Origin of the sequence: Shewanella halifaxensis HAW-EB4 (assembly GCF_000019185.1) — a bacterium.
Classification (GTDB): Bacteria; Pseudomonadota; Gammaproteobacteria; order Enterobacterales; family Shewanellaceae; genus Shewanella; species Shewanella halifaxensis.
In genome coordinates this window covers 4,900,979-4,958,649 of record NC_010334.1, presented here as the reverse complement: position 1 = coordinate 4,958,649, position 57,671 = coordinate 4,900,979, and the positions used below count along the sequence as shown (strand labels likewise).

Here is a 57,671-nt window from a genome sequence, read left to right as displayed (position 1 = left end):
TGGTCACATCTAACCCTTTTTCATTGAGCATACGACCCTTCACCTTAGTGGTGATCCAGGTGTCGTTGCTACGCGTAGTGAATGAGGTTGGGTTACCGATACGGATCTGGTTATGGATCTTACCGCCAATCTTTAACTCTTTAACAATACGAATGGCTTTATCGCGTAGCATTGAGTTTGGCGCTTGACCTATCATCAATACGTTAGAATTCATGACAATGCCGCTGATATTCGCCTGATTATTTAAGTCATCATGAGAAGCCAACGCACTGGAGATATTAAAATCGGCGTTGGTGTCATCTATCTGAGTCTTAAAGCTGCGCTCGTCATTAACCATCATTGCGCCGCCTACTGCGCCGACCATAACGGCACCTGCACAGCCTTGTAGCATTAACACAATAGCGATTAATGGGAGCAGTGCTCTCATGCCTGTTCGTCCTGCGGGAATAGCGTGTGGTCGATGTTGTCACACAGACAATGAATCGCTAGCAGGTGAACCTCTTGAATACGGGCAGTAACATTTGATGGCACTCGGATCTCAACGTCATTGACGCTAAGTAGACCAGCCATAGCGCCGCCATCTTTACCGGTTAACGATACAATCGTCATGTCACGGCTAAGGGCTGCTTCCATGGCTTTAATGACGTTGCCAGAGTTACCACTGGTTGAGATCGCCAGTAAGATATCTCCAGGTTGACCCAGTGCCATGATCTGCTTAGAGAAGATCTCATCGTAGCTGTAATCGTTAGCAATCGCAGTGATTGTTGAAGTGTCGCAGCTAAGCGCGATTGCGGGTAGTGGTGGACGCTCAATTTCATAGCGGTTTAATAGCTCCGCAGAAAAGTGCTGTGCATCACCGGCGCTACCGCCGTTACCACAAGCTAAGATTTTGTTACCACTAAGCAGGCAGTGCACCATCATCTCAGCGGCTTTGGCAATGGATTCTGGTAGTGCTTCAGAAGCATCAATCTTAGTTTGAATTGACTCTGTAAAGCTGTCTTTAATGCGTTCTAACATGGATAAACCCTATGTTTATTTATGCCCACTTTTGGCAGGGTGGTACATATGAAAATTAAACTATTTAAAATGCATCGCGGATCCACTGGATCCCTTGAGGATCGGCCGCAATGACATCGAAACGACATATGGCATCGATTCGATTTAACTGTATGTAATGGCTCGCAGCTTTTCTAATTCGCCCAGCTTGCGCAGCGCTCAACGAATTCACTGCACCACCGTATTGAGATGCAGAGCGGTATTTTACCTCAACGAAAACCCAATCGCTGCCGTCTTTCATCACAATGTCGATTTCACCAAAACGGTATCGCACGTTTTGTTCGACAAAGATTAGCCCGCGTTGTTGCAAATATTGCCGTGCTGCATGTTCGGCAATCTGGCCTTGATTTGGGTTATCTGCAGTCAAATTCGCTCATCCTTGTCGCGTCAATTTGAATATATCTTAAAGCGCTAGCCGAGACTATTTTCCTCGACGTATTTAACTGTAAAGTTTATTAAAAATTTACGACATCGGTTTTATAGCGGACGCAAGTTACCTCTTTGATAACGGCCCCAGCTGAGTTGGCGATGCAATGTGCCGTCAGGCTGCACCGATAACATACCGCTGCGACCAGTAAATTGATAGCCCGGCAGGGCGCGCATCTGGGCCAGTTTACCCACTAAATCCAATGCATCATAGCCCATAATAAATAGGCGCTTACGGCCATTACTCCAGTTAGGCCATAACTCGTTGACCATCTGGGTTTCGGTATTAGGAGTGATCAACCAAGGAATGTCGCTGATAGTGAGGTTATTTAGTTCTTCGGCGGTTTCGCGACTGTTACCTTCAACTCGACTACGGCTGGTGGTATAGAGCGGAACCGGATCGGCGAACACGCTGAAATTAACGTCGATAAAGGGCTTAAGTAGCGCTAAATCTTGGCTAGCAGAGATCATGTAAATCGCATCGATATCACGGCGAGAGCGAAAGTCGGCTTCAATCTTAGGTGTCAGGATCGCCTTAATACGCGCAATACGTTCTTTACTATCGATAACGCCTAAGGCTTTTTGTACGGTGACTTTCATCTTATCACCGCCGTCATAGTAATGGATTTCGGCAGGATTATTGGTCAGGGTTTGCCAAGCCTTATTAAAGCTTTCCGCCATGCGGTGGCCAACAGCATCGTTGCTGACTAATAGTAATGGTTGCTCAATACCGTCGTTGTATAGACGCTGGGCTGCATCAATTGCTTCATCAGTAGGCGACAAGGCAAAGAAAAACTTATCAGGGTCGGGCGTAAAGGTATCGATATGGTTCAAGTAAAGTTGTGGGATGGTCTTACTTGCAACAGGGCTCACAGCTGCTGTCTCTCCAGCCGTGCTAACGGCTTCACCTACAGCAGTCATATTCTGTAACTGCTCGACTTCAGACTGCAATAGTGGACCGATAATAAATTCGGCACCTGCCGCAACCGCTTGCTGGTAAGCGGCTTGTGCACCCGTTGCGGTATCGAAAAAGTTGAGTGTAACGCTGTCGTCACCCGTAGCCATATAGTTAGCAATAATGCCTTGCTTTACTGTGTTCGCCACCGTTGCACGCGAGCCAGTTAATGGCAGTAATACGGCAATATTCTTTGGCTGGTAAGGCTGAGTATTGAGCGCCTTTTCCAAATCTGTTGGTAGTTTTGCCGCAGCGGGATGATGCGGGTTAAGCTGTTGCCAGCTGCCTAGGTGGCGCACTAAGTCGTTAGGGTCAACGGCATAGTGCTTGGCGATATATGCCAGTTGTACCCAACCCGCAAAAATGGGGTTAGAGGTGTCGTTGCTAAAGCTTAATAGAGTTTGTTCATTAATCAGCTGTAGCGAGCGCCAAATGGTGTCGTTGACTTCCTGAGCCTGTGAGGCAGGTAAATACTGACTCAGTAAGCTTAATTGTCTAACTTGATCGATTGGCTGATTAATCAATTGATACAGATGAGCCTTAAATTGGTAATAACTTACCCATTGCCAGTCAGGCAGCGTCCAGTTGCTTGGATAATTAAGAACCTGTAGAGCATGATCATAGGTCGATGTCATCTCTAATACTCGAGCGGAAAGGTAAATATGCTCGGCAAGTAGCTCTGTTTTTTGGCTGATATCCTGTGAGATTGACTTCAATGCTTTATCGGCAGCGCTGGCATTACCTTCGTTGATGAAGGCGTGCGCGGCGAGTAAAACATATTTATCGCGGGTTTCTTTATTTTTTTCTTTGGCAGCAAGCGCCAAGTATTGTGATGACGTCTCGGTCACTACGGATAAAGAAACTTGAGTCTTTTCAGTCTTTACCGGTGCAGTCGTCGTGCCGCAACCGAACAAAACCGCTGATAAAATCGCGATAGAAATAAATTTTGTTGTATTCAGTCTTTTTAACACGGGTCTTCACTCTGGTAAGATGCTGCTAATAGTTTAACCTGCTCTTCCGCTTGGCGAAAGTATTGTTAGAAACTCTTGCCAACACTCAATACAGAGGTAGTTATGGACCTGTCGGTCGCGCTTTACATTGTTCCCACACCAATTGGGAATCTAGGGGACATCAGTAGCCGTGCAATAGAGGTACTTAATCAAGTATCGCTTATCGCCTGTGAAGACACCCGTCATAGTGGAAAATTGCTGAGTCACTTCGGTATCGAGACCCGTAAAACGGCTTTGCACGATCATAATGAACGTGACCGAGCGCAGTGGATCATTCAAAAACTGGGTAATGGCGAAGCAGTTGCTTTGATCTCTGATGCGGGCACACCGCTGATCTCAGATCCTGGCTACCACTTAGTTAAGCAAGTGCGTGAAGCGGGCTTTAATGTGATCCCACTACCAGGCCCATGTGCTGCGATTACGGCATTAAGTGCTTCAGGTTTACCCTCTGATCGTTTCACGTTTGAAGGTTTCTTGCCGTCAAAAGAGAAAGCTCGATTTGATAAGCTGACTGCACTGAAAGATGATCCTCGTACGTTAATCTTTTATGAGTCACCGCATCGTATCGTTCACAGCCTAGAATCACTCGTTGAGGCGTTAGGCGCAGATCGTGAAATTGTGATGGCTCGAGAAGTCACTAAAACCTTTGAGACTTTCTTATCTGGCCCCGCAGGTGAAGTACTGCAAACCGTTAAAGATGATCCTAATCAGCAGCGCGGTGAAATCGTGTTGATGTGTCATGGTCATCGCAGCGACGAAGAATCAGAGTTTTCGCCTACGGTGATTAATACGCTTAAATTGTTGTGTGAAGAGCTGCCACTGAAAAAAGCTGCGGCGGTTGCAGGGCAGATTTACGACATTAAAAAGAACGCACTTTATAAGCACGGATTATCTATAGGGCTTTAACTTTTAGCGATAGATCGCTAATAGATTCACCCTTGAGTTAAGCTGATTTGTGAAAGTCCTTGGTTTGTTGCTTGAGCTTAGGCTATAATCCGCGCCGAGTTGGCTAGACAGTTGCCGCGTTCGTAAGAACGGGGAGGAAAGTCCGGGCTTCAAAGAGCAGGGTACCAGGTAACGCCTGGGCGGTGTGAACCGACGACAAGTGCAGCAGAGAGGAGACCGCCTTCTTGATTTATCAAGGAGGTAAGGGTGAAAGGGTGCGGTAAGAGCGCACCGTGCGGCTAGTAATAGTTCGTAGCAAGGTAAACTCTACCCGAAGCAAGACCAAATAGGGTCCCGTATGGCGCTGCTCGCGTTGGGACCGGGTAGGTCGCTTGAGCCTGTGAGCGATTGCAGGCCTAGATGAATAACTGTCCACGACAGGACCCGGCTTATCGGCTTACTCTTTGGATGAAGACAACTGCTTGTTCTGCAAGCAGTTGTCTGATTTCTCATTTCAAATTATCTCACCTGTTACACGGTGTGTTACACCTCTTGTTACACGCTTTTCAAAATCTTATTCAAAGAACACTTCAGAATCTCCGTTATATCTTGAGGTGCTTATCATGAAATCAGTTCATGGATTCAAGCATCTATACCTTCGTAATAACACCTATTATTTCCGCTTTGTATTGCGCAGACATCGAATCAAGCATCAATTCTCCCTAAGTCTTAAATCGACAGAGTTTAGCGAAGCCATTGTTTCATGGAAGAAAATAAGTCTCGAAGTAACTAAGCTAAAAAAGCTTGTGCAGACTTATCAAAAGCATGAAACTGATGAAATTCGCCGCTTAGTTAATGGATTTAAAATAAGCATGCAAGAAAAGCTCACAATGCATCACATTGACCCTATCATTGCTGAATTAGAGCAATCCTATACCAGTAATGTCCATATGCTTAAGGTACTAGGAAGAAATTGCCCAATAGACTTTCCTGAGCGTTTTCATCACATGCTAGCCTCATTAGGAAATAATGCTTGTGGAATGCCTGTAGGAGAAAAGCTATATGAGGTGATGGATAGCATATCGAATGAGGATATGTCTGCCTTTCTACAGTATCTAGCAAGTATTCTCATTCGATTTACAGCCTCTGATGAAGACTTCAATGTTGACGGGTTAGCAGAGACTGCGAAGGAGATTTTAGCTAAGCATAACCTCTGTTTTGATGAGCAATCTCTAGAGTTTCAAGTATTGCTTAGTAAGCTTAGAACTTCATCTCAGATTCGAAACACATTGATTGAAACCGTTGTTTGTGAAGATGGAGTTAAAGAGCGTGAATTAACTCAATTACTTCAAACTCCCACGGTTGTAGCGAGTGAAGCTAAAACTAAAATAGATGTAGTTAGTAGTGCTCCACATTTTTCGGCAGTTTATGCTGAATTTTTACAGCATAAAATTAAGAAAGAGAAATTAGCTGACAAGGTACAGCAAGACTACGCTAGAAAGTATGTGGTGTGGCAATCCCTGACTGAAGATAAGCCTATTGACCTTTATTCTCCTAAAGATATTGGACGATTTATTGATCGCTGCTTTGAACTTCCGAAGATGAATATTGCACCGTATAGCAAGATGTCTTGGGCTGAGCGTTTAGAAGTCGATGTGCCTGAAGAGGATATGATCTCTCCTAAATCGGTCAGCCACTTCTATAAATGGCTGCAAGGAGTATTTGCCTACGCTAAGCGTGACACTATCGGTTATATCAACGCTTCACCTTGTTCGATTAAGCGCGAGTACAAATCAAGAACTCGTGGCGTATTTGACGATATCGAACTGCAAGTCTTCCTAAAGGCTGCTGATGACGAAAAGCAGGTTTGGCGAAAGTGGATGATCTATCTTGGCATCTATACCGGAGCAAGACGTGGTGAGTTGGTTCAGCTACGTAAAGAAGACGTTAAGTTTGATACGGCAACCAAACGCCATTACCTGCTAATTACTGATGAGCATGAGAGCCAAAAGCTTAAAACAGAGAATGCCAAGCGGAAGATCCCGTTACACATGGATTTGATTAATGCTGGCTTTATCGAGTACGTCGAATCCTGTAAGGAGAGGGTATTCGATAGGGTTAATAATCGTGAGGTGGTGACGGCATGGTTTGCAAGGCAGATGCAGAATATTGAAATCAATTCGATTAATGAGCTGGGACATATCCGCTCGTTCCATAGCTTTCGTCATACCTTCATTACCAAACTGATGAACGAAGGTGTACAGGTGAACTTACTCCAACAGGTAGTAGGTCATGAGATTAGTTCATTTGGAATCACTAGCAACTACACCCACAAGTCGACTGAACTTAAACATGTGTTGCCAGTAGTAGACCTGTTATTTGTATAGGCTTGAATTATTTTCTTTTGATAATAGCTTTTTATTGAATATCGATGAAAGATTGAGGTTTTTTGTGATAAAAAAAGCTTTAGATATGTTTGAAGGTAAGGCAATTATTGTTGGTCTTGATTATGAGCTTTATGACTATCAAGCTAAATTAGTTATTGCTCAAGCTAGTGGCGCATTAACGTGGGCTGATTTATGGAGAAGGTTGCTTAATGAGCCATTACTCCCTTTGCCAGAAGATTCGAGTATTTTTAGAGTGATCGAGAAACACTCGTCACCATTAGGTGATTACCGCACAGCTTTAATCCATAGGAAGAATAAAGTGGACAACAATATGAGTGACGACAATATTAATTGTCAGGAACAAGTCTCTAACAAAAGATTTTTACCTAATGGAAATGAAAAGGAACTTATTAAAAAAGTTCAGAAATATATTCGTAACAATTACAGCTTGGTTAGGCTCACTTTTACAATGCTGGATAAATCTACAATAGATGCTTCCAAACCAATCTGTAAGATGTTTTATGATAACGATATTTTTAACTATGAAACTGCGATTGATGGTGACATTAGTTATAGAAATGTAATGGTTTTTAATCGTGATGGCCATGATTTAATCAAAACGAGCTTTTATAGACCTAAAGCAAAGCCTCATAAAAAAGGTGACCCTAGGTTTTGGCCTTGGGGTTTTAAAAAGTCTATTGAACAAGATACGTTAATCTATATAACAACCTTTGAAAACACTGCTGTAATAATTCCACTGACTGAACCTGTTTGTACTGATGCTCATTTAGAAAGTGTATTTGGCTCGATTATTAGTCATGTCAATTTAGTTGAAGAACTTATTAATGAAATAAAACAGTTCAGCGGGAGGTGGGTGAAAAGTTGCAATCCAAGTAAAAAATCCCCTAAAGATGTTGGTGATACATTGGAGCTTTTACTGGGGCTAGATATAAATAACCGAAGTGATGCGGATTACAAAAGTTCTATTGAACTTAAAGCTAAAAGAAGCAGTAGTAAAACCGCCGACACCTTATTTTCCCAAGTGCCTGATTGGAATGTTAGTCCTATAAAGTCGGTGCGAGATATGATGCTAACATATGGATATCTAAGTACGCATAAACAGCGACAAGGGTATAAAGATCTTTTTGTTACAGTTTCTAACATACCTAATCCTCAGGGGCTGTTTCTTGAAGTAGATTATGATGCTGAGCAAGTCGTTCAATACCATGTAATTGGCAGTAAGAAAGAGGTTACAGCTATTTGGTTGTTTGAAAAGCTACAAGGAAGGTTAATTGAAAAACATCCTAATACAGCTTGGATTATTGCTGATGAAACGTTGATTGATGGAGAATATCATTTTAACTATAACAAGCTAGAATTAACTAGTAATCCGATATTTTCACAATTCCTTTCTCTCATAGAGCAAGGCGTAGTTCGTTATGATTGGCGTGGCGGTTATGAAATAGACGGCAGTGGGAGAGTTGATAAGGGGCATGCATTTAGATTGAAGTCTCCGAAATTTCGAGATGAACTGTTTGGTGAGATTGAGACCGTATCTTTGATTTGAAATACCTAAGCAGTAGGGGGAACATAATTTTAAAGCTTGGTCTGATAATTAGTTTACTATATTAATCAAGATACGCCCTAGCATATATTCACAGCTAAAAACTGTGAATATATGCTAGGGCGACAAAGGTAATTGGTAGCTTCGTATAATTACGACGGTTAATTATGCCTATAACTGAACCTTGCAATATATTGGGTAATACACATTGTTTTCTTATTCGGTTTATAGCTATTTTATAATAGCTGTGAAATACAATTCCCTAGTTTTAAGCCTAATAGCGGCGGAACAGCATTACCTACTTGAGTATATTGAGGCACCTCAAATTTACGATAATGTCCACCAGTAGTCACTTTAGAGCGGAACACAAAATTATCCGGAAAGGATTGTATTCTTGCCATTTCTCGTACAGTTAGAACTCTAAGCTCATGCTCATCATAGTGGCAAGCGTCATCGGGAATAGAGAGAGCTGCAGGAGCTGGGGCGTTTGCCACTAAAGCTTTTTGTGTTTGCTTCTTAGTCGGGTGGTCACGAAGGTACTGAATGAAGTCTTGCTTAGACTCAAAAACTTTTAGCGTATGATCTATTTGCAAGTATTTATATTCACGACATACAGCCCATGCATCATCGTCCAATTCAGTCGCATTGCCCTTTAGTATCGAAAAAATAGCTTTAGTGATCCAACGTTCATCAATAGTTTGAAGTACTTGATATAACCGGAAGCGGCGTTGTACTACTTCACCGTTATTGCGGTATTCATGGTTCGGCCATTCAGACCCTTCTGGTGATTTTAACCACTGAGGTAAATGATTAAAAGTTGCGTTTAGTGAAGTTATAAAATCTGAAGGCTTTGAAGGGTATTTTTGCTTTAAATCATCCAGTGCTTCACGAACGGTAACCATCTCACCATTAACTAATCCTGCTAGAAATGAGCTTTCAAATAAACTACGGTGGATCGGTTTAGTTGTATCGAAGTAATCCAAATGGCCGAATGGTAACTCACTGCCTGATTCCTGAACCAATTGATAAAACTTTAATGATGGAGAAAATAGTTTCGTATTGGTATCACCAACCTCAAATCCACCAGCAATCGTCTCATAATGATCAAACCTTACAGCAATCATAATGAAACGCGGCCTGTTCTGGGCTATTCCTGCGAGGCGAGCATTTATATGTAAGCATAGCGGTACGTAACCGATAGAGGCAAACACCTTAGCGACTTCATACCAAGCATGAAAGCTGTTGCCTTCATCGTCTTTAAAAGCTCTTAGGATTCCCGTAACATTCTCAAGCATCGCAACTTTAGGCTGAGTATGCTTAACAAACTTGGCAAACTCCCATGGGAGTGTATTTTTATCACAATCACGCTTGCGAAGACCTGCCATGCTGAAACTTTGACAAGGTGGTCCACCTGATACCAAGTCTAAACCACCTTGAGATCCAAAAGCTGTTCTGAGTTGCTTAGTTAGCTCTTCGTTGCTATCTAGTAGACGGTTGAGTTCGACAATGCTGCCAACTACCAATTTTCCTTTGAGTTCTGAGGCATCAGTAGGGATATCACTTGTACCTGCCTCATCGAATGCGGGAAAGGTAAATGGGTTTTCACGTAATCTAGGTTTCAGTTCGGCATAATTGCTATTTAGCCAAAGTGTATGTGTAGCCTGTTTATCGTTTATTGCTAATTCGTCTAAATTTTCATTAAAAAAATTGTATGCAAATGACTCTGCAGCCATTGGAGAAAGTTCATTTGCCATGGTGAGCTCAAAGCCGCTTTGCTCTAAGCCTAGAGAAAGCCCCCCACATCCAGAAAATAGTTCTATATGGTTCAATTTAAACCTACCTTATACCAATAATGATATAATTGTACTGAACAGCATTGTGATTGTCCAGGGATTTTAAAGCATCACAGGGAGTTTTGTTGTGTTAGTTGAAACGTAACTTGAATTTTAATTAAGCTTAAGTGTGGGATTGTGTTTGGGTAATTGAGCCCATAGTGTTTGATAGAAAAATATTGAGTGTTCTTGGGTCTTCTGTCGAAAAAATTTGTAAAGAATCTTCATTATGATGAACCTCTGGCGATTCATCCGTTCCACTGTTAACAGCGGTCATTACAACGTAGCGATCTTGTTCGCTGTCTTCTCTTTGCTCAGGCTTTTCATAGTCGACCCAAAGCACCATAAACCCTGTGGAGGTTTTAAAGTAAAAGCTCGGTGATATATCGTTATGCCAGCTCTTATCTATTAACCAAGGGTACAGGGATAAGTCGAAGCCTAAGTTAAAGTTTTGACCAAATTCTTGTTTATATAGTTCCATGATTTTTCCTTAGCTAGGCATTGAGACTGGGGCCTAGAATACCTATTTATATAAAGTTATCTAGCGGGATGTGTAGAGAATGTCTATTCAGTGGTTAGCGTAACTTGATAAGCTTTAATCCCAAGGCTATAAGCCAAGAAGTTTTGTTCCCATACTTGATAGATCCCCCTTGCTTGCTCTAGTGGTGTTACTCCCATCAGGTGTTGAAAAATTCCGCTATCAAAGTCGAAGTCCAGTTCCTTGGTAAGCTCAGCCATGTAGCCAATACCTACATTGCTAAAGTCGGTGATATAGCAGATGCGCCATTGGTCGCCATGTTCTGCATTAGTTTCTTTCTCTAGCCTAACTTCCACAGGATGAAAACCACCACGCTCTGCTGAGTAGCTGGGGTCTCTGAAGTTGATGGTAATTGCTGAAGGTCGCAGATAAGATCTGCTAAGTGCATGGCAAACATGGGGGATATGGGTAAGCAGAGATCTTGATGTTTAATTTTGGTGGTCATAGTGATGCCTTGTTAGTCTGTAGATTGAAAGCAGGTGCTTGATTAAGATTAGGCTCCTGCTCTGAGGCTTGGTTTGTGTCTTACTGGTTGAGGTTGTAGAGCAGCTTGGATGTTACTTTTGATTGCTGGCCTTATCTTTCTTTGTACCCGGCTTATCACCTTTAGTTAGCAATAGGTCTAGTTCTCCGGCCACTACCGCTTCGATAATGGTTTCGATGGTATTAACTAACTCTTCCTCTTTGCCTACTTCGACTGCGTGCATTCCTTTTTGTAGCTCCAGTGGCTTATTACCACTGCGCACTTCGAAGTAATAACGGTTGTTACGCTTGTAGAACCAAGGGCAGACCTTCTTCGGCACCTGTACCTTCTCTTTCTTGCCTGTTTCTTCATCTTTTACCCATTTCTCGCGGTAGAAGGTATGTACCTCTTGGTTGATAAGGGCGGTGGCTAAGGTTTTTTGCTGTCCTAGCTTGGTGAGTAACTTCTCTCTACGTTGAATGAGAGGGTTCTTGCTGCCATCTTCTGGGCGAGCGGTGACCTTGAGTGAACTCAATAATGATGCCGTCATGGTGATTACCTTTTGTGGTTGGTTATCTTACGAGTTGATGGTCTAGCCCTGTGTTGGGCTAGACTTCATGGTGGTTAATTGGGTAAGTCTTACTGTTGGTGTTACTTGAAGCCGATAGTTCTGTTGCCGGGCTTACTGTTGTTCTCGGTGGTTAGAATGGCTAAACACTCATCGGTGGTTAGCTTGAAGTGATTTAGTTTTTGACGACGCCTTAAGATAGAAAAGTCACCGGGAGTTAGCAGCTTAAGTAAGCTTAGCGAATCTAGTGTCTGAGCTGATAGCGTATTTGTGCTTGTGACGTTCCTAAAGAGATTCTGAGCTTGTTTCTCAGTAAGATAATTAAATGATAGCTTGAAGTCGAATCGTCGCATTACAGCTCTGTCTAGACGCTCAGAGAAATTAGTTGCTGCGAAGAAGGGCTGATTGAAACTCTCCATCTGTGTCAGTAGTTCATTAACTTGCTGTATCTCCCAACTGGCGTTTAAGCCGCCCCTATCTAATAGCAGGCTGTCCACCTCATCGAAGAACAAAATACAGTTGTTATCACTGGCCTGTTGAAAGATACGGGCGATATTCTTCTCGCTTTCCCCTACGTATTTTCCGAGTACATCTGAGCACCTAATGGTCACTAACTCACGGTTACAGCCATTGGCCAGATACTCTACAACCGCTGTTTTTCCTGTGCCGGGTGGACCGACTAATAAGGTGCGGATATCGCAGGTTGTATCTAGCGAGTTTTCTAACAGGTCTATCGCTTGGTTGCCGCCCTTAATGTTGAGGTACTCGGTAGAAAAGGGGAGTTGTGGTTTATAACCGTTACCATTAGTGCTGTGGCCGCAAGCAGTTAGGGTGCTTTTAACCATAACCTCTATATTATGCTCGGCAGCTTTACCCGAAAGCCGAGTGTTATGAGTGACAAAGGCCGCATTGGTGATATGAGCAGGGGTTAGCTCTGGCAGTGTGGCTAGCTGGTGTTTGAATACCTTGGATACCCTTAGCCCCTTAAAGCTATTATCCATTAGGCTTTCCATAACCCTATTGTCAGGAATGCTAACGTTAAGTACATAGGTGAAGCGGCGTATGCAGCTGTGGGGGATAACATCAATATGATTGGTTATCCAGATAGTTGGTATGGTGTTTCGTTCCATCAATTCATGTAGCAGCTCCTTACCATAACCACGGTGAGAAATGCTTTGCTCAAAGATATCCTCACACTCATCTATTAGTAATAGAGTCTTTTCATCTGGTGATACTAAGCGTTGTACCAGCGTTAGGTACTGCAACCTTAGATTAGAGCTAAAGGCTTGCCTCTTGAATCTACCTTGTTCACCTGATACTTCATCCCCAACAGGTTTAATGGCGATAAGGTGTGATTGAGTTTTATCAGCCAGTACTTTGGCTAGTTCGGTTTTGCCTGTGCCGGGTAACCCGTAGAAAAGTACATTAACTCCCAGCATGGACTGGTTAATACTGATATCTAAAAATTGCTGCAAGGTGTCACACTCAAGGTGGCCAAAGTGGCGTAGCTTAAGCTCAGACTCAGGCTTGGATTGTATAAATGGTTCAATAAGATTGAGGTAGTACTCGACCTTGGAGCCGAGCAATAAGCTAATGATTGCCTGTGGTAGATTCATAAAATCTATTAAGCCGTAATCGTAGAACGGGTCAAACAGGCCTGTTGTTGCCAGTGCTTTTAATACTTCTATTAACCTGAACTCTGATAGCCCTAGTGTGTAGGCGAACATTGCATTGGCGTAGTTATCCTCAGGTAAGATCTTATTGATAAGATCAAATAGTCCGCGGTTAACATTCATCACCACAATAAACTTCACTACCTTCCAGCCATCAGTTGGCAGTCCAAGACCTTGAGAGAGTAACTTACAATTATGGTCAAGGTTGCTGGTGGCCGTTTCACCTCTTTGCTTCTTGAGGTGGCGCTTTAAGTTACTTAGTTTGTTGGCACACCCTAGCTTGATACCTTTACCACACACTACTTTGATGATGCGGCTACTCAGGTCTTGAAGATCTGTGTCATCGACATAACCAGAGGTAAGGGCTTTATAGGCATAGCTGGTTGCGCTGCCTTGGTGTGATTGGGTTGGCGTAATCTCTATCACCATATTATCTTCGGGGTATGGTGTATGGAGGCTAGTCATACTCGTCTCCATCTGGTTGTACATTTAGTTGGTCATTCAATTGATAGTTCAGTTGGTTGATAGCCTCTCTCATTACAGATTCATCACGTTTATCATAGATCTGCGTGGTGGTGACATTGGCGTGACCAGCCAGTTTGCTAGCAGTGCTTAAATCGACCTTTTGATTGAGTAGTTCGGTAATGAAGGTTCTGCGTAAGTCGTGTGGGGAAATGGTGATACCTGTGGCTTCTAAAGTGCGAGCCTTAACTATTTGGTAGAGGGCAGCACAACTTAGGCCACGGTCATGTTTAATGACATTGTTCCAGATGGGGTTAAACAAGTCCCCTGGTTGGTAAGTCCTTACCCTTAACCAGCTGTCGATGTAGGTCAGTGCCCATGTGGGGAACGGTTGTTTACGTGGCTTCTTACCCTTGCCGGACTTTACCGTTAAGGTACGTTTATCAAGGTGGATATCACTGACTGTCAGGTTGGCTAACTCAAAGCGCCTTAGGCCAGTACTGAGAAATAGAGCCAATATGCAGCAGTCCCGTTTGCCAATGTGCCGCTTGTCCAGATAACAGGTGGTGATCAACTCACCCACACTATTGGATGATAACGCCTTACCTCGGCTACTGGGGTTGATAGGTAGCCGCTTAACGGCTTGTACCTGCCGCCATTGAATATCGTCCACCATACCCATTAGGAAACCAGTCTTAACAATGGCCTTGAGTGCAAATACCACCAGATTAACTGTTCGTGGGGACTTACCCTCATCCAACTTATGGCGTTTGACGTATTCAATTTGTGCGTAGTTAAGTGTGTGAAATGGTTGCGCTTCAACTTCACCTTTCCAATTAAACAGTTTGAGTACCGTGTTTAGCTGACAGCGCAGCGGTCTACGCCCACTGGGCGCTAGGCGTGACAAAAACAACGCCGTCGGAGTTTGATTATTCATAAGGGTAGCCTAGATAGAGCACGAAGAGCTTCGTGCTGATAACGTAATTATATCAGGCTGTTGAGAGTGGTTTTAGTGGCTGTTTCAGACGGTTAGTTTTCGCTAATCCGAGTAGAAAAGAACAATATTTGTTTACTCAGCATAAATCGCAGAAAGTGTAGTAAAAGAAATGATAAAGTTGGAGCGGTATATAGGTTTCTGGTCATTATGGAAGATGTTGAGATGAGTCTATTTCAAGCGGTAAAGATGACATATGCACTAAGCAAAGAAGATGAATTTGTTTCCGTTAAAAATGTGGCGAATGGTTTGGCATGCGAGTGTGTCTGCATTGATTGCCAAGGAAGATTATCTGCTAAGCAGGGAAAGGTAAAACAATGGCATTTTGCTCACCACCAAGAGTCGGATAAGGACAATTGTCAATGGAGTGGCGAAAGTGAAATACACCTTAGAGTTAAGAAGTACTTAGAGCAATATAGAGTACTCACTGTCCCTATAGGTTACTCCAAACCTACCACGCTATCGCTAAAGTTTGATGATATAAGATTAGAAAAGAGTTTGAGACCAACAAAGCGGATCCCGGATGTTACAGGTTACTGTAATGGTGAGAGAATTTTGGTCGAAGTCAAAGTGACTCATGAAGTTGATAAACAGAAAACAGCTGAATATAAAGCTGTTAATGCCTCGGTGATCGAGATTGATTTTAGCGACTTTTCTTTAGTCGAAGATCGGATATTAGACGAACATATTGAAAGCCATCTTGGCAGAGCTGATTTGAATTGGTTATCTGTTGCTCCAGTTGGCGTTATTGCTGAGCAGTTTCAGGCTCATGAAAGGGCTATTACTAAAGCGTTTATTGTGGAAAACAAGCGGTTAGCATTGGAACAAGAAATATTAGAAAAAGAAATTAAAGGTAAGCAAGATTACATCCAGTCATTTAGCCGCCAATATGATGAATATAAATATAGAATTAAGTGCGTTACGGATGAGCTTGTTAGTATTTCGAGGCAGGCTGAACGATTCAAAAATGAGAGAGATAGGAATGTTGAAGCGGCGAATACGTCGTTTATGAGTACCTTGTATCAACTTGAAGAACAGTACTTAAGACGCCTTGATAGCGAAAATGCAGAAAAGTTAAAACTCATTGAGCGAGAATATCTAACCGAATTACATGATAAGCACCACCTTTTGCAAAAAGATATTATGGCTGTTGAGGCCAAACTATTATGTAAGAAAGAAGAGCTTCGTGCCGTTGAGAACCAAGCAGTGAATTTAGATGAAAAGGCTGTTGAACTATGCGAGCTGCAAATTAAAGTTCAGCGTGAGGCTAAAGCTCTAAGGGAGAAGGAGCAAGCTTGGTCTAAAGCCACAATGGCGAATACTTCGATAAAAAAACACTTTGTTAGGATGGAGCCTGATTTGCGGCAAATCTGCCGCAAAGGTGGGGTTCCATGGCCATTTAATGGAAGCCTTCTCGACGAACTCAGCCCAGATTCTATAGATTGAGTCGTGACTTCACGGTAACGTACATTAACCGGAAGTGAGCAGTGTTAATTACTTGATGTCGAGCCTTCAAGGTCTGCTTTACTCTTTATGTGATAATAAAGTGGCTTTTCTATCATTCCTTTGTAGAGCCTGATATGTCTCCAAGGTGTTCTGTTTTTACTTTTTGGATAATTAGGAGGAGGTGAGAGTGTTAGGTAGTTGAACTCATGAAGCTCTTTAAGAGTTTTCATTAGATTTGATGAGCTTATAAGAATATTTGACTCGGCAAGTAAAGATACAAGGTTTGGTAAAGGTATAGGAAACCCAATAGTGGAGCCTGCGTACCTTACATAGAACTCGTTATCGATATAGTCTTCATGTCCATTGATTAATGTCCGGCTATTAGGATCTGTTGTCATAAACACCTCCCCATCTTCATAATCGGTAGATCGCTCTGCGTCATCAGAAAGAAAATAGTTGTGAAAAAAGATGGCAATACGAATTGCCATCTTTGATAGGTGTTCATTTCCGGCAACATTATTCAAAAATAATTCAATTCCATATGTATGCTCATCTTTGAATTCAAAACTATTGTCTCTCAATGCCGCTTCTAATAAGGGTCTAGCTACTTTGTCTAAAGTTGCAACAAGAGGGTTTTCTTCTGTGCCAATTTTCATAGATATCCATTAGGCGTGAGTTTTACTCTTAGTTGTCTCATGAGGCCATAGATAATAAGGCTTCGCAAGTAATAGTTAAAAAAAATACTAGACTAGAAAAGAGCTTACTAGGGAATTATCTTTTGATTCAGCTGGTTAGGTTTATTTTTCTAGGTGCTTTTTATCATTGGTTTCCGGCTGCTATGCCGTGATTATTGTTAGCTATTTTATAAAATAGTAGTTGTTTAAAGGAGTTCTACAGACAAAATAAAGAGGATAATAATGCCAACTATTAATGACAATAAGCAAACGAAAAAGAAAGTACAAAACTCTAATAAAGCTACAAAGCAACGCCGAGGTTTCGGGAGCATTTGTCCATCAATTGACAGTACAACCGACATTGATTGTGACGGAAATGTTAGGCAGGTTGAGTACGAGGTTATTAGTGAACAGACTTTGGCTATTTCTAAAGTCAGTATTGAGGAAGGGGGACTAATATCAGCTAAGGGAGGCGAAAGCTCATTATTAAGCTCAGTGCTCCATGGTCTAGTGAATTTAGAAAATAATAGAACTTATTTATCAGATGAAAGAATTTCAAAATGGGGGAGACTTTGTAATGAAGCATTAAAGTTTAAACGTATCGTTATATATATGTCAGTGGAGCTAGATTTACCTCAGACAATTGGAATGACCCAAAGAGCATACTTTGAAAAATATTTTAACTTTGCCGATTACGAAGTATCAAAGACACTTAGAAATGTACAAACATTGGTACTTTTAAAGTTTGGGGTGATCTCTATTCATGAACTAGAGAACCGACAATGTTTGAGTGATCTTGGTGATGAAAATGATCTCGTTCTCAACAGTTACTCAATTATCCGATCTGAAAGTGGTGACTTGCATCTCCAGAATATTTATGAGGAATGCAACAGAATAGTTGCTGAGAACAAATCTATTAAGAAAGTTACTGGTAAATTGATTAATGACGTCAACAAAGTAGCTCTTCAAAGTGAGGTTCTTTGTCAAACTATCGAGAGTGGTGCTATTGAAGAGTATGAACGTGTTGACTCTATTTTACCTTTTATAGATAAAAGTGGAGTAGAGACGACTAAGAGGAATATTAATGTAGGTACAGCCTTGGAAAGCTTAACTGATTACTGGGAGAAAACTAAATCTGTCTCGAAGTGTTTGACTGAGTATAGCCCTGAGAGCATTAATGAAATGAAAAAACGGGCTCGCTTGTTAGTAGAAGCTGTTGAAGAGCTAGAAAATTAGCGTTTTATAAGGGAGATTATAAGCGCACGTCACTCTAGATCTGACACTTGCAAATTTGCAACTAATAAGAGACTTATGAATGAAAAAACTACTAGCAGATACCGCTAAATCTGACTATAACATCACTGTCATTGATCATGTTAAGCATACAATGGCTAATATCACACTTGATGATCTAATTAGCATCCATAACTCTAACCTGAGTAATTTTGACAGCGTACTTATGTCAGAAGTTGCCCATGACACGTTAAGCAGCTACAAAGAATATAAGCCAGCAAAGTCTACGGTAGTAGTAACTACAGCGACTTCAACATCGTATCAAGAGCTTGGAACAAGCTCTTCTGACTACAGCTCGCTGTCTTGCAAATTTGCAAGTCCCGATATCTTTGCTGATTTGTTTCTAGATAAAATTGAAATAACTATTCCACTGTCTCGCTCTGAAAGTAAACGTTTGCATTCTATATTGATTGAGGAAGAGATGCGCTTAGTCAGGGTAAAGCAACATTCACACGCAAATGCGAAGGGAGTGAAATTCAATAAATCATTTTCAATTGAAGCTGAGCAATTTAGTAGTTTACAGCTCCTTATTAAGCCTATTTCAAAAAAGATAAAGGAATTAAAGCTCAGTTATAACCCATCTAATTACCAAGAGAAAGACTTAAGAGTACTTGTTAAAAAGCTTAAGAAGTTGTGCGGTAGACACTTTAAAAATCGAATACTGAAATCAAATGTAACTAGAGTCGATGTTACGTTTGACAGTGATGGTTACTTCGTTGGTGACACCACCATTAACCTTGATAAAAGTTCATCCTATAAAGCCTTTTTTAGCGCTAATGGAGTTGTAGAGACCAAGATTACTGGAGCTAATAAGTCACGTAGGGTACAGGTTTACAATAAAAATGCTGAGCGAGTTAAACGTGGAGTGGATAGCAATAAAGTATGTACTAGGTTGGAAATGACAATTAGACCATATAACGTGAAATCCGTTAAAGGTCTTAAGTTGAAGGATATTGAAGTGGGGGCAGACCTTTATACAGGCTTGTTTGCCTACGACACTGACAAGTTAAGTACGTTACTAGGTGAAGGTACTCAAGATTGGGAAATTGTAAAATACTTTGGTATTGCAGCCCTTAGACGTACTAAAAATAATACAGATAGAGTGAAGCTAACCAAGATACTCAAGCAATGCCAGTTAGATATCAATGAAACCATGTTCAATAAGCTTATCAGATACATGTTGTGTGAAGTAAGAGCAAAGCTCCTTGCCTGATAATTGGCGAGTCTGACAGTTAAAGACAGCCTCAAAGTAGAGATTAATAATTAAAAAATTAGATAAAGGCATTGATGATGAAGACAGATATCGCGTTAGAAACACTGAAGTATATTGCCGATGGAATGAACCCATACTCACGGAGAACATTGAGAAAGGAAGATATTTTTCATGAGCCAGAAGTGCTTGAAGCTGTAAAAGTCTGCATACATTTAGTTGCAAAAAATCTTAGTGAGAAATCATATTTAAGGTCGCAAGATAAAGTGTTGATAAATATAGTCAATGGTAAAGCAAGAAATCATGGACTCCCTTGGTCGAATGCTGATACTAAAAAATTAATTAATGATTATACAGGGGGGCGTCCAGTCTCCCGGTTGTCTAGAGAGTTTGGTCGCTCAAAAGGATCGATAATTAGCCACTTAGAGTTGAACGGGGTGCCAATACGATAGAAGGGTATAGTAAGCTTTAAGTCAGTGGTAATCGTTTACCACTGACTTAACAGTAATCGTTATTAACGTGGTTTTGATAGGTAAGTTGATTATGTTTGTATGACCTCAGAGGGAGGATCTCGGCCCCCACTAGCCTATTCTACTAGCTCTTCATAAGCATCTCTCGAACAGACTTATTGAAATTTTCAGTAAGTCTGTCTCTCGCTCTACCAAACCATGCAGCCATCTCTTTTTTTGATTCGGCTTCAAATGCCTCACTTAATTGATCTAACATATAGTATGCGCCTAGTTCAGGGGTCGAGAAGTCAAACACATTGATTAGTATCTGCTTTAGATCCCGTGCCGATAGAAACCCAAGAAGCATTACCTTCATTGTTGGAGGAGCTGGTAAGTATTCACCAGCGGAAAGATCAAATGGCTCAATAGTGATTTCTAAGGCTTTCATCGCTACTTTCATACATTTGGCGTTAAAACTATTTTTCATAATAAGTATGACTATGATGACAAAAGCAAGCGATCCAATGCCGAAATAATATACAACACCCATATGTGACTGCCAGATTTTTGTACGTTTACATATTGTAGTAAAGATTGAGTCACTTGAGGCTAGATATTGAAAAACTGATTAAATTTAACTATTCAATTGCTATTGATTACTTGATAGAAACACTAGTTTATCGGCTTTGATTTTTTCAGACAGGTTATTGACTTCATCAGGTGTCATTTGGGTTTTGTATAGTTCGTTCACCAACCATAGCCCGCTCTGAACTATCTTACTTTTAGGTGAGCAGTTTCCTAGCCAATCGGAGGAGGGTTTACACTCCTCGCACCACGATAGTGTTGAAATGAGTTTTGACTCTATATTTAGCCTCTCCTCTTTACTTGCTATTGGAAATGTTGAACAAGTAAAATTCTCTCTTATATAGAGACTCACTTGGTGTTCAATGGCTTTTTGGTAGTCGAAGTCAATCAGGGGGCCGTACTCGTCTTTTGCCTTCCTTGCGTAAGATCAAGTTCCCAGTGCTTTAGGAAGGCATCATTGCTTTTGCTGAGGAGAGCTCTACCAATATTTTTTCTAAAAATGCTTCTATCTTTATTTTCTTGATTGAAGTGCTGTTTCAGTCTGGATTGCAGTTGGTTATCGCCAGTATGAGTACCAACCCGCACAACTCTATCGGCTTGGTGAGATTTCTCGCCTCTTTGAAATAAAAAGTAAACTCCATTACGGGGAATGTTGTCACTATCACATGGGAAGCTATGTCTTTCTAGACTGTTTGCTATATGGTGAAGCACTTCACATTCACAACTCATGATATTAGGCCTTTTAGTTTTTGAAGCTGCTCACCGATACGAAGCCCTTGAAGGGGAATATCTGAATGTGGTGTGTGTGAAATCAAATGCTTCCTGTATTTCTCTCCAGCTAAAAAGGTGAAATGGCATGCATCCATTTTGTACCTGTCTGAGAGTTGCTGTAATACTCCACCTGCCCATGTTTTTATGTCATTTGAACTCATTGTATTAAGTGTTAACTCATAAGGTTCAACTTCTTCGTTTAACGGTAGGAGGCCATACTTAGCTGACAGAATAAAAATATTATCAGGTCTTAGCTGTTCAGCATATCGGAGGTTTAGTTTGAAAAGAGTGCTAATGTAGAGCTCTCTTGCTGTAGTTGTATATTCGACCTTTTTGCTCACACATGAAATCAAGATTATTTTTTTCATTGGGATGACCTCTAATCTGTAGTGCGTTAAGCAAGACCTTTGGCTGGAAGAGATGGTGAACCATCAATTCTAGTTGAAAGCGGCCTTATCACAAGCACTGAGGTACAGGGTTAGTCATGTAGTGGTGCCAACTTAATGGTAACGACAATTATCATGGTATTGATGTGACTCACTTATGCCCTATATCACTTAGAACAAATGTTCTACATCGATAGCGTATTCTTGTTTTCCCTATTAATACTAATGCCATCAAGACTAATTTGACGCAATTACATGCACACCAAGGCTTGATGGCAAAGTTTTATTAGCTACTTAGCTCAGTGATAAACACTAGAGCAGGCGACCTAACATCAATGCAAGCATTTTTAGTTCAAGGTACAATTTTGGTGGTCGCGGTGCTAACACCTAAAGCGAGGCAGTTCCTCGGGAGGGGAATCCACGTCATTCGTTATCTATTTTAGCGCAATATGCAACAGAACCTTTTGAGTATATAGTATTGAAATTAGTTGTTATTAGGAAGTGTCGTGTATATATGTTAAGGCTCAAGTTGAATGATAGATCGTTATTTGGTAACGATGCTGGCGAGGATGAATCTCTGGAAGTATTGAACTCATACTTTATTGAAAATGATGAATTTGATGATTTTTATGATGATGAGCATCGTTTATGCGTGGTAAACGCTAGAAAAGGTATGGGTAAGTCAACCCTATTGTCAAAACTTGATTATGACTTGGCATTTAAAAAGGAATATAACAGTCCAATAGTTATTCGTGTTACGGGAAACTCATTGCTTGGGTTAGGGGACTTTAATGGTAAGGACTCTGCATACCTTGAAAATTATTGGAAGCAAATTATCTGTAAGGAAATTAACATCCATATAGGTAAGACCATTAACTTCGCTTTAACTAGTGACGAAATGTCGATGGTCGAGATCTCTGAACTAGAAGGAATGAAGAGCAAAAACTTAATTGGTGGGCTCATATCTCGAATAAAAGGTAAAATCCCTGTACTTGGTTCTGAAACTCAAGGGTTTCAACCGGAAAAATTAGAAAATCTTCTTAACAACTATTTAGAAGAAAATAGTGACAAAAAAGTATGGCTACTGGTTGATGATATTGACGCAAAATATATAGACAGTGAAGATTTTCAGTATCGAATCAGCTCTTTCTTCAGTGCAGTCCGTGGACTTTGTTTTGATGTCAAAAACTTGAATGTCAGAGCAACAGTGCGCTCTGATGTCTGGACAAACTTAAGACATGTAGAAGACCTTGATAAATGGGATCAATACATTGTAAATATTGTTTGGACAAAAAAACAGATGAGAGAGATGCTAGCGAAGAAAATACTTTCTTATGTTCAAAGAAAGCACCCCTTGTCTCTCGAGGCAAAGTATAAGTACGACCGAGACTATAACAAACTATTCCAACTGATATTTATTAGTCCTATAAAATGGGCGGGAAAAGAAGCACCTGTTTTTGATGCGATTAACGCATTTTCCAATCACCGTCCTCGTTCTATGGGGCAATTATGTAGAATGGCTTCAATTCAGGCTCATAAGAGTCGTTGCAAAGTGTCCTTGAATCAGTTTAATGAGGTTTTGACAAAATATGGTCAAAATCGACGTGATGATTTGATAAAAGAACATCAACACCAATTTCCTGAACTGGAAAACTTGATCGATTCATTTAGAGCAGGTCAAAAAGAGTATACTTTTTCAGAGTTGGAAATGATATTGGATAGTAAGTTTATAAAAGGGCGAGATGCGTCAGACATTCCTGTTATTGACGGTAAACCATACTGTGAACTTATCGACTTAGGACACTTTGTATACAAAATTGGTTTGATATCTAAGCTGCCTGATAGCTCTCAGAAATTTACATATTATACTGATGATCCAGATCTATTTTATTCTCAGCAAAACCGAAATAATGATCTTACTTGGACTGTGCACCCAAGCTATCGAAAGTATCTAAATATCAACGGTTAACAAGATAGCTGACAAGAACTTAAGATTCTTTTTCTAATCTGATAGAAACGGTTTAGCTCAGTGACCGTAAATCGTTTTTGTCCAACTTCGAGTCAGCGAGATCTACGCTGACTCATTTTTGCCCAAAGTGTGTTAACTCTCCAGACTGAGTGGTCTTCAGCTAATTACGTTTGCCATACATGCGCTAAAGAATAGCCAAAATATAAGATCTGCCCCCGAACATCTTAATTGTCTTGAGTAAACAAATAGGACATTGAACACTTGCCGATGACTAGATATACTATTTATTATCAATTAGTTGCTCGGCATTCTCTTGCGGGTAAATCGCTGTTTTGGTGTTATAGTTCTCTGAGGTTACAATGTTTAAAGAAACAGAAGAGTTGAACATAGTTTTGGAAGAACTCGAATCAAATAAGTTTATTGATATCGAAGCTCCGTTATCATCGCTTTCAAAATTTATTAAGTGCTTTGAAAATTCGTTAGAAATTGATGAAGACTTTTTAAAGGAAGCAGCGCCAACATTTTTAGAAATGTTTTCTTCTCCAGAGTCTATTCTGTCATCCATTGTTTCCAACCTAGAAGAACAAACCTTAGCAATTAAAAATAAAAATGCAAGCGTTCAGGAGTTTAATGAATTATTGCAGTTATTTGTTGATGTGGATGCAGTTGAAACAAATAAGGCTTCAGAGTTGATAGTACAATCTGACATTTTAAACTCAACAGACAATATGCTAGAGAGTTCCTGCTTAGTCTTACAGCTTGATGGCTTAGAAGGAGAGAGGTTAGCAAAAAAAATTATTACGATAGCACCAACCCTCATAGAGGATAGCTATAAAAAATACTTATCATTTTTAGTTTCCTGCAAATATCTTTTGGCTAAATCAAACAAGGTTCCAGATGGGAAACTAGGTGTTATGCTAAAACAAGTGGATAGTCTAAAAACGCAATATCCATCATTAATTCATACTGATATATCTTGGTTGAGAAATGCTACTGCTCATCGTAATTGGAAGTATGATGTCGCCGTAGGTAGTGTAATTATTTGGGATGATAAAACTCCAGTTGAATCACTTACGCCAGAAGAACTAATGATTAAGATTGTTGGTCCATTTACGGTGTCGAGTAAAGTTTTCTTCGACGCAAGCCTTTATTATCAGCTAACGAAGATAGAACAAGCGTTTAAGAGATATTCGTAACGCTTGGCATTTTAGTCTGCATAGAGTCTAAGGCGAAATGCCGAGGCTTGGATATTGTATTACTCAAATCTTAAGACTGTGTTAACTACTACAATCGCCATACTTATTGTAATGTGAAGCATAGGCTTTAGAGCCTTAGCTTCAACAAGCTTTTGTCCACAAAACGTGCTGTGACTCTATGCGAGTTAAAGTCAACTTAACGGTAACAGTAATTATCAGGAAGTAGCCCATAGCTCACCCGCCAATAGGACGATGTATTTGAGTTATGAATTATCGCTTTGATAGAATTCCGACCAAAAGAGCACCAAGAGCCGCGCCTACAACTATCTTCCCAGTATCCGACTCTAGACTTCCCCTTGTCTGCGCAATTACTCGGTAACCATTAGATTTTAAAGAATCTATTGATTTTTCAACATGCATAAAAAGTTCGCTAGGACTAATCTGCAATGCATTGCAAGTAAGGAATATTTGGTCAGTGCTCATTGAAGACTTTCCACTCTCAAGTCGGCTATATGAAGCTTGAGAAATCCCAAGCTGGGCTGCTATTTCGGCTTGTTCTTTTATTAAAGCTTTACGCCTACTAGCAATGATTGAGCCTAGAACTGCGGAATAAGTAGTCAGATTATCCATAAAAGCCTTGATTGTGAATTCGAATACGTTTAACGTATATGCTTTAAACGTATGTGTATAGGATATTTGTATTAATGAATAATAACTTAAAACCGGGATCTTTACTATTTAGAAGTAAAGGTATTGTCGAGCATGTTGGTGTGTATTTGGGAGGAGATCGTGTCATACACTCAAGCCCTGAAACAGGGGTTAAAGTGGTTCTTATCAAGGAATTTTGTAAGGGAAAAGCTATTAAGGTTCAAAATGTTGAAGATCTTGACGTCGAGACTTTATCAACAAGGATTGAAACTATCTTTGCTGGTTCAACTGAATACTGTCTAACAAGCCGTAACTGCCAACATATAGCAAACTATCTGATTCATGGGACTCCAGTAAGCCCACAGCTAAGGTGGGCTTTACTTGGTGGCGTACTGGGAAGCCTTTTCGCGACCTATCGAGGATCAAATTCAATGCTGTATCTAGCTGGCGGAGCGTTGCTTGGGTGTTTAGTATACTCTGGTAGTTTAAAGTATGATTTGCTTCTAAACGAGAATGAAATTGGTAGTGCAATACTATAGCTTGGATATTCTCTGTGAGCGTCAGGAAGGCTATAGTGATTTAATCATTGAGTCTTTCCGCCATTTTATTTTGAATCCAATCTTCGAGCTCTTTCCGTACCCAAACTACAGAACGACTGCTTAGTGAAATTGATTTAGGGAAGTCCTGTTGATTCATTTTTGTATAAATAGTAGATCGACTTAAGCTCGTCATTTGGATGACCTCTTTGATTTTTATTAAGTCATTTGGCTGCTTTTTCGGATCTGGAGGGCACAAAGAGGCTTGAGTTAATGTCGCTATAACTGCTTTCTCATTAATACTGGTTTTTAGCTGAGCCTCTATCGTATTGATGTACTTTAAGTTCAGTTCTAGCGCTCTGATAGCACCCTCAGTAGTCGATTTTATATGTGAAAGTTGATTGCTAATTATTTCATACTCTGACTTCTTCATAACTCTGCATTCCAGGCCAATAACAAAAAACGTGTCACTACTCTAGACTCATTAGCTTGTCTTGTCGTCTGACTTCATGATAATCACTATGCTTATACTTGACCATTATCAGAGTGGTAATCGCCTAAAGTTTTTTGGCTCACCCGATAGCGCTGATTTAATACCTATGATGAAGTGGTTGCAACTTCTAGTTACCGTGAATTTGAGCCAGTTTAAGCAGCAAAACATACGGTTTACCAATGGCTTGCCAACTTAACGATAATAACTATTATCGTTAAGTTAGTTAAATATTGCTTCATCAGTATAGCTAACACGTAATTTTGGTTAAAATTGCTTAGAGTTTAAGTTCTACAGGAGAGAGCAGTAAGTAATACTTCCTTAAAAATAAGGAAGATTTTCTCTGAGAAAAGAATGAACTAGCCAGTGTGGAACCGGGTGCTTGAGGCTAGGTACCTTCGGCTACCCGGTTGTGTGCTTATCTATTTTACTCGGTCTCAGGTTCGCCTCCTACATTTGGAGCTGACATTAGCTTTTTAGCTTTTTCAACATAAGGCTCTGCTTTATATGCAGTGTATCCTAGAGCATTCATTGATTTTAACTGGCGGTTTTTCTCTACATTTATGAATAACGCTACATCATTTTGTAATTGAGATGTATCTTCAGCCATTTTGTGCTTCGCATTCCAGTTCGCAACTGTTTTGTCAACATCAGGAGCAACACCAGTGCTTACTTCCAGCTCAATTAAATCACGAGCTAGCGCTTGTAGAGTAGAATCTAGAACGAAGCCTCTAATAGTTCCCATAAATTTATCCCCTAGTACAGGTCATAAGAAGTCAACCTGTTCGACCTCTTGCATTCAAACTTATACAAACTTATAATAAGTGTCAAATGTTATATTATAAGTTTTATAACCTACATGGAATACATATATAACCAGCGCGCCGAATACTCACAAGCAAGCTTACGCTCACTTAAGACGGCATTATTAGAGCTTCAAAACTTCTACAATGAACACTTTAGCAACCTTAATTTAAGGTGTATGTCCGGAGATATATCACAACAAGAGTTTTTTGATGAGCAGCGAAAACTTAGCAGTATGGTTTGGCAGATCAAAGACTTGGAAGCAAAAATAGAACAATTCAATCAAACACAAGGAGTCAAGAGAGGGCAACTTAGTGACTCAGAAAAAAATCAAATTTATCACTACTACAAAACTGGTAATTATACTCAAATGCAACTCTCACAAATGTTTGGTGTAAGTCAAGCTGCTATATCTGGTGTTTTAAAGAAATTTGAATAATTCTGCGCGCAAAATACAGAGTGGCTCCAGCGCTCGCAGTGCGTGTTGTTTACGCTATGAATGATGAACCAATGAGCAAGAATTTCATATGAAGCGTAGGCTAGGCATTAGTTAGCAGTAGACAACGAAAGCATGTGTTCTAATTGTCACTGCAATCCCTATAGTCAGTGCAATATGAGACGTAAAAGTGTTAAGCATGAGTAATGAATTATCAGGCTTATTCGTCTGCCTAGCTGGCCATACTGTACTGTCGTTCGCTCTGTTACACTAAGTGTTACACCATCTGTTACACACGTTAGTGGTTACTTACTATGAAGCTCAATAAAATTAGATTATGTGAGTTGGCTCAGTTAGCTTATCGGCCAACTCACCTATTAATAATAAAAGGCCTCACAGCAATGTGAGGCCTTTTTGCTTTTTGTTAGATGAAAATAGCTAATTCTATTCTTAAAAAACTATTTGAAATATTTAGGGTTTTGCTTCACCTAGCCTGCTAAGATATTTTATATGGGCAATTAATCATCTGACATATAAAAGAAAGTTACAGCTAATCGCTTTTCTCTTTTTTCTTTTCCAAAATAGCCACTTGCACTGTGAGCAATGTTGCCTTTAAATAAAATAAGTCGGTTGAATTTATTCTCTATGCTTAGATCTTCATACCATGAACTTGGTGGTAGGCTGTTGGTGTTTAATGCATCTACAAGGTTTAGATATGGGTTTTTTACGATATTGCCGCCAGCAGCACCGTTAGAATATTTTAGTCGATAAAAAGAGGTGCCAGAATTTGGTGAAGGTTGTTTATTTAAGTATAAAACAGCTCCAAAACGGCATAGCTTTCTACTATCTACATGAGGTCTCGGAGCTCCTTCTTCACTGCCGACTAGAATTGCTGTATTTGTATCGACAATCACTTCCTTTGACTCTGCTACCCAAATTTTATTTTTACCAGTTTTTTGCTTTATCCAGTCTTCAACCAGCTCTAACTCTTTTTTCTTTAATGCGTTTTTAGATCGCATGCCCGGCCATAACTCGTCGCTATAGGGCTTCCCAAGTTTCCACTTTGTTTTCGTGTAGCAACGATTAGCTATATCAGTGGCCTGCTTCTCTGTAAATAAGTTGTCAACAATCCAGTAGTTAACGTTCTCTTCTGGTTTTTCATATGGCAGTGTAGGAGAGTTAAATGGTACTTCTGGTAGTGTTAGGTTGGATGAATACTTTTCATGCATTTTGTTTTCTCTATAGTTAGAGCTGTAAAACGACTCATTTATTGTTGTTATTTAACGGAATAGTAACAACTTTGGTTGGTAATGAATATTTTATTACCCAAAAAGCTGATTTTAGAGTTTGGAACGACTTTTTTGACTGAGGTCATTGAAGGTAGGGGGGATTTCGTCGCTTATCGATTATGAATGCTATTTATCAAAGGGAAAACCGTATCTCGCAAGGGATGCGTTTTTTTCCTTTCTGGGACTTCCCGAGGCTTATCGGGCATCAATGTCACCTATTCAAACAAAAGACCGCATCTCGAAAGTGATGTGGTCTTTTGTTAGCAGTTATTCACACTAAGTTGCTGCAATAGATAGCAAGATTAGAAATAGTAACCAAAGTTGATGTTAAAGCGGGTGTTAGTACCGCCATCTCCCACCATGGTGCCGCCGATAAATGGTTGGTTCTCTGCAACAACAAAGTCGACATAGGTATAGAGTCCGCCAGCAGCAATAGCCATGCCTGTGACGTTCATAAAGGTATCTGCTAGCGCCGCAGACTTATCGGTAACAAGCGAATAATCGTTATAGAAAGTTAGATTGGATATTGGCCCTATCTCTACAGGTAAGCTGTATGCCACGTTGGCGATATAGGTCGTCGCTTCTGCTGGAATAGAGTCATAAAAGTGATAAGCGGCTACCACAATACGCTCTACATCCATGCCATCCACATCGTACTTGTAGTCGGTCAGCTGTAACTTAACGTTCCAGCGGTCGTAATTGATAATACTGTGCAGCGCTGCAGCCACGTTATCTCCATCGGTGCCGTTGGCAATATCTAGCTGTCCCGCTTGGATTGACGCGCCCAGTTCAACTTCAACGTCATTGAATGTCATATTGTGAGCATAACGACCATTAAACGTATTCACTTCGGCAGCGGCATAGCCGTCACTCGGGGCATCATAGGCATCTTCTCCGGGTAAACGGATACCAACAACATCGTAGGCATAACGATCGGTTCGGTCTGAGACGAAGCCATCAAGGCCGCCCTGTTCATCATTCTTATAGAAGGCGAGATCAATTTGATTTTTATCGCCTTTATAGGTGTAGTTCAGGCCCATATCGTAGTCATCTTCAAGCCCAAGATAGAAATTAGAGCTGAAGAAGTAGTTGTTTGAGGCGTAAGTTAAAATACCAAAAGGCACTTGAGTCACACCAATTTTACCCTGCTGCTCATCAAAGTTATAACCAATCCAAGCGTGCTGAATAACATTCATATACTCGAACCAGCGGTACTGGGCTGAAAAAATAAGGTCTTGGTAATTGCCAGAAACGTCTATGCGAAATAGGTCAAAGTCAAAGTCGCCACCACGGTCAGAGTTATCCTCATCGTAGTCCTCATAGGCATAATTGACACGCACGGCCCCGCCAAAGTTGACGGCATTTTCTGGCTCCTGTGTTTGTTCTTCAACAACTAGCAGCTCTGGTTGCTGCTGTTGAGATTCAAGCTGCTGAGCCTCAAGTTGATCGATACGGGCTTTTAACGCCTCTAGCTCTTCATCTATTGGGGTGGCATTTGCATTAGCGGATAATGCAAGGGCGATACATGAAGCTGCAAGTGTGTAGCGGATCATCATTTATCCTTATTGGTTAAGTTTGATTTTTGTAAGTCGGTGCTGTTTATTTTGTCTGTGCTGTCGGCATCATCGCTGTAGAAGTCCGATAGCACGCCAGCCAAGTGAGTCCGGGAAAGTTCGCCTTGTAAGTCGCCATCAGCATCGACAACGGGTAGGGGATAATCCGACTCCATCGTTGCGGGAATAATGCTTTCAAGCAGTGCATCTTGTGATATCGGTGTCAGCGGCTCTACCTCGAAGTCTTCCATTAGCGCTTGCTCATCTGCTTTCACGGCATCTTCGAGTGCTTCTTGGCATACCAGCCCCTGAAAGCCTTCATCGGTAACGTAATAGGCATAGTTAGCAGGAATGCGTTTCATCTGTTTGAGCGCTTCGCCTATCGTGTCGGCGGTTAGGCGAAATGCGGGGGGCTTCATGACGGTTTCAACCGTGAGGGCTCGTGGACGGTTTACGTCTTTGACAAAAGCTTCAACATAATCGTCGGCAGGGTTGAGTAAGATATCCACCGGCTCACCCACTTGAACCAGTTCGCCGTCTTTGAGAATGGCGATGCGATCGCCAATTCGCAGCGCTTCATCGAGATCATGGGTAATAAAGATAATGGTTTTATGTAGCTCTTTTTGCAGTTCTATCAACTGGTCCTGCATTTCACTGCGTATTAGCGGATCGAGTGCGGAGAAGGCCTCGTCCATCAGCAAGATCTCTGCATCGGTACATAGGGCTCTTGCAAGGCCTACACGTTGCTGCTGACCACCTGATAGTTGAGACGGATACTGGGCCTCATAGCCGCTCAAGCCTACGGTCTCAAGCCATTGCTTCGCTTTGGCATTTCTTGCGGCTTTGTCGACTCCTTGCACACTCAGGCCATAACCGACATTCTCTAGCACCGTTCGGTGAGGCATTAAGCCAAAGCGTTGGAACACCATGGCCATTTTACTGCGCCGAAACTGTTCTAGCTGCTTGGTATTGAGCTTCATGACATCCAAACCTTCGACCAATATTTGCCCTTCTGTCGGGTCGATGAGGCGGTTGAAGTGGCGAATTAGGGTTGATTTACCGGAACCAGATAGCCCCATAATCACAAAAATCTCGCCTTTTTTAATATCGAGGTTAATGGCTTTAAGGCCGACGGTATGACCGGTTTTTGCGAGAATTTCATCCTTAGATAAGCCTTCTCTAACCAGAGGCATCACTGTGTTTGGTTTGCTGCCAAAGACCTTAAACAGATCCCTAATTTGGATCAGTGGTTGTATCTGTGCGTCGTTAGTCATGCTGTCCACCCCGCATATGCTTCTGTGAACGCTTAGCGTAAGCTTGAGAGGTGCGATCAAAAATGATTGCCAGAGCAACGATGGCCAAACCGTTAAAGAGTCCGAGGGTGAAATATTGATTAGTGATCGACTTGAGTACTGGTTGGCCTAAGCCCTTGACGCCGATCATCGATGCGATGACGACCATGCCTAATGCCATCATAATCGTCTGGTTAATACCGGCCATTATGGTTGGTGAGGCCAGTGGTAATTGAACCCCCATCAGGCGCTGCATTCGGTTGGCACCGTAGGCGGTGGCCGCTTCTAGCACTTCCTTATCTACTAAGCGGATCCCTAAGTTGGTTAGGCGAATAACGGGTGGAATAGCGTAAATGACTACCGCAATAACGCCGGGCACTTTGCCAATACCCAGTAGCATGACGACCGGGATCAGGTACACAAAGGCGGGCATGGTTTGCATCACATCCAGAATTGGGGTCACTAGCGCCTGAGTTCGATTACTGCGAGACATTAAGATGCCAATGGGCACGCCCAATGTGATAGCCAATAGGGTGCAGACTGTAATGATGCTAAGGGTGCGCATCGTATCTTCCCACATGCCAAAATAACCAATCAGCAAAAATGAAATGACGACCCCTAAAGATAATTTCCATGAGCGGCTAGCAAAGTAAACCAAAGTGGTAATGCAGAGCAGTACAGCCCACCATGGCGATTGCACTAGCAGCTTTTCAAACCAGATAAGAAAGTCGAGCAGCGGATCGAAGAAAGACTCGATAAGCTCGCCGTATTCGCGTGAAAAGTCCCGAAAAGCACCGTCTAAATATTTACGGATCTCTAGCAAAGTGGAGCGATCCATTTTTGGGAATTTGCTGAGCCAAGAAAAGTCAGCCATTACTACCTCTATTATTTTTATTCGTGATATCTAGATGAGGATAAAAAAAGCGAGGCTTAGCAGGCCTCGCATTGATAGTGACTTTTATAGATCGGCTATGGCCAATTTCACTTTTGTGGCGACGTTAGTGGGGACCCATTCAAGCCAAATATCTTGATGATTGATTAGGAAGTGCTCGGCGGCGATAGTGCCATCAGCCTGATTATCTTCCATCCAGGCCAGTAAGCTGTTCATCTGCGCATTGGTTAAGGCGCGTTTGCCAAGGTATTCAAATGCAGACGTTGATTTTTTAGCAAATTCTGCGGTGGTAATCGTTTGTACCAAGGCCGCTGGGTACATGGTGACTTTAGGGTCGGCACACTCTGCTTGAGAGATACAATCACTAAACTCTTTTGCATCGACGCCACTACCAAAGTCCACTTTGACCATCTTGTACTTACCCAATACTGCCGTGGGGGCCCAATAGTAGCCAAACCAAGGCTGTTGGCGCTCATAAGCTCGGGCAATAGAACCCGCTAGACCAGCTCCTGAGCCCGGATCGATAAGATCAAACCCAGCATCACTAAGCTTGAGTGCGCGAAACAGGTTTTCTGCAGAGAGCTGGCAACCCCAACCCGCAGGGCAGCCATAAAAGGCGCCGCGTTCAGGATCTTCTGGATGCTCAAAGGCTTTAACATTGGCTATCACCCCCTGAATGGTTTTCAGGCTAGGGTCTTTGTCGACCATGTATTGTGGAACCCAGAAGCCCTCTTCACCACCATCCGACAACGACTTGCCTGCGATAACTAAACGTTTGTCAGTGACCGCTTGCTCGATAAGCTCTTTGACGCTGTTACTCCAGATTTCAGGGGCGATGTCAGGCTCGCCCTTTTCAACCATTGAGGTGCTGGTGGGCATGGTATCGCCAGGAGTTAACTCGGCTTCACAGCCATAGCCATGCTCTAAAATAAAGCGATCAACGTTAGCGATTAATGAAGCAGAGCTCCAATTCATATCGGCGATAGTGACCTTGCCGCATTGTTCATCGGCAAGGGCTTGATGGGTTACGCCACTAAGGAGTAGGCCACCGATTAAAAGTATACGTTTCATAAGAACTCCGTGCTCGAGGTTAGGTATCCTTTGCGCACGAACCTTGCTAGAAAATAGTTAGAGTTAAAACTAGAGGCCGTGCTGTGATTCTTTCTGGTAGCAGCCTTGTCGCGCTCAGGTGAATGACTTTAGAGCAATGTGAGGGCTGATGCCGATCAAAATTAACACAGTTGCATTCTAGTTAACAGTTCGGCAATCTTAGTTTGTGGCTCAAGCCGTGAATATGCAGGTTGAATATTGTTAGAGTTCGAATTAACTTTCTATGCTTGGAGTCATTCACTTACGGGTTTTGTGCTATTAGTTTTCTTATGCTCTTGCTTTTCTTGCACCGCAGTTGAGGTTAGCCAACGTTACGATATTTGGAACGAAGACCTAATAAAAAAACCACGTTTCAAAGCGAGCTTGGGTTAGTGGTTTGAGCATGTGTCATTCAATTATGGGTTGGCGTATTGAAATGACACCAGCTTAATTACTTCTTACCTTTGTTAAGGATATTATCGTTTTCGATATCCTTACGGTAAGCTTGGTACGCCGTGGTTAACTCTTCAACTTTGGCCTTGTATTCAGGCTTGTTGAGTAGGTTATACACTTCGTATTTGTCTTGGCCGATGTTGAACAGGTACTTGTTGTTACCTTGACGGTCAATAATCAGTTTGAAATCACCGATACGTACAGCGTATTCATTGATAGCATCATCTTGATACGGCATATCAATGGTCCAGATCATCGGTTTTGTACGCTCAACGCTCAGGCCGTTGAATGTGCTGACAAATGAGACACCATCGATTGTACGGTCGCTAGGGGTATCGAAGCCAATGAGCTCAGATAGAGTCGGCACAATATCTAGACCATAAATAGGCTCATCAGAGTCGGTTTCAGCTTTAACGTGACCATGGTATTTCATGATCATCGGTACGCGAATGCCACCTTCGAACAGGTTGTCTTTACGACCACGTAGTCCGCCAGTTTCACCCGCCATGTTCAGCTCATATGGCTTACGCGCTTCACGAGTTACCGGACCATTGTCTGATGAGAACAAGATAATGGTATTGTCATACTCACCCATGGCTTTTAGCTTGTCGATAACGCGGCCCAGCTGAGCATCCATATAGGTGATGTTGGCAAAGTATTCGCCTTGACCACGGTAAGGTTGATTAACCCAATCCCAATGGAACAAATCTGGATTTTCTTTAGCAAAGTCGGTCAGGTAGTCACCGTACATATCCAAGTACTTCTGTGGTGAAGCTATAGGCGTGTGCACCTCAGAGAAAGGCACGTACAGGAAGAAAGGCTTATCGCCGCCTTGATCATCTAGCCAGCCGATAGCTTCATTGGCCACTAAGTCGGCGCTGAATTGATCCGTTTCACCTACAGGTACACCGTTGCGCCAGAAGTTATCAACGTGGATCTTACCGTGACGCAAGCTACCATCAGCATTTTTGGCTTCGGTCTTGGCATTTTTAGCCCAGCCGCCAGGAATGATAAAGCTATGCTCGAAACCTAAATCACTCGCTTGCGGGTGATCTTTCATATGTGCGCCACCGTTAAGGTGAAGCTTGCCAGTGATAGCAGTGTCATAGCCTTCATCTTTCAGCATGTGGGCTAGAGTGATCTCCTCTTTACCGATATGGACGTTCTGTCCATCAGGGATCCATGAGCGGATGCCTGTGCGGTATGGGGTACGACCGGTTAGCATGCCTGCGCGTGATGGCGAGCACAGTGGCGCTGGTGAATAGTACTGAGTAAACTTGATGCCTTCAGCGGCCAACTTGTCGATGTTTGGTGTCTTAACAATGTTGTGACCGTAGGTCGCCAAATCACCATAGCCTAAGTCATCGACATAGAAAATAACTACGTTTGGCTTGTCAGTGACAGTAGTTTGAGCGGCCGAAACATTGGTGCTTAGAGAGGCAAGTACTATTGCACTCGCGAGTAGTGTTTTTTTCATTGTTATATTTCCTTAGAATTTGTAGCCAGCCATAAAGATTATTTGGTCGCCATAGCCTTCAACTGCAAGCTTGTTGTAGAAGTAGCGGTAGGTCACATCGGCGACAAAATGTTTGGTAGGTTTGTACGATAGCGTCAGACCACCGTTGATACCGAAATCACCGTGCTGTTGCTCTGCATAAGCATCGTTACGGGCGATTTCAAATTCGTTCCAGTTGGTAAGCGAAAATTGCGGGCTAAGATGATAAGCGCCGACCCAACCCACCATGACACCGTTCATGCCATTGGAAGACTCGCCAGTAGAGGTCGATTTAACATCGCCGGACATAATATGCGCACCAACAAAAGGCTTGAAGAAGCCAGCTTTTGATGAATAACCTAGGTAACCCATACCTAAAATGGTGCTGACATCATCAGAGAATTTAGGGTTGTTCTCATACTGAGCATAGAACTTACCAAAGGCGGTAAAGTTGCTGTCAAACAGGCGGATGTGAGTATTGGCAGTGAATACTTGGTTACGGGTGTCATCTGGGTGATCGAAGCGGTTGTACTCTAAAAATCCGTAGTACTCGTATCCTTTATGGATAGCACCATAGTCGGCGAATATCTTGAGTAGATCGCCACGGCCGACATCTTCAAGTCCCATGTCCCAGTTGGCATAACCTACTTTTATTGAACCGTAATCAAAGATAAAGCCATTGTCTTGATCAGCAAAGGCAGAGCCTGTTCCTGCCAGAGATAGCGATAGTGCAAGTGCTAACTTTTTAATATTTTTATTGCGCATTTGGTTTTTGACCTTAGGTTACAGTAGGTTGTTTATGATTATTTTTACGGGCTCTTTAGTGTGCTTAAAGAGTAATTTGTAAGATGGGCATAGGTAGTTGCTCCCATCTGGCAGTGAATGCTTTGGGCAGCCGCCATTACATAAAGACAGGTATTCACAGCGTTGGCATTCTTTAGTGATACTGCGTAGCTCTTGAAACTTTTGATGTTTATCTGACTGGGCCATCTCAGTGAAATTCTGTGTTTCGATATTACCGATACGGAATTGGTCGGTGACAAAATGATCGCAAGAGTAAACTTCACCATTAGACTCAATAACCAGAGGCGAGCCACACTGTTTATTATGAAAACAGATAAGAGGGTGGTTATTGACGTAACTTGAGAGAATGCTCTCAAAGTTCATTATGAAGGTGTAATTAATGTCTTGTTTAGCCCACTCATTAAAAACATCAACTAAGAAAGTGCCAAAGCCTTTTTGTGGCAAGGTGAAAGGTGCAACTTTATTTTTTTTATCAAATACGACAATCGGAATAAACTGCATATACCGAACACCCATTTGTTTTAAGTTACTGTAAACCGTTTTGCCTTTATTCCAATTGCTACTATTAATGGTACAGAGCGCGTTATATTCAATTTTAAATTCGTTTAACAGCGCGATAGCTTGTTTTACGCGCTCATAGGTTGGTGAGCCATTAATAGAAATACGATATTTATCATGGGCCGTCTGCGTGCCATCAATAGAGATCCCGACGAGGAAATTATGTTCTTTTAAGAATTTCATCCACTGTCGATTTAGTGCTATGCCATTGGTCTGCAGCGAGTTACTGATCTCTTTTTCGCCAGCGAACTCTTGTTGAAATTTTATCGCCTTTTGAAAGAAGTCCAGTCCAGCTAGCGTTGGCTCGCCACCTTGCCACACAAAGTTGACGCTAGGGGTGTTGGATTGTTCGATGTATTTCTTGGTGAAATCACGCAGCACTTCATCCGTCATTAAATTTGATGGCTGGTGATTCAGTTGATCAGCCGTTCCTAAGTAAAAACAATAAGAGCATTTTAAATTACACTTATCACTTACAGGTTTAGCCATTACGGTAAATACGTCAATACTCATTTTAGACAGAACTTAGCGACCCAATTTTGGGGCGGATGTTACCTGATGAATATTTAAAAGTCTTTGAGAAAAAGTGTGAGGTAAATGTGAATATTATTGGGGTGATTTTTATATTTAAACTTATTTGAAATCATTTAAACTTATTTAAATACAAAAATTCAGTACCAGTAGCGATTATTTTGTGAGAATTAATCTATTATTCAGGATTGCCCCTGACGGTATATGAAATAAATGCTTGCTTGTTGCTTTTTGGTGGTGCGCTTGCAGGTTTATTGTTGGTGTTTGTGGGAAGTTCTTTGGCGGTGGATACTGTCTCACAGGTGAAACACTGTTTTTGCAATACTGTAGTAATAGCGCGGTTACTTATGAGGTAACGGTATGCATATAAAGTTGTTAGAAGCAGGAGTTAGAAATCTCCTGCTTTGCAGCTCTTTTTGTTTGATGATTCTTAAGTACTTGGGTTAGGCGGGTTTAAACAAACATTTGAGTCGCTTAAAAATAATCAAACGTGACATGGCTAGATAACCGCTAACGGTTTTTTGGTGTAAACGGAAAATCGTATCGTAGAGGCGGCGCACTAGGCGGCCCTTTAAGATCAATCTATCGTTCATCATGGTGCTAATGGCAAAATTATGCCCGATAGCGACCACCATGCCACCGTCGTTGTAGACAAATGGCTTGAGTGGTTTGCCACTTAAATGGGCCACTAGGCTCTTAGCTAAATGTACTGCTGCACGGTTTGCGGCCTGGGCTTTTGGCGGCACTTGGCTACCATCTGCCTGCGGAATGGCGGCGCAATCACCCAGTGCAAAAATAGATGAATCAAATGTCGTTGCCAGAGTTTGTTCCACGACCAGTTGGTTAAGTGAGTTGCTCTGCAGGCCGCCAATCTCTTTTAGCCAATCAGGGGCCTTAATACCCGCCGCCCAAAACTGCACATCGGCATTGAGTACTTGGCCGTCACTGGTGGTCATGCGATCCGCTTCGACACTGGCAATGCGAGTATTAAGCATTACGTTGATTTTATACTTTTCAAGTCTTAATAAAGCTTGCTCTGACATCTTCACAGGACCATTTGGCAACACTCTGTCAGCCGCCTCAATCAGGTTAATGTTAAGCCATGCCGCATAAGGGTTATCACTAAGTTCTGCACTGACTTTGGCAAGCTCAGCAGCGAGTTCTAGACCGGTTGCGCCTGCACCGACGATATTGATAGTGCAATCCTTACCAGAGCGCAGCAAGCTGCTGATTTGGTGCCAGCTATCGCGGGCTTGTGCTGAGGTATCTAAGAATAAGCAGTGCTCTTTTGCACCTTGGGTGGCAAAGTCATTACTAATGGCGCCGATAGCGATAATTAAGTAGTCGTAATCCAGAGTGTCCATTTCACCGTTTGGTTTACGAACCGCAAGCTTCTTGGTGGCACGATTAATATCCGTCATCCACGCTTGGTAATGCATGTAGCCATTTTTAGCACCGTGGCTGAAATAGCATAGGCTATCGAGATCACTGTCGAAGGTACCGGCAGCAATTTCGTGGAAACGTGGCTTCCAATAATGATGGGTTTCACCTTCTACTAAGATCACTTCATCTTGGCTATTCACACTACGACCTAGAAGACTTGCGATTTCAAGCCCGGCTGCGCCGCCACCAACAATAACAATACGAGACATAATAATTCCTCTGAGCATCGACAGATGCAGATGTAATTTGACAATAGCCTTGGGACTTAATGGGGATACTAAGGGTATGACCGAGTGCAGGGCTTTAGATGGCGCTCATTATAGTTATCGTTCCTTATGGAACAATTAGCTAAAAAGGTAAATTACTTTTACTACAGGGTAATAATATTTAGGTGAGCTCACAGCTATGCTGTTGAAATTATAGTTTTTTGTCATTTATTGAGGGGGGCTTTTGACCTATAACTTGGAGCATAGGTCAAAAGAAGGTGAGGTGTTATGCCTGTTTGAGGGCGTTACTTAAGTGTTCAAGTAGCATACGTACCTTAGGGGAAAGGTGGCGATTCTGCGGATAGAGTGCCCAAATACCCTCTTCAGGTTGGCGGTTCTGCTCCAGCAAGGTGACCAGCTGACCATCTTCTATAAAGGGATCGACGTAGTAATCGGGTAGCTGCACTATACCTATGCCTTTTATTGCAGCATCGACCAAGGCATGGCCACTGTTGCAGCTCAGCGTGCCTCTAACGCGCACATTTCTGGTTTTACCATTTTCTTGAAATCGCCAGTAATCCATCGTACCCATCAAGCAGTTATGCTGTTCTAACTCCGACAATGAATGTGGAATACCATAGGTTGAGATATAACTTGGTGAGGCGCAAACATATTGAGTTCGGCTGCTTAACTTCTTGGCCATCATGCTTGAATCCTCTAAATGTCCAAGCCTAATTGCCAAATCGTAACCCTCGTCAATTAAGTCCACCTTTTGATTGCTAAGGTTGAGCTTGACCTCAAGCTCTGGGTACTGAACCACAAAATCGTTAATCAGGGGCGCAATGGTCTTTTCGCCATAGGTGACCGGAGCGGTGATCTTAAGCAGCCCTCTTGGCGTTGTTTGCAAGTTAGTAATTGCTCGCTCTGCTTCTTCGAGGCCATCGAGCACCTGTCGGCAGTGCTGATAATAGATACGGCCGACTTCGGTGACAGACACCTTTCTAGTGGTGCGATGAAACAGCTTAGAAGCGAGTCGAGTTTCCAAGGCACTGATCTGCCTGCTGACCTGCGCGGTTGAGATCCCTAATCGTTGTGATGCCTTAGTAAAGCTTTCCGCCTCGGCTACGGCCACGAACTCGCTGACACCTTCCCAATTAAACATTATTACTCTCTAGAAATTATTACAGGAAAATATGCCTTAATTATTAACAAAATTAGGGTAAAAGCAATTTTTAATTTAGTGCTGTAGAAATCTTGAATCTGACCTAAGAAGCCTATATGGCCGTTATTAAGCGGGGTTTTATTATTACTTGTAGGTAAAAGTTATTTGTAAAAACCTTGGATTATCAAATTTGATGTGAGGAATATAATTGCTGCCATCGAGTGACATCAGGGTCACCCAGCCTCTCTTCTGCAAGTATTAATTTTAGTCCGAGGCTGATCAGTTTCTGTTTTTATCAATTTATATTTAGTAAAGGAAACACAAATGAGCACAACATTTTATATGCCTCCTATGTCAATGATGGGTCCAGATGCAATCAAGCAACTTGGTTCGGAATTGAATGCTAGAAATTTTCACAAGGCATTGATCGTTACCGATAAGGCGCTAGTCGATATTAAGTTGGTTGACCGTCTTACTGAAGAGTTATCGGCACATAACATCGCCTTTGCCATTTTCGATGGCGTTAAACCTAACCCAACTGAAAATAATATCGAGCAAGGCCTTAAGCTACTTAGCGCCGAAGATTGTGACTTGGTCATTTCGTTTGGCGGTGGATCTTCCCACGATTGCGCTAAAGGTATCGCCTTAGTCGCAACAAATGGTGGTCATATTCGTGACTACTCAAAGGGTGTGCATCTATCGACTAAACCGCAGTTACCTCTCGTGACGGTTAACACTACGGCGGGTACCGCTTCTGAGATGACCATCTTTGCCATTGTGACCAATGAGAAAGATGAGACTAAGTATCCAGTGGTTGATAAGAACCTAACCCCAATTATTGCAGTGAACGATTCAGAGCTAATGGTTGCTATGCCTAAGTTCTTAACCGCTGCTACGGGTATGGATGCACTGACTCATGCTGTCGAAGCTTATGTTTCTACTGCCGCGACACCGATCACCGATGCTTCTGCAATTAAGGCGATTGAGTTGATTTCAAGTAACTTAGAAGCCGTAGTCGATAACGGTGAAAACCGAGAAGCCCGTGATGCGATGCAATACGGTGAATTCCTAGCGGGTATGGCGTTCTCTAATGCGTCATTAGGTTACGTGCACTCAATGGCTCACCAGCTAGGTGGCGTATATGACTTAGTCCATGGTCTATGTAACGCCATTTTGCTACCTCATGTGTCTCGTTTCAATGCTGCTTTAAGCACTGAACGATTCGCCGATATCGCTAAGGCGATGGGCGTTGATAGCACAGGTATGAATGTTGCTGAAGCCGCAGAAGCGGGCATCCTTGCTATCGAAGCCTTATCTGAGTCAGTGGGCACAGCGCAGAAGCTTAGCGATCTTGGGGTTAAGCAAGACAAGTTAGAGTTTATGGCCATTAATGCCCTAAACGATGCCTGCTCTTTAACTAATCCAAGAAAAGCTAGCACCGAAGAGATCATCAATATTTTCAATCAAGCGATGTAATACCAATCGGTACAAAACATCTGGCTAAGGCTGAAATACTTCTGTGTTTGATATTTGAGCCTTGGTCTATTTTAGGAGTCATTACTATTAAAACTTTAATTCACCCACAAGTAGATAACGGGTTTCCTGCGACGGCAGAAAGCTTTGCTGGCGGTTCATTGCAATGTCAATGCGCTAATAACCCTATTGAAGTCACCATTGCAGCGCAAACAGCCCATAATCACGTATGTGGTTGTAGCAAATGCTGGAAGCCTGAAGGTGCGCTATTTGCACAAATTGCAGTAGTATCAAAAGATAAGGTTAGTGTAACCGCTAATGCAGATAAGCTACAGATCATCGATGAGAGCGCTGCGATACAACGTCATGCATGTAAAGAGTGCGGCACCCATATGTATGGCCGTATCGAAAACACGGGTCACCCTTTCTATGGCTTAGACTTTGTTCATACCGAACTCTCTAAGCAGCAAGGCTGGTCTGCTCCTGAATTTGCCGCGTTTGTATCGTCAATCATAGAATCAGGTACAGCACCTGAGGCGATGGCTGATGTGCGTCAAACACTGAAGGACTTAGGCTTACCACCTTATGACTGTTTATCGCCAGCATTAATGGATGCGATTGCAACGCACGTTGCGGCAAACAAGTAATGCCAACTCTTGAGTCGATATAGGCTCATATAGAAAAAAGCGCTTCGGCGCTTTTTTTGTGTTTGTAGCGATTAGTTTTAATGGGGTTTATGAATTTAGCCTGTCGCTTCTCAAAAGGTATTGTTACGAATATGCAAAGGTGTTTTAAGTACTTAGTGGATTATCATTATTAGTGAAACAGCTATAATGTTTGTTATCGAAATGACGCAGAATAATGAGATTTAAAGTCTGGGTTATTTAACTCAACGCCGAGTGATAAAGATGCTTTGCCTAAGGTTGCTTATATCTAGGACTGCTTATATCTAGGATGGCTCATATCTAAGTATTCATTGATAGTTGAAGGGACAAAATGCAGATTGTTAGACGCAACCTTGATCTTCAACTATAGATGAGGGAGCAGCTAAATCGCTCCATGCTTCGGCAGCCACTAATTGTCAGTTAGAGAGGAACTCTAATCTTTAACTATAGATGAAGGGGCTACTAAATCGATTCATGCTCGGCAGCCACTAGTTGTCAGTTAGAGAGGAACTCTAATCTTCAACTATAGATGAAGGGCTGTTAAATCGATTCATGCTCGGCAACTGCTAATTGTCATAGAGAGGTACTAACATGGCAGGTGGATGGTCAAGAGACGGTGCGGTGCAAGATCAAATCGACAGCAGTGTTGAAGATGCAGTCGCAACCGCGAGAAGTAGGCTTGTTGGCGGGGTTAGCTTGTTACATTGTGAAGAGTGTGGTGAGGAGATCCCCGAGGCTAGGCGTATTGCCGTACCCGGTGTTCGACTCTGTATTCATTGTCAAAATGAACTCGATAGCACTCAGGCAAAGCAGCATCTGTTTAATCGCCGAGGCAGTAAGGATAGCCAGCTACGTTAATCAGGCTGCCAAGAAAGTGAATATCAAAACAGTTAACGGCTTGGCTTGAGCAGAGATCAGGCCAAAGACACTTCAGCTATAAATAATGAAGTGGCTCACTAAGTGATTATTACCATATGGTAAAGGTAAATTACCTATTGATGGGATTATCAATATTGAAGAGGTAGTTATAATCTTTGCCATACCCACGGCGGTGAAGCACCGCAATTTAAAGATTATTAAAAGTAGGAATACAAGATGACAGCACAAACAATTAAATCAAAAGCCGCAGTTGCTTGGGCCGTTGGCGAGCCACTATCTATGGAAATCGTAGATGTTATGCCACCTCAAAAAGGTGAAGTGCGCGTTAAGATGATCGCCACTGGTGTATGCCACACCGATGCATTCACTCTTTCAGGTGACGATCCAGAAGGGATCTTCCCTTGTATTCTTGGCCATGAAGGTGGCGGTATCGTTGAGTCTATTGGTGAAGGCGTAACTAGCGTTCAAGTCGGTGACCACGTGATCCCACTTTACACTCCTGAGTGTGGCGAATGTAAATTCTGTAAGTCTGGCAAGACTAACCTTTGTCAGAAGATCCGTGAAACTCAAGGTAAAGGTTTAATGCCTGATGGTACGAGTCGTTTCTCTAAAGATGGTCAGATAATTTACCACTACATGGGCACTTCTACTTTCTCTGAGTACACGGTATTGCCTGAGATTTCGCTCGCTAAAGTTAACCCAGAAGCGCCACTAGAAGAAGTCTGTTTACTCGGTTGTGGTGTCACAACGGGTATGGGTGCGGTAATGAACACGGCTAAAGTTGAAGAGGGCGCAACTGTTGCTATCTTCGGTATGGGCGGTATCGGTCTATCGGCTGTTATTGGCGCGGCAATGGCTAAAGCCTCACGCATCATTGCTATTGACATCAATGAAAGTAAGTTTGACCTTGCTCGTAAGTTGGGTGCAACTGATTGCATTAACCCTAAAGATTACGACAAGCCAATCCAAGATGTGATTGTTGAGCTAACAGATGGCGGTGTTGATTACTCATTCGAGTGTATCGGTAACGTACACGTGATGCGTAGCGCACTTGAGTGCTGTCATAAAGGTTGGGGTGAGTCAGTCGTTATTGGTGTTGCGGGTGCAGGCCAAGAGATCTCAACTCGTCCATTCCAATTAGTGACTGGTCGTGTGTGGAAAGGTAGTGCGTTTGGTGGTGTTAAAGGTCGCTCTGAGCTTCCAGATTATGTTGAGCGTTACCTTGCAGGCGAGTTCAAGTTGAGTGACTTTATTACTCACACTATGAGCCTTGAGCAAGTAAACGAAGCATTCGACCTAATGCACGAAGGTAAGAGTATTCGTACTGTTATTCACTTCGACAAGTAAATAGTTAGTCAAGATAACAAGCGCTCTCGAGCGCTTGTTGTTTTTAAAGGCCAGATTTTTAAAGATTGAACATCTATTGGTTTAGCTTTTAAAGATTGGGCTTTAAAGATTAACCTTTCAAAATTAAGTAAAAAATTTATAGGAGTCGGTATTAAATGACCGTTGAAAATATCAGTGTAAATAAGAGCTTTGGTGGCTGGCATAAACAATATAGCCATCATTCGAAGACACTTAATTGCGCCATGCGATTTGCCATTTACTTACCGCCTCAAGCGTCAAATGGTGAAAAGGTGCCGGTGCTTTATTGGCTATCTGGCTTAACCTGTACCGACGAAAACTTTATGCAAAAAGCTGGCGCTCAGCGCATGGCTGCAGAACTTGGCATCGCGATTGTTGCGCCTGATACCAGCCCTCGAGGCGACGATGTTGCCGATGATACTGGCTACGATCTCGGTAAGGGTGCAGGTTTCTATGTTAACGCCACTCAAGCACCTTGGAATCGTCATTATAGAATGTATGACTATGTGGTAAATGAATTGCCGCGGCTGATAGAGTCGATGTTCCCCGTCAGCGATAAGCGCTCAATTGCGGGTCACTCTATGGGCGGGCATGGCGCACTCGTTATTGCGATGCGTAACCCACAGGTGTATCAGTCAGTGTCGGCATTTAGTCCGATTACTAATCCAGTCAACTGCCCTTGGGGTAAAAAGGCATTCACCGCTTATTTAGGCCGTGATACCACTACATGGACTGACTACGATGCTAGCCTGTTGATGCGTCAAGCGACTGAGTTTGTGCCAGCGCTAGTAGATCAGGGAGAGGCTGATGACTTCCTTGTTGAGCAATTAAAGCCAGAGGTGTTAGAAGCTGCTGCCAAGTTAAGTGGCTATCCACTGACGCTCAATATGCAAGAAGGCTTCGATCATAGCTATTACTTCATCTCTAGCTTTATTGAAAGCCACCTGCGCTTTCATGCAGAGCACTTGGCTAAATAAAGTGATCAGCCGTTTTTTAAATGAGTGAAGTCATTCGTTAGATTACTTCGTTTGATGACTCTCAGTTTGCCAAATAGCCGCCATGTAGGGCGGCTTTTTGTTATCCCTTAAAAGACTATTACCACGGGGTAAAAGATATTTGTAATTTGTGCTAATTATCATTCAATTTCAAAGGAATATAATAAGCGCATTAAATAACAATAGGCATCAGCCTGACAAACATAAGTAGGGCGTTAGCATGAGTTGGATTTTTCTTTTACTGGGTGTGGTGGCAGAAGCTTTGTCTCATGTGGCGCTGAAGGCAACCGATGGTTTCAGTAAGCCGCTACCCGCGGCGCTGGTTTTACTGGGTCACTTGACTGCATTTGTTTTCCTAGGTCAGGCAATGAAAGGAATGCCGGTTGGTGTGGTGCATGCTTTATGGGCAGGCTTGGCTATCGTGACTGTAACCTTGTTATCGGCGCTGTTTTACCGTCAGCATCTAGATATGACTGCTTGGGTTGGCATGGCGTTGGTGGCCGCTGGTGTGATGATGATTAACTTCTCCCAAGGACACGCTCATTAGGTCGATAAGAGCGAATTTTATTCGCATCATTGGGCTAATGGTTTTACTCTAAAATCGCTTGGTTGTTTTTTGCGCATTCGTTAATAAGTGCTACAGTAGAATTGAATTTTAAGGAGATGAATTTATGCGTTTACTCAAATTAATACCTTTATTGTTTATTGTGGTTTTAGCGGGTTGTGCTTCGAGTGAAGCGAGCAAAGAGCACGCGGCAATGTATACCTTTCCTGATTTAGAGCAGGTCAATTCGATAGATAACTTTCGTATGGATGGCTGGGAGAGTGTGGATAGGTATTCGATTATCGTGGACTCTCGACCTAGACAGAGTTATCTGCTGATCTTAAGTGGCGGCTTAAATGGTCTTAACTTTGCCCAAGGTTTATTGGTGACATCTACTCTAGGCAAAGTAGAGGCAGGATTCGATTCGGTCTCGACACTTGATGATCCTATGATGAAGGCACAAATCAAGCGGATCTATAAGCTAAAAGATAAACAGCAGAAAAATGAAATTAAGGCCAAAATCGAAGCTTATGATGATGACAAATAACTTTAAGGGCTTGCGGTGCTAGAGAGATTGCCTCGAATTTGTTCGGGGCTCTGTTTTTTCTATTTTTCACCGTTTAATGTCAGTGATAGATAAATGCCGCTTAGCTGTGTAAGAGTTTAATCGGGTTAGAAGTGACTCTTTACCTGAAAACGCCACTCCCAACTGTTGACCTCCACCCCACTGGTATAAGGCACACTTAAATCGATATGAGCGACATTGCCATAGCTCGATTTCGATGAATAAATTCTAGCGCCAATACCGACACTGCCGATAGGCGAAGACACGGCATTATTTTCATCGGACCCACCAAAGGCGTGACCCACATCGGTAAAGAGTGCCCAGCCGAGTTCGGCTAACTGATACAGATTGATGTTAGGGTAGTTACGGAGTTCGGCGGTAAAGGCCCATTGATGATCGCCATACTGGTAGTCATTTGGATAGCCGCGAATACCCGTCTCATCACCTAGGGCGAATGGCTCGTCCAAGTAGTTATTTTGAGAGGTGCTGAGTCTGAGTTTTGAGTAGGCAGTCCATTTGGGTGTGATATGGTAGAAATACTCTGCAACAAGATTAACTTGATAGAAATCCTTCTGGCTGGTGGCAAACACACCTTTAGCATCCATCTCTAATAGAATCAGTTGTTCATCCCCCTGATAGCCACGGCTAGATTTCCAGCCTAAGTGATAACCCACGGGCGAGCTGTTATTGAGATCCCGAGTTTCGATACCTAGCTTAAAGTAGTGCTGCCAACCTAAGTTAAAGTCTTCGTTGTAATTAATCAGGTGCACATTGTTTAGCACCTTAAAGTCATCCTGCAGATATTGATAGGCAACCCAAGGGTAAAGAAAGTCTCTATCTTGTGGGAGCTGTGAACTAGGGTAGTTATCTACATGAGCAAACTCGTGACGGTCTTGGGTTATCCCGGTGATTATTCGAGAAAGCGACTGACTATCACGCTCAATCAGCCAGCCAAAACGTGCATTATTATAGGCCTCTGCATGCTCAAACTCGTTAATATCTTGGCCGTTTTGTTTGAGAGTATCGACACGCAAATCATCTAAGTATTCGGCGGAATACATATGGCTGCCGTCTAAGCTGTAGAAAGGTTTATTAAAATAGAGATACTTAGCCTGACCATCGCTGTTGTCATAAAAGCTAGCGGCGATGGTGGCGTGTTTGATGAAGTTTACAGGTGCCTCTACTGCAAATTTATAACCCGTTCGGTCAGTATCTGATTGGTACTTAATGCGAGTGCGGATACCGTAGCCGAGCAAGTTATCCTCTTTGAGTCCGATAGAAAACTTACTTTCTCCGCCGCTATGGCTGGCGCTAAAGGTGGGCAGTAGTGACCAGTTATCCCAGGTTTCAACCAGAATATTTTCACCTTCATCTGCGAGATCGGCATCGGCTGCAGGTTGAGAAAATGTGACTCTAGCGTCGCGGATATAGGCCTGAGAACGTAAAATTCGCTGCGCCTCTTCTAGATCTTTCTGGCTGACTTTATTACCTTCTGAAAAGCTCAGTTTATCGCGGATCACTAAGTCTCGCGTATTGATATGTAAATAGTTGGCCCAGCGATGGATGAAAAAGGTTTCAGGGTCGGAGAGATCAAAAATGTCGTTACTCTTGATCACAATATTCTTGGTTTGCTTTTTCTGCTCATAATCTTCTGGGCGCTTGTTATCTGATGTTTTGCTTTTGTTTTCAGCCGAAGCGGCACCCACTTGGATGCTAAAAATGATCGCTAATGCTAGGCTGAACACCCGCCCCATAGATTGAAGTCCTCCTTGGCTAAAATCGAAAACTGGTACAACTAATAACAGATGCTAAGTGTAGATTAGTCAAGTAATAGGGGGGGGATTTTACTTAAGTAAAAGATGATTTAAGACAATGGAAAAGAGCGCTAATAAGCGCTCTTTAGGTGTCGACTGCAGTTAGCTTTTACAAGGTGCGCCTTGGCGGAACGGCAACGTTGGCAAAAATTAAGCCTGCAACAATTGACATAAAGATTAAGAAAATCTGTATACCAAGGTGTGATTGATTAAAAATGGTTTCGCCTAAAATAAGGGTATTGAGTCCAATATAGGTTTTACTGCCCGGAACCAAGATGACGATACCTTGCAGCAACGCGATAGAGGCGGGGGCTTTCATCCAGCGAGCAAAGAGGTTTGAGTATATCCCTACCGCCAATGCGCCAAAGAAAATGCCGATAGATTCACCAAAATAGAGTCCGCCAAGCATGGCTGAGAAGAAGGCGACGGTTCCCGCTAATATTCCCCATGGTGAGTCTTTCATCCGAGCCTTGAAGATAATCACTAGCGCCATAGACAAGATAGGCACTGAGATAAATACTGCCCACTGGGGCAGTACCGCAGGCGGAATATAGGTCGTTTCATCAAATAGTGCCTTACCAATGGCCATGCCTAAAATCACCCCAAAATAGAGCTTGAATAGCAGCATGAAGGCATCCATGACCCTTGCGGTGCCAGAGATAAGGTCGCGGGCGGCGAGCTCGGCGAGTCCCAAGGTGAGGGCAAGGCCAGGAATAAAGATAATAATGCCGGACAGGATCACTACCGGAACGTTCACCGAGGGATCGATGCGGGCGATAGCAAAGGCGGCAATCGCGCACAGAATTGCGGCAAGCGGCTCTAACATCTCAGCCATCGATTTTGAGCGCTCGGCACTAAAAACCAATCCGTAAACCATTAGGCCTAACATGCCTGACCAAAATACATCGTTCCAGCTGGTGCCCATCAACATGGCGAAGGCGCCCGCCGAGATCCCAAAGGCCAGTAGCGTCAGTTTGGTGCCGTAGGGGTTGGGTTTATTGGAGATCTCTTCAAGACGCTCAAGTGCTTCACTTAAGGTGCGCTGACCCGACATCAGCTCTTCGACCAGTTCATCGGTTCTGGCTAATGAGCCCAAGTCTAGTTCGCCGGGTTTTACGCGGGCGACGTGATTGTACTCTTGGTCTTCATCATGTTGCAGCACGAAGGTCATCGCCGTTGGCGAGATCAAGAAGTAACCTTCAATGCCAAGCACGTGGGAAACGCCCTGAAGATGGGCTTCTAGGCGGTAGGCTGGAGTGCCAAATTTATGCAGCGCCTTGCCGAGCCGGATGATGAAACGGCGTTTTTCTAAAAACTCTTGATTATCCACTATGTTATTCGCTATAGGTGACTTCAGGATGATTTACTAGATGGAACAACTGCTTATTATTTTTATCAGTTGTTCGGCGCAGATGTTTGCTTGCTCTGTTTTGACGAGCGCATCTTAACCTATTTGAGCTAAAAAAGTTGCCATTTATTTACATAATGTTCTGTAATTGTAATTTCGTGGTGTTAATGACAAAACAGAAGATCCAAAATCAATAGGAGATCCAATGCCGCTTGCAATATCTGGGCTGTATATCAGTCTTACTGCACTGCTTACTGTTGTGCTCGCTTTTCGAGTGATTAAGCTCAGGCGAACCCATAAAATAGGCATCGGAAGTGCGGGGAATGAATCGTTGGAGTTGGCGCAAAGAGTGCACGCTAATTTATTAGAGAATGCCCCCATTGCTTTACTATTGTTTGTGACGGCAGAAATGAATGGTGCGAAAGCTGAGCTTTTGTATCTGTTTGGTACGGTATGGATTGTTGCGCGCTTATTACATGCGATTGGGTTAACTCAAGGACAGGGCGGTTATCATTTCGGCCGTTTCTGGGGGGTATTGCTAACGTGGGGGGGTCATACTGGGCTTGGCGGCAGTCAATCTATTTTACTTTGCAATGACCCTTTAGTTGGTTAATGCATGCAGAGAGTGAGCGTTGGTAACTTGGGTGCTATAAATGCTTGAAATCCCAGCCCACTGATACCCGCAGCCAAATTGTGGAATAGCAGGCTATACTAAAAAAAGCACCAATCTGATGCTTTTTTAGTCACACCTTGTAGGCGGAGCCTGTTATACTCCGCGTCCCCATTGTCAGAGTAACTTGGGGCGCGAAATCTGCGTAATTTTTGTATTTCAGTTAGGCTGCCTAATCCATGCAAGTAGAATCCACGTTATTTACCTTTCCAAAGTATCGCCCTGAGCTCACTCGCCCAGCGCCTTTCTTACCTATGTCTCGTAAAGAGATGGCTAAGTTAGGTTGGGATAGTTGTGACATTATTATCGTAACGGGCGATGCCTACGTGGATCATCCAAGTTTTGGTATGGCAGTCATTGGCCGCATGCTCGAAGCCCAAGGTTTTAGAGTGGGGATTATTTCCCAGCCTGATTGGTCTAACAAAGAAGACTTTATGAAGTTAGGCAAGCCTAACCTCTACTTTGGCGTGACTGCGGGTAACATGGACTCGATGATTAACCGCTATACCGCCGAGCGCCGTATGCGTCATGATGATGCCTACACCGCGGGTAATATTGGTGGTAAGCGTCCCGATCGCGCCGTGACTGTCTACACTCAACGCTGTAAAGAAGCCTTTAAGCAAGTACCTGTAGTGATAGGTGGTATCGAGGCGAGTCTGCGCCGCATTGCTCACTACGATTACTGGTCCGATAAAGTGCGTCGCAGTGTTGTTTTAGACGCTAAAGCCGATATCTTGATCTACGGCAACGCCGAACGTCCTTTAGTGGAGCTTTCTCATCGTTTGGCGGCTGGCGAGCCTATGTCACAGCTTCACGATATTCGTGGTACAGCGGTTATTCGTAACGAGCCGCTACCCGAATGGAAGGGGGTGGATTCGCGCAAGCTAGATCAGCTACATAAGATCGATCCAATTCCTAATCCGTACGGCGCCGATGATGTGGGTTGTAAAAACCTATCAGGGCCGACGGATGAGAAAATCTTCGACAATGATGCGCCTAAGGCTATCAGCGTCCAGCCTCCAAGACCTAAGCCTTGGGAGAAGACCTATGTCATGCTACCAAGCTATGAAAAGGTTTTAGAGGACAAATACCTGTATGCCCATGCCTCACGAATTTTGCATCAAGAGCAGAATCCGGGCTGCGCGCGCGCATTATTTCAAAAGCACGCCGAACGTGCAGTTTGGGTCAATCCACCGGCTTGGCCGCTCAATACCGATGAGATGGATGGCGTGTTCGATCTGGCATATCAGCGTGTGCCGCATCCGTCCTATGGCAAGGAGAAGATCCCTGCCTACGACATGATTAAGGCCTCGATTAATATTATGCGCGGTTGTTTTGGTGGCTGCTCATTCTGCTCGATCACTGAGCATGAAGGGCGGATCATTCAGAGTCGTTCACAAGAGTCCATTGTGAAAGAGATTAAAGATATTCAACAGAAGGTACCGGGCTTTACTGGGGTTATCTCGGATCTGGGTGGCCCAACGGCAAACATGTACCACCTAGGCTGCACTAGCGAAAAGGCCGAGAGCACTTGCCGCCGTCAATCTTGTATCTATCCATCGATTTGTGGTCATATGGATACCGACCATCAGCCGACCATCGACTTGTACCGCGCCGCCCGTGATGTACCGGGGATCAAGAAGGTCTTGATCGCCTCTGGTGTGCGTTATGACTTGGCTACCGAAGATCCACGCTACGTTAAAGAACTCGCGACTCACCATGTTGGTGGTTACCTTAAGATTGCTCCAGAGCACACAGAGGAAGGGCCGCTTAACAAGATGATGAAGCCGGGAATGGGCACTTACGACAAGTTTAAAACGCTTTTCGATAAGTACTCACAAGAGGCGGGTAAGAAACAGTATTTAATTCCTTACTTTATCTCGGCGCATCCTGGTACCACTAATGAAGATATGGTGAATCTGGCGTTATGGCTCAAGGCTGAGAAGTTTAAGCTCGATCAGGTGCAGAACTTCTACCCATCACCGATGGCGAATGCGACCACCATTTACCACACAGAGCTTAACTCGCTTAAAAACGTTAAGCACGATAGTGAACAGGTCACTGTGCCGAAGAAAGGCCGTCAGCGTAAGCTACATAAGGCCTTGCTGCGTTATCACGACTCGGCAGGCTGGCCGCTGATCCGTGAAGCGTTAATTGAGATGGGCAAAGAGAAATTAATTGGTAATGGCCCATCTTGCTTAGTCCCAGTGGAGACGCGCCAAGAGCGAGAAGCAAACAGAGCTAATAGTAAGACGTCTAACGCTAAAGATGATGGCAAAGGTAAGAAGGCCTTTACCCGTTTCTCTGGCGATCAATTTGATGATCGTAAATCTGGCCAGAATAAGTCTAGTCAGAATAAGTCTGGCCAGAAAAAGTCAGGTGGTAATAAAGCGGGTCAAGGCAAGCCGGATCAAAACAGATCTGGCCAAGGTGCTAAAACAGGCGCTAAGCCAACAGGTAAGCGCCCTCCAAAGAAAAATGCTTGGGGCACCACGCCTAAACACCAAAGATAGAGCATCAAAGCTAAAAGAACGCTTGGGGCACTCAAACAAGTGCCCAAAGCAGCAGTGATAAGCTTGCTGTAGCTAAATAAACTAAAATAAGGGAATATCTTTATACTGATTGGTATAAGTATTCCCTTTTTATTGGGCAGGATCATGACTCAAGAAACGAATGACACTAACGAATATAGCGACGAGAGCTTTTGGCAGAAGGTAAAACTATTTGCCAAAAAAGCGGGTCGTGAAGTGATCGATAACGCCTTGTGTCTCTATTATGCGGCTAAGCGTCCTGATACGCCTAAATGGGCTAAGACGGTAATTTTTGGCGCACTGGCTTACTTTATTGCACCGATTGATGCCATTCCAGATCTAACACCTATACTCGGCTATACTGACGATCTTGGCGCCTTAGCCGCAGCGCTGGCTATGGTGTCGATGTATGTCGATGATAACGTTAAAAACCAAGCCGCCGAAAAGTCAGCCGCTTGGTTTGATTAGTCTCGCTTTGTTAGCTTTACTCTAGGGGATCGAAAATAGACTTAGTCTCTCCAAGTGAGATTGAAGTCGTATTTAAAACCTATGGTCACGGCCCGATCGTCTTCACGGTTGTCAAAGTTTTTATCTAGGTATTCTAAATGCACTCGCACGTTAGCGACAGGGTTCCACTCTAAAGTAGTGTTAAAGCCGTTATAGTCAGCTGATGTATTGTCATCAATTCCATCTTTAAACATAAAGTAACCCAGTTTAACGGTATAATCATCGCTGAACGGGTAGGCCAGTGCCGTGTCTAAGGTGCTGCCACTGCGGTCTTTATTCATGCTACCAGCGTCATAGTTGTACTGCTTCTCTTGATAACTCGCGGCTAGATATAGATCGTTGCTAAAGGTGTAGGCAACTACACCGCCAAGAGTTTGATTATCACCTTCGATATCATTGCTATCTAGCGTGTTTTGGCTGATATAGCCTAATCCTATGTGTAGTCGCTGGAGGTCATAACCGACACCGACGTTAACTATATCGGTACCGCTTTCCCCGCTATCGCCATCAACCTGTGCACCCGCCATCCAAGTAAAGCCACCAGTGACTAGTTTATAGGTGACGAAGTTATCGACAAAAAATGGATTGTCATAGTCATAAGCGTAAGGGCTGTTGCCATGGTTAAAGATATCCACATATTCGGCCACTAAGGTGTATTGCGCCGGACGCTGTTTACCTATACCCACTTGACCGTAAGGAGAAGCTATCGCGGCATAGGCCTGACGGGCCTTACCGAAATTGCCTGAGTTAGCGATGTCGACGCTCCATTCACCATGGGCGATGGCGCTCCAACCATCGGCAAATTCTGTACTGGCCATGATACCGACTCTTGATAATGCGTCACGTACATCCCAGCTGTTCTCTTGGCCATTGTCTAGATAACTTAACGTTGGTCGAATAGAGCCATAAAGGCTGACTTGGCTGTTTTTAAATTGTGATGGTGAGGCATTGTTTTCGAGTTTGGCGATACGAGTTTCAAGATCGCCATTATCGTCTGCATAGGCATTGTAGCTGCATAAGCTAATCGTTACTGCGATTAGTGTTTTAAGTGTTTTCATCGGGAGCTTCTCTATATTTCGGCAGCAACAATTCACCATCTCTATTGATTAGAGTCGGGGTTGCATGACGAGCGATTAAGGTTTGGTTGAATTGCTCATCACTCCTTTATGGAGTGGTGAGCAAGGGAGTCTCTAACTTGCTGAGGTTATTTCAGCTCTTTGAACCATAAGTTGTGGTGCTGTTTAGCCCAGTTTTCATCGCAATAGCCACTGACCATGCACTCCATACCACCCTCAGACATGACCGTTGCCATAAATATATGCACGACAGTGAACATACCTAGGATTGCGGCAGAGAGTAGGTGAAGTATAAGGCTTAAATTCGCGGCGTCTTTAGTTGCAACCAAGCTTGGAAACATCAGGATCAGTCCAGAAACCACGAGCACGCCGCCGAAGAGTGCGAATGTCCAGAACCAGAGTTTTTCTCCCGCGTTGGCAAAGCCTGCATCCGGGTGTTGGTTCTTAAAGGAACCAAAATTCAGATAGCCCCCCATCACTTTAAACCAGCCGATATCGCAGCTTTCAGGCATCTGCTTGGCAGCCCACTTCACGACCATTATCGCCCAGCCTAGGAGGAAGGGAAACGCCATCATGTCATGCAAACCTACTGAGGTATTAATGACTCCCATCCAGCTATTTGTCGCCATATTAGGCTCTAACAGGAAGCGCCCTGCGGCCATGACGATACCTGTAATGATAAGGAATAGACAGGAGATGGCGCCTAGCCAGTGAATGAACACATCCATACCACTCCAGCGAGCCACTTTACGGCCTGAAAAGCCATTGGCTAACTTAGATTTGCCGTTGAATACCACAAAAATACCTAATAGCAAGATCATACCAAAGAAGCTATAGCTGAGTAGATCTGCCCAGTAGCTCGCAGGCGCTAGCGTTTCGATTCGACCTTGGTTAAATAGTGTGTCGATTACTGGCAGCTCAGCCTGTGTTGGCATACCTAATAGCTCTGGTATGTCGGCTTGAATAGCGACCTCTTTAACGGGTTGCCATAGTTGTGCGGTAGGCGCTTCTTCTGAAGCGATTGCCGGCAAACTAAAAATGGCTGTTAACATCATAGGAACTAAAGCTGTTAAACGTTTCATGTAATAACCTTAAGCGACTTAATGGCGCTTCTCCGATAGGGGATTATCCCCTGATATTGTTGGGTTATGCCTTTGCGCTAAAAAATCGCGTAGTGTCTGGGCGTAATGGCGCCAAAATGTCATCTCGGTATGCTGTTCGATACCATAAGTAAAATCTTGATACCAACGCCCTAGGTGCTGGCTAATAAACAGTTGGGCCAGCTCGTCGAGGGCTGTTGACTCATTGTGATTTACTTGCTCCTTCTGCTGGTGGTTCAATGCCTCTAGGCAGAAGAGAAATTCCAGTTCGTTGCCAATATAGTCCGCTGGTTCATTGAGATTTTTATCAATCACTAAACCGATATTTTGGTAAAAATCAGCAACGGCAACTGTTTCTTTGGTGTTAAGTTGCGAACCAACACTGCAATAAACCGATTCGTATGGCGGTACCAGCAAACGGGTTGGCCCTACGCACATCCGATTAAAGTCACACTCTAAGTCAATGAGTGTGTTCTGACTTTTGCGGGCCTCAGCTAATAGCTCATTGTTGATTTGACTGGCTTCAAGCCAATCAATGAGTCGCTCAAGGCACTCAGGGGCTGAAGGGGTAAATAGCATCCCCTTCAAGGCCTGATAACCATTAGCGACAGAGCCAAAGTCTGCTTGGGTCATGCTCGCTCCTTAATGATCAGCATGTTCGGCTTAGTGATGCAGTTGCCATAACCGATCCCCTGTTTGCTGGCAGAGCTTTTTTGTTGCAACACTGAATGGATGCGGTCTACATCTAGGCACTCTACTGGGCAACCATCAACGCAGGCAGGCTTTAGCCCTTGATCGATAAGCTCAATACACATATTACATTTGGCGGCTTTACCGTCACTTTTTAGCATCACCACTGCATCGTAAGGACAAGCATTGACGCAAAGACCACAGCCAGTGCATTTGTCGCGATCAAGCACGACTAAGCCGTCATCGCGTACCGAGTATGCTTGAGAAGGGCAGACCATTAAACAGCCGGGGTTACCGCAATGCATACATGAGTGGCTTAGCCAAATATCTTTAGTACCGTCTTCATGTGGCACTTCGTAGCGATCGACTTTACGAAAACGGACATCTTCGGGCAGTTCGTTATGGATTTGGCAGGCAACAGTACAAGCTTGGCAGCCGATACAGTTCTCTTGTCTGAATACAAATCCAAGTTGATGTTTATTTTCCATTTAAACTCTCCTTCATGCTTTTGCTAGGTCTACACGAGTAGAGTGGTATGCAGAGCAGCCGCCCATATCGGTTAATTTGTCAGTGGTTAACGAGTTGGTACAGCCTTCGGTTCCGTTTGGGTTCATTCTCAGCCAGTTGCATTTCGGCGTCATCAATGAGCCGGGTAACACACCTTCGGTGACAATTACCACGAAGCGAGCTTCGCCACGATGGTTACTTAGCTTGACGACATCATTATCTTTAACGTCATATGTCTTGGCATCGACCGGGTTGATTTTTACGTAGTATGCTGGAATAGCGCGTATGTACTTCACGTTATAGAAGGAGCTGTTTACGCGCTGTGGTACACCGCTGGACAGTAAACGGAATGGAAGATTACGCTCTTTAGGCTCCATCTCTTCTTCGGGTAGCTGCCAGTCTAGTACTGGGTGATAACCCGCATCAGACATCAGCTTGGAACTAAACTCAATTTTGCCACTTGGTGTGT

General features: G+C 43.0%; 56 protein-coding genes, 1 other RNA gene and 1 pseudogene (2 of these 58 running past the window's edge). 22 read left to right on the top strand and 36 right to left on the bottom strand.

All coding sequences use genetic code 11. From position 1 onward, the window contains the following. The 4 genes from SHAL_RS21030 to SHAL_RS21015 form a co-directional block, all read right to left on the bottom strand. On the bottom strand, positions 1 to 427 hold the 5' portion of the coding sequence (locus tag SHAL_RS21030) for a BON domain-containing protein (RefSeq protein WP_012279128.1). Its footprint begins 143 nt before the window's first position; the window shows 427 of its 570 coding nt (coding positions 1-427); it begins with the start codon at positions 425 to 427; its stop codon lies beyond the left edge, outside the window. Further along, a complete protein-coding gene (locus SHAL_RS21025) occupies positions 424 to 1,017 on the bottom strand; it encodes a phosphoheptose isomerase (RefSeq protein WP_012279127.1) in 594 nt (197 codons plus the stop codon). Before SHAL_RS21025 ends, SHAL_RS21030 begins: the two co-directional genes overlap by 4 nt. A gap of 64 nt (positions 1,018 to 1,081) precedes the next feature. Continuing rightward, positions 1,082 to 1,423, bottom strand: a complete 342-nt coding sequence (locus SHAL_RS21020; protein WP_012279126.1) for a YraN family protein — start codon at positions 1,421 to 1,423, stop codon at positions 1,082 to 1,084. A 110-nt stretch (positions 1,424 to 1,533) separates the two neighbouring features. Beyond that, on the bottom strand, positions 1,534 to 3,408 hold the full coding sequence (locus SHAL_RS21015; protein WP_012279125.1) for a penicillin-binding protein activator: 1,875 nt from the start codon (positions 3,406 to 3,408) through the stop codon (positions 1,534 to 1,536). Positions 3,409 to 3,510: 102 nt separating this feature from the next. Between SHAL_RS21015 and rsmI the strand changes: the two genes are divergently transcribed. The 4 genes from rsmI (at position 3,511) to SHAL_RS21000 (ending at position 8,286) form a co-directional block, all read left to right on the top strand. Next, on the top strand, positions 3,511 to 4,353 hold the full coding sequence (rsmI, locus tag SHAL_RS21010) for a 16S rRNA (cytidine(1402)-2'-O)-methyltransferase (protein WP_012279124.1): 843 nt from the start codon (positions 3,511 to 3,513) through the stop codon (positions 4,351 to 4,353). 95 nt (positions 4,354 to 4,448) lie between these two features. Then, positions 4,449 to 4,800: RNase P RNA component class A (rnpB, locus tag SHAL_RS22445), an RNA gene on the top strand. Between the two features lie 155 nt (positions 4,801 to 4,955). Then, positions 4,956 to 6,719 (top strand): DUF3258 domain-containing protein, encoded by a 1,764-nt coding sequence (locus SHAL_RS21005; RefSeq protein ID WP_012279123.1) that lies wholly within the window; start codon positions 4,956 to 4,958, stop codon positions 6,717 to 6,719. Positions 6,720 to 6,753: 34 nt separating this feature from the next. Next, complete coding sequence (locus tag SHAL_RS21000) at positions 6,754 to 8,286, top strand: MvaI/BcnI family restriction endonuclease (RefSeq protein ID WP_150102120.1); 1,533 nt, start codon at positions 6,754 to 6,756, stop codon at positions 8,284 to 8,286. Between the two features lie 233 nt (positions 8,287 to 8,519). Here the strand turns inward: SHAL_RS21000 and SHAL_RS20995 are convergent, their stop codons facing one another. The 7 genes from SHAL_RS20995 to SHAL_RS20970 form a co-directional block, all read right to left on the bottom strand. Continuing rightward, positions 8,520 to 10,112 carry a DNA cytosine methyltransferase gene (locus SHAL_RS20995; RefSeq protein WP_012279121.1) on the bottom strand — a complete coding sequence of 531 codons (1,593 nt, stop codon included), beginning with the start codon at positions 10,110 to 10,112 and terminating at the stop codon, positions 8,520 to 8,522. A 127-nt stretch (positions 10,113 to 10,239) separates the two neighbouring features. Next, positions 10,240 to 10,596 carry a hypothetical protein gene (locus SHAL_RS20990; RefSeq protein WP_012279120.1) on the bottom strand — a complete coding sequence of 119 codons (357 nt, stop codon included), beginning with the start codon at positions 10,594 to 10,596 and terminating at the stop codon, positions 10,240 to 10,242. A gap of 83 nt (positions 10,597 to 10,679) precedes the next feature. Beyond that, entirely contained in the window at positions 10,680 to 11,000 is a 321-nt protein-coding gene (locus SHAL_RS20985; RefSeq protein ID WP_317623780.1) for a DUF2787 family protein, read from the bottom strand. Then, positions 10,934 to 11,098 (bottom strand): hypothetical protein, encoded by a 165-nt coding sequence (locus SHAL_RS23630; protein WP_317623776.1) that lies wholly within the window; start codon positions 11,096 to 11,098, stop codon positions 10,934 to 10,936. Before SHAL_RS23630 ends, SHAL_RS20985 begins: the two co-directional genes overlap by 67 nt. 112 nt (positions 11,099 to 11,210) lie before the next feature. Next, on the bottom strand, positions 11,211 to 11,666 hold the full coding sequence (locus tag SHAL_RS20980) for a DUF6641 family protein (protein WP_012279118.1): 456 nt from the start codon (positions 11,664 to 11,666) through the stop codon (positions 11,211 to 11,213). A gap of 101 nt (positions 11,667 to 11,767) precedes the next feature. After that, positions 11,768 to 13,822, bottom strand: a complete 2,055-nt coding sequence (locus SHAL_RS20975) for an AAA family ATPase (RefSeq protein ID WP_012279117.1) — start codon at positions 13,820 to 13,822, stop codon at positions 11,768 to 11,770. After that, the gene (locus SHAL_RS20970; protein ID WP_012279116.1) at positions 13,815 to 14,756 is read right to left on the bottom strand and encodes a tyrosine-type recombinase/integrase; all 942 of its coding nucleotides are present in this window, start codon (positions 14,754 to 14,756) and stop codon (positions 13,815 to 13,817) included. Before SHAL_RS20970 ends, SHAL_RS20975 begins: the two co-directional genes overlap by 8 nt. 207 nt (positions 14,757 to 14,963) lie before the next feature. Between SHAL_RS20970 and SHAL_RS20965 the strand changes: the two genes are divergently transcribed. Then, complete coding sequence (locus tag SHAL_RS20965) at positions 14,964 to 16,259, top strand: competence protein CoiA family protein (RefSeq protein WP_012279115.1); 1,296 nt, start codon at positions 14,964 to 14,966, stop codon at positions 16,257 to 16,259. 44 nt (positions 16,260 to 16,303) lie between these two features. Here the strand turns inward: SHAL_RS20965 and SHAL_RS20960 are convergent, their stop codons facing one another. Further along, positions 16,304 to 16,915, bottom strand: a complete 612-nt coding sequence (locus tag SHAL_RS20960) for a hypothetical protein (protein ID WP_012279114.1) — start codon at positions 16,913 to 16,915, stop codon at positions 16,304 to 16,306. Between the two features lie 261 nt (positions 16,916 to 17,176). Between SHAL_RS20960 and SHAL_RS20955 the strand changes: the two genes are divergently transcribed. The 3 genes from SHAL_RS20955 (at position 17,177) to SHAL_RS20945 (ending at position 19,888) form a co-directional block, all read left to right on the top strand. Next, positions 17,177 to 18,169 (top strand): hypothetical protein, encoded by a 993-nt coding sequence (locus tag SHAL_RS20955; RefSeq protein ID WP_012279113.1) that lies wholly within the window; start codon positions 17,177 to 17,179, stop codon positions 18,167 to 18,169. Positions 18,170 to 18,248: 79 nt separating this feature from the next. Further along, positions 18,249 to 19,439: a hypothetical protein gene (locus SHAL_RS20950; protein WP_012279112.1), complete on the top strand. Its 1,191-nt coding sequence runs from the start codon at positions 18,249 to 18,251 to the stop codon at positions 19,437 to 19,439. 74 nt (positions 19,440 to 19,513) lie between these two features. Continuing rightward, positions 19,514 to 19,888, top strand: coding sequence for a hypothetical protein (locus tag SHAL_RS20945; protein ID WP_150102119.1), 375 nt, complete (start codon positions 19,514 to 19,516; stop codon positions 19,886 to 19,888). Between the two features lie 142 nt (positions 19,889 to 20,030). On the opposite strand, the gene SHAL_RS20940 is transcribed toward SHAL_RS20945, so the two are convergent. From SHAL_RS20940 to SHAL_RS20930, 4 genes are all read right to left on the bottom strand, one after another. Then, the gene (locus SHAL_RS20940; protein WP_012279111.1) at positions 20,031 to 20,435 is read right to left on the bottom strand and encodes a hypothetical protein; all 405 of its coding nucleotides are present in this window, start codon (positions 20,433 to 20,435) and stop codon (positions 20,031 to 20,033) included. Positions 20,436 to 20,534: 99 nt separating this feature from the next. After that, the gene (locus SHAL_RS23700) at positions 20,535 to 20,834 is read right to left on the bottom strand and encodes a GIY-YIG domain-containing protein (protein WP_502572823.1); all 300 of its coding nucleotides are present in this window, start codon (positions 20,832 to 20,834) and stop codon (positions 20,535 to 20,537) included. A 23-nt stretch (positions 20,835 to 20,857) separates the two neighbouring features. Then, positions 20,858 to 21,199, bottom strand: coding sequence for a GIY-YIG domain-containing protein (locus SHAL_RS23695; protein ID WP_502572821.1), 342 nt, complete (start codon positions 21,197 to 21,199; stop codon positions 20,858 to 20,860). Continuing rightward, the gene (locus tag SHAL_RS20930; protein ID WP_041416158.1) at positions 21,196 to 21,609 is read right to left on the bottom strand and encodes a DUF6884 domain-containing protein; all 414 of its coding nucleotides are present in this window, start codon (positions 21,607 to 21,609) and stop codon (positions 21,196 to 21,198) included. Before SHAL_RS20930 ends, SHAL_RS23695 begins: the two co-directional genes overlap by 4 nt. Before the next feature lie 547 nt (positions 21,610 to 22,156). Between SHAL_RS20930 and SHAL_RS20925 the strand changes: the two genes are divergently transcribed. Together SHAL_RS20925 and SHAL_RS20920 are read left to right on the top strand one after the other, a co-directional pair. Then, entirely contained in the window at positions 22,157 to 23,596 is a 1,440-nt protein-coding gene (locus tag SHAL_RS20925) for a P-loop ATPase, Sll1717 family (protein WP_223296227.1), read from the top strand. A 359-nt stretch (positions 23,597 to 23,955) separates the two neighbouring features. Next, positions 23,956 to 24,792 (top strand): hypothetical protein, encoded by an 837-nt coding sequence (locus SHAL_RS20920; protein WP_012279108.1) that lies wholly within the window; start codon positions 23,956 to 23,958, stop codon positions 24,790 to 24,792. A 270-nt stretch (positions 24,793 to 25,062) separates the two neighbouring features. Here the strand turns inward: SHAL_RS20920 and SHAL_RS20915 are convergent, their stop codons facing one another. Then, a complete protein-coding gene (locus SHAL_RS20915; protein WP_041416154.1) occupies positions 25,063 to 25,422 on the bottom strand; it encodes a helix-turn-helix domain-containing protein in 360 nt (119 codons plus the stop codon). A 74-nt stretch (positions 25,423 to 25,496) separates the two neighbouring features. Between SHAL_RS20915 and SHAL_RS20910 the strand changes: the two genes are divergently transcribed. Further along, positions 25,497 to 25,979, top strand: coding sequence for a lecithin retinol acyltransferase family protein (locus SHAL_RS20910; protein WP_012279107.1), 483 nt, complete (start codon positions 25,497 to 25,499; stop codon positions 25,977 to 25,979). 40 nt (positions 25,980 to 26,019) lie between these two features. Here SHAL_RS20910 and SHAL_RS23625 read toward each other — a convergent pair whose 3' ends face one another. Together SHAL_RS23625 and SHAL_RS20900 are read right to left on the bottom strand one after the other, a co-directional pair. Then, positions 26,020 to 26,409, bottom strand: coding sequence for a helix-turn-helix transcriptional regulator (locus SHAL_RS23625; RefSeq protein WP_041416153.1), 390 nt, complete (start codon positions 26,407 to 26,409; stop codon positions 26,020 to 26,022). A 484-nt stretch (positions 26,410 to 26,893) separates the two neighbouring features. Then, entirely contained in the window at positions 26,894 to 27,211 is a 318-nt protein-coding gene (locus SHAL_RS20900) for a hypothetical protein (protein ID WP_012279105.1), read from the bottom strand. Between the two features lie 114 nt (positions 27,212 to 27,325). Here SHAL_RS20900 and SHAL_RS20895 point away from each other — a divergent pair, with 114 nt between their 5' ends. Next, positions 27,326 to 27,709 (top strand): hypothetical protein, encoded by a 384-nt coding sequence (locus tag SHAL_RS20895; RefSeq protein WP_012279104.1) that lies wholly within the window; start codon positions 27,326 to 27,328, stop codon positions 27,707 to 27,709. 515 nt (positions 27,710 to 28,224) lie between these two features. On the opposite strand, the gene SHAL_RS20890 is transcribed toward SHAL_RS20895, so the two are convergent. The 10 genes from SHAL_RS20890 to SHAL_RS20845 all read right to left on the bottom strand — a co-directional run bounded on the left by SHAL_RS20890 (position 28,225) and on the right by SHAL_RS20845 (position 40,473). Then, positions 28,225 to 28,935, bottom strand: coding sequence for a DUF6445 family protein (locus SHAL_RS20890; protein ID WP_012279103.1), 711 nt, complete (start codon positions 28,933 to 28,935; stop codon positions 28,225 to 28,227). A gap of 362 nt (positions 28,936 to 29,297) precedes the next feature. Further along, positions 29,298 to 30,548, bottom strand: coding sequence for a putative porin (locus SHAL_RS20885; protein ID WP_012279102.1), 1,251 nt, complete (start codon positions 30,546 to 30,548; stop codon positions 29,298 to 29,300). Continuing rightward, positions 30,548 to 31,822 (bottom strand): quaternary amine ABC transporter ATP-binding protein, encoded by a 1,275-nt coding sequence (locus tag SHAL_RS20880; RefSeq protein WP_012279101.1) that lies wholly within the window; start codon positions 31,820 to 31,822, stop codon positions 30,548 to 30,550. Before SHAL_RS20880 ends, SHAL_RS20885 begins: the two co-directional genes overlap by 1 nt. Further along, positions 31,815 to 32,714, bottom strand: coding sequence for an ABC transporter permease (locus tag SHAL_RS20875; protein ID WP_012279100.1), 900 nt, complete (start codon positions 32,712 to 32,714; stop codon positions 31,815 to 31,817). The genes SHAL_RS20880 and SHAL_RS20875 overlap by 8 nt, the downstream gene beginning before the upstream one ends. An 84-nt stretch (positions 32,715 to 32,798) precedes the next feature. Further along, positions 32,799 to 33,803, bottom strand: coding sequence for an ABC transporter substrate-binding protein (locus SHAL_RS20870; protein ID WP_012279099.1), 1,005 nt, complete (start codon positions 33,801 to 33,803; stop codon positions 32,799 to 32,801). Positions 33,804 to 34,272: 469 nt separating this feature from the next. Further along, on the bottom strand, positions 34,273 to 35,751 hold the full coding sequence (locus SHAL_RS20865; protein ID WP_012279098.1) for a sulfatase family protein: 1,479 nt from the start codon (positions 35,749 to 35,751) through the stop codon (positions 34,273 to 34,275). A gap of 12 nt (positions 35,752 to 35,763) precedes the next feature. Beyond that, positions 35,764 to 36,534, bottom strand: coding sequence for an outer membrane protein OmpK (locus SHAL_RS20860; protein ID WP_012279097.1), 771 nt, complete (start codon positions 36,532 to 36,534; stop codon positions 35,764 to 35,766). A gap of 18 nt (positions 36,535 to 36,552) precedes the next feature. Further along, positions 36,553 to 37,644, bottom strand: coding sequence for an anaerobic sulfatase maturase (locus tag SHAL_RS20855; RefSeq protein WP_012279096.1), 1,092 nt, complete (start codon positions 37,642 to 37,644; stop codon positions 36,553 to 36,555). Between the two features lie 461 nt (positions 37,645 to 38,105). Then, entirely contained in the window at positions 38,106 to 39,314 is a 1,209-nt protein-coding gene (locus SHAL_RS20850) for an NAD(P)/FAD-dependent oxidoreductase (RefSeq protein ID WP_012279095.1), read from the bottom strand. Positions 39,315 to 39,597: 283 nt separating this feature from the next. Then, positions 39,598 to 40,473: a LysR family transcriptional regulator gene (locus SHAL_RS20845; RefSeq protein WP_012279094.1), complete on the bottom strand. Its 876-nt coding sequence runs from the start codon at positions 40,471 to 40,473 to the stop codon at positions 39,598 to 39,600. Between the two features lie 324 nt (positions 40,474 to 40,797). Here SHAL_RS20845 and SHAL_RS20840 point away from each other — a divergent pair, with 324 nt between their 5' ends. From SHAL_RS20840 to SHAL_RS20810, 7 genes are all read left to right on the top strand, one after another. After that, positions 40,798 to 41,949 (top strand): iron-containing alcohol dehydrogenase, encoded by a 1,152-nt coding sequence (locus SHAL_RS20840; RefSeq protein WP_012279093.1) that lies wholly within the window; start codon positions 40,798 to 40,800, stop codon positions 41,947 to 41,949. A gap of 86 nt (positions 41,950 to 42,035) precedes the next feature. Beyond that, positions 42,036 to 42,593 (top strand): S-(hydroxymethyl)glutathione synthase, encoded by a 558-nt coding sequence (gene gfa / locus SHAL_RS20835; protein WP_041416634.1) that lies wholly within the window; start codon positions 42,036 to 42,038, stop codon positions 42,591 to 42,593. A 609-nt stretch (positions 42,594 to 43,202) separates the two neighbouring features. Beyond that, positions 43,203 to 43,469 (top strand): DksA/TraR family C4-type zinc finger protein, encoded by a 267-nt coding sequence (locus tag SHAL_RS20830; RefSeq protein ID WP_012279091.1) that lies wholly within the window; start codon positions 43,203 to 43,205, stop codon positions 43,467 to 43,469. 237 nt (positions 43,470 to 43,706) lie between these two features. Further along, positions 43,707 to 44,837 (top strand): S-(hydroxymethyl)glutathione dehydrogenase/class III alcohol dehydrogenase, encoded by a 1,131-nt coding sequence (locus SHAL_RS20825; protein ID WP_012279090.1) that lies wholly within the window; start codon positions 43,707 to 43,709, stop codon positions 44,835 to 44,837. A 155-nt stretch (positions 44,838 to 44,992) separates the two neighbouring features. After that, positions 44,993 to 45,832 (top strand): S-formylglutathione hydrolase, encoded by an 840-nt coding sequence (gene fghA / locus SHAL_RS20820; protein WP_012279089.1) that lies wholly within the window; start codon positions 44,993 to 44,995, stop codon positions 45,830 to 45,832. A 238-nt stretch (positions 45,833 to 46,070) separates the two neighbouring features. Further along, on the top strand, positions 46,071 to 46,397 hold the full coding sequence (locus SHAL_RS20815; RefSeq protein WP_012279088.1) for a DMT family transporter: 327 nt from the start codon (positions 46,071 to 46,073) through the stop codon (positions 46,395 to 46,397). 124 nt (positions 46,398 to 46,521) lie between these two features. Continuing rightward, positions 46,522 to 46,941 (top strand): DUF6491 family protein, encoded by a 420-nt coding sequence (locus tag SHAL_RS20810; protein ID WP_012279087.1) that lies wholly within the window; start codon positions 46,522 to 46,524, stop codon positions 46,939 to 46,941. Between the two features lie 125 nt (positions 46,942 to 47,066). On the opposite strand, the gene SHAL_RS20805 is transcribed toward SHAL_RS20810, so the two are convergent. Continuing rightward, the gene (locus SHAL_RS20805; RefSeq protein WP_012279086.1) at positions 47,067 to 48,713 is read right to left on the bottom strand and encodes a ShlB/FhaC/HecB family hemolysin secretion/activation protein; all 1,647 of its coding nucleotides are present in this window, start codon (positions 48,711 to 48,713) and stop codon (positions 47,067 to 47,069) included. A 169-nt stretch (positions 48,714 to 48,882) separates the two neighbouring features. Then, positions 48,883 to 50,103 (bottom strand): threonine/serine exporter family protein, encoded by a 1,221-nt coding sequence (locus SHAL_RS20800; RefSeq protein ID WP_012279085.1) that lies wholly within the window; start codon positions 50,101 to 50,103, stop codon positions 48,883 to 48,885. 223 nt (positions 50,104 to 50,326) lie between these two features. On the opposite strand from SHAL_RS20800, the pseudogene SHAL_RS20795 reads away from it, so the two are divergent. The 3 genes and pseudogenes from SHAL_RS20795 (at position 50,327) to SHAL_RS20785 (ending at position 53,790) form a co-directional block, all read left to right on the top strand. Further along, positions 50,327 to 50,726: pseudogene (locus SHAL_RS20795) on the top strand (MAPEG family protein). Between the two features lie 244 nt (positions 50,727 to 50,970). Further along, positions 50,971 to 53,304, top strand: a complete 2,334-nt coding sequence (locus SHAL_RS20790) for a YgiQ family radical SAM protein (protein ID WP_012279083.1) — start codon at positions 50,971 to 50,973, stop codon at positions 53,302 to 53,304. 144 nt (positions 53,305 to 53,448) lie between these two features. Next, entirely contained in the window at positions 53,449 to 53,790 is a 342-nt protein-coding gene (locus SHAL_RS20785; RefSeq protein ID WP_012279082.1) for a YkvA family protein, read from the top strand. Positions 53,791 to 53,831: 41 nt separating this feature from the next. On the opposite strand, the gene SHAL_RS20780 is transcribed toward SHAL_RS20785, so the two are convergent. The 5 genes from SHAL_RS20780 to SHAL_RS20760 form a co-directional block, all read right to left on the bottom strand. Beyond that, the gene (locus tag SHAL_RS20780) at positions 53,832 to 54,887 is read right to left on the bottom strand and encodes a porin (protein ID WP_041416152.1); all 1,056 of its coding nucleotides are present in this window, start codon (positions 54,885 to 54,887) and stop codon (positions 53,832 to 53,834) included. 146 nt (positions 54,888 to 55,033) lie between these two features. Further along, positions 55,034 to 55,987: a formate dehydrogenase subunit gamma gene (locus tag SHAL_RS20775; protein WP_012279080.1), complete on the bottom strand. Its 954-nt coding sequence runs from the start codon at positions 55,985 to 55,987 to the stop codon at positions 55,034 to 55,036. A gap of 18 nt (positions 55,988 to 56,005) precedes the next feature. Beyond that, positions 56,006 to 56,638, bottom strand: a complete 633-nt coding sequence (locus SHAL_RS20770) for a TorD/DmsD family molecular chaperone (protein WP_012279079.1) — start codon at positions 56,636 to 56,638, stop codon at positions 56,006 to 56,008. Then, entirely contained in the window at positions 56,635 to 57,183 is a 549-nt protein-coding gene (locus SHAL_RS20765) for a 4Fe-4S dicluster domain-containing protein (protein WP_012279078.1), read from the bottom strand. Before SHAL_RS20765 ends, SHAL_RS20770 begins: the two co-directional genes overlap by 4 nt. 12 nt (positions 57,184 to 57,195) lie before the next feature. Next, on the bottom strand, positions 57,196 to 57,671 hold the 3' end of the coding sequence (locus tag SHAL_RS20760; protein WP_012279077.1) for a molybdopterin-dependent oxidoreductase. 1,726 nt of this gene lie beyond the right edge of the window; the window shows 476 of its 2,202 coding nt (coding positions 1,727-2,202); its start codon lies off the right edge, out of view — the gene reads right to left on this strand; its stop codon occupies positions 57,196 to 57,198.

Bases quoted from the DNA above. Each gene is read 5' to 3' on its own strand.
- SHAL_RS21025 (WP_012279127.1), bottom strand. From the start codon at position 1,017: ATGTTAGAACGCATTAAAGACAGCTTTACAGAGTCAATTCAAACTAAG.
- rsmI (WP_012279124.1), top strand. From the start codon at position 3,511: ATGGACCTGTCGGTCGCGCTTTACATTGTTCCCACACCAATTGGGAAT.
- SHAL_RS21005 (WP_012279123.1), top strand. From the start codon at position 4,956: ATGAAATCAGTTCATGGATTCAAGCATCTATACCTTCGTAATAACACC.
- SHAL_RS20990 (WP_012279120.1), bottom strand. From the start codon at position 10,596: ATGGAACTATATAAACAAGAATTTGGTCAAAACTTTAACTTAGGCTTC.
- SHAL_RS23630 (WP_317623776.1), bottom strand. From the start codon at position 11,098: ATGACCACCAAAATTAAACATCAAGATCTCTGCTTACCCATATCCCCC.
- SHAL_RS20980 (WP_012279118.1), bottom strand. From the start codon at position 11,666: ATGACGGCATCATTATTGAGTTCACTCAAGGTCACCGCTCGCCCAGAA.
- SHAL_RS20975 (WP_012279117.1), bottom strand. From the start codon at position 13,822: ATGACTAGCCTCCATACACCATACCCCGAAGATAATATGGTGATAGAG.
- SHAL_RS20970 (WP_012279116.1), bottom strand. From the start codon at position 14,756: ATGAATAATCAAACTCCGACGGCGTTGTTTTTGTCACGCCTAGCGCCC.
- SHAL_RS20965 (WP_012279115.1), top strand. From the start codon at position 14,964: ATGGAAGATGTTGAGATGAGTCTATTTCAAGCGGTAAAGATGACATAT.
- SHAL_RS20960 (WP_012279114.1), bottom strand. From the start codon at position 16,915: ATGAAAATTGGCACAGAAGAAAACCCTCTTGTTGCAACTTTAGACAAA.
- SHAL_RS20955 (WP_012279113.1), top strand. From the start codon at position 17,177: ATGCCAACTATTAATGACAATAAGCAAACGAAAAAGAAAGTACAAAAC.
- SHAL_RS20950 (WP_012279112.1), top strand. From the start codon at position 18,249: ATGAAAAAACTACTAGCAGATACCGCTAAATCTGACTATAACATCACT.
- SHAL_RS20945 (WP_150102119.1), top strand. From the start codon at position 19,514: ATGATGAAGACAGATATCGCGTTAGAAACACTGAAGTATATTGCCGAT.
- SHAL_RS20940 (WP_012279111.1), bottom strand. From the start codon at position 20,435: ATGGGTGTTGTATATTATTTCGGCATTGGATCGCTTGCTTTTGTCATC.
- SHAL_RS23695 (WP_502572821.1), bottom strand. From the start codon at position 21,199: ATGAGTTGTGAATGTGAAGTGCTTCACCATATAGCAAACAGTCTAGAA.
- SHAL_RS20930 (WP_041416158.1), bottom strand. From the start codon at position 21,609: ATGAAAAAAATAATCTTGATTTCATGTGTGAGCAAAAAGGTCGAATAT.
- SHAL_RS20920 (WP_012279108.1), top strand. From the start codon at position 23,956: ATGTTTAAAGAAACAGAAGAGTTGAACATAGTTTTGGAAGAACTCGAA.
- SHAL_RS20915 (WP_041416154.1), bottom strand. From the start codon at position 25,422: ATGGATAATCTGACTACTTATTCCGCAGTTCTAGGCTCAATCATTGCT.
- SHAL_RS20910 (WP_012279107.1), top strand. From the start codon at position 25,497: ATGAATAATAACTTAAAACCGGGATCTTTACTATTTAGAAGTAAAGGT.
- SHAL_RS23625 (WP_041416153.1), bottom strand. From the start codon at position 26,409: ATGAAGAAGTCAGAGTATGAAATAATTAGCAATCAACTTTCACATATA.
- SHAL_RS20900 (WP_012279105.1), bottom strand. From the start codon at position 27,211: ATGGGAACTATTAGAGGCTTCGTTCTAGATTCTACTCTACAAGCGCTA.
- SHAL_RS20895 (WP_012279104.1), top strand. From the start codon at position 27,326: ATGGAATACATATATAACCAGCGCGCCGAATACTCACAAGCAAGCTTA.
- SHAL_RS20890 (WP_012279103.1), bottom strand. From the start codon at position 28,935: ATGCATGAAAAGTATTCATCCAACCTAACACTACCAGAAGTACCATTT.
- SHAL_RS20885 (WP_012279102.1), bottom strand. From the start codon at position 30,548: ATGATCCGCTACACACTTGCAGCTTCATGTATCGCCCTTGCATTATCC.
- SHAL_RS20880 (WP_012279101.1), bottom strand. From the start codon at position 31,822: ATGACTAACGACGCACAGATACAACCACTGATCCAAATTAGGGATCTG.
- SHAL_RS20875 (WP_012279100.1), bottom strand. From the start codon at position 32,714: ATGGCTGACTTTTCTTGGCTCAGCAAATTCCCAAAAATGGATCGCTCC.
- SHAL_RS20870 (WP_012279099.1), bottom strand. From the start codon at position 33,803: ATGAAACGTATACTTTTAATCGGTGGCCTACTCCTTAGTGGCGTAACC.
- SHAL_RS20865 (WP_012279098.1), bottom strand. From the start codon at position 35,751: ATGAAAAAAACACTACTCGCGAGTGCAATAGTACTTGCCTCTCTAAGC.
- SHAL_RS20860 (WP_012279097.1), bottom strand. From the start codon at position 36,534: ATGCGCAATAAAAATATTAAAAAGTTAGCACTTGCACTATCGCTATCT.
- SHAL_RS20855 (WP_012279096.1), bottom strand. From the start codon at position 37,644: ATGAGTATTGACGTATTTACCGTAATGGCTAAACCTGTAAGTGATAAG.
- SHAL_RS20850 (WP_012279095.1), bottom strand. From the start codon at position 39,314: ATGTCTCGTATTGTTATTGTTGGTGGCGGCGCAGCCGGGCTTGAAATC.
- SHAL_RS20845 (WP_012279094.1), bottom strand. From the start codon at position 40,473: ATGTTTAATTGGGAAGGTGTCAGCGAGTTCGTGGCCGTAGCCGAGGCG.
- SHAL_RS20840 (WP_012279093.1), top strand. From the start codon at position 40,798: ATGAGCACAACATTTTATATGCCTCCTATGTCAATGATGGGTCCAGAT.
- SHAL_RS20830 (WP_012279091.1), top strand. From the start codon at position 43,203: ATGGCAGGTGGATGGTCAAGAGACGGTGCGGTGCAAGATCAAATCGAC.
- SHAL_RS20825 (WP_012279090.1), top strand. From the start codon at position 43,707: ATGACAGCACAAACAATTAAATCAAAAGCCGCAGTTGCTTGGGCCGTT.
- fghA (WP_012279089.1), top strand. From the start codon at position 44,993: ATGACCGTTGAAAATATCAGTGTAAATAAGAGCTTTGGTGGCTGGCAT.
- SHAL_RS20815 (WP_012279088.1), top strand. From the start codon at position 46,071: ATGAGTTGGATTTTTCTTTTACTGGGTGTGGTGGCAGAAGCTTTGTCT.
- SHAL_RS20810 (WP_012279087.1), top strand. From the start codon at position 46,522: ATGCGTTTACTCAAATTAATACCTTTATTGTTTATTGTGGTTTTAGCG.
- SHAL_RS20805 (WP_012279086.1), bottom strand. From the start codon at position 48,713: ATGGGGCGGGTGTTCAGCCTAGCATTAGCGATCATTTTTAGCATCCAA.
- SHAL_RS20790 (WP_012279083.1), top strand. From the start codon at position 50,971: ATGCAAGTAGAATCCACGTTATTTACCTTTCCAAAGTATCGCCCTGAG.
- SHAL_RS20785 (WP_012279082.1), top strand. From the start codon at position 53,449: ATGACTCAAGAAACGAATGACACTAACGAATATAGCGACGAGAGCTTT.
- SHAL_RS20780 (WP_041416152.1), bottom strand. From the start codon at position 54,887: ATGAAAACACTTAAAACACTAATCGCAGTAACGATTAGCTTATGCAGC.
- SHAL_RS20775 (WP_012279080.1), bottom strand. From the start codon at position 55,987: ATGAAACGTTTAACAGCTTTAGTTCCTATGATGTTAACAGCCATTTTT.
- SHAL_RS20770 (WP_012279079.1), bottom strand. From the start codon at position 56,638: ATGACCCAAGCAGACTTTGGCTCTGTCGCTAATGGTTATCAGGCCTTG.
- SHAL_RS20765 (WP_012279078.1), bottom strand. From the start codon at position 57,183: ATGGAAAATAAACATCAACTTGGATTTGTATTCAGACAAGAGAACTGT.